At 63.8% G+C, this 56,737-nt stretch carries 53 protein-coding genes (1 of these 53 cut by a window edge); 33 read left to right on the top strand and 20 right to left on the bottom strand.

Annotated features, from left to right (window positions below):
* Window positions 1-415: 415 nt before the first annotated feature.
* Window positions 416-2,680: a putative bifunctional diguanylate cyclase/phosphodiesterase gene (locus tag IAE34_RS10840; RefSeq protein WP_200138950.1), complete on the top strand. Its 2,265-nt coding sequence runs from the start codon at window positions 416-418 to the stop codon at window positions 2,678-2,680.
* Here IAE34_RS10840 and IAE34_RS10845 read toward each other — a convergent pair.
* Window positions 2,580-3,467, bottom strand: a complete 888-nt coding sequence (locus IAE34_RS10845) for an NAD(P)-dependent oxidoreductase (protein ID WP_200138951.1) — start codon at window positions 3,465-3,467, stop codon at window positions 2,580-2,582. The two genes, IAE34_RS10840 and IAE34_RS10845, sit on opposite strands and share 101 nt — an antisense overlap.
* A 242-nt stretch (window positions 3,468-3,709) precedes the next feature.
* On the bottom strand, window positions 3,710-4,012 hold the full coding sequence (locus tag IAE34_RS10850; protein ID WP_200138952.1) for a DUF2288 domain-containing protein: 303 nt from the start codon (window positions 4,010-4,012) through the stop codon (window positions 3,710-3,712).
* A gap of 354 nt (window positions 4,013-4,366) precedes the next feature.
* On the opposite strand from IAE34_RS10850, the gene IAE34_RS10855 reads away from it, so the two are divergent.
* From IAE34_RS10855 to nhaA, 8 genes are all read left to right on the top strand, one after another.
* Window positions 4,367-5,482: a branched-chain amino acid ABC transporter substrate-binding protein gene (locus IAE34_RS10855; protein WP_200138953.1), complete on the top strand. Its 1,116-nt coding sequence runs from the start codon at window positions 4,367-4,369 to the stop codon at window positions 5,480-5,482.
* A gap of 188 nt (window positions 5,483-5,670) precedes the next feature.
* The gene (gene livH / locus IAE34_RS10860) at window positions 5,671-6,594 is read left to right on the top strand and encodes a high-affinity branched-chain amino acid ABC transporter permease LivH (RefSeq protein WP_039575990.1); all 924 of its coding nucleotides are present in this window, start codon (window positions 5,671-5,673) and stop codon (window positions 6,592-6,594) included.
* Window positions 6,591-7,847, top strand: a complete 1,257-nt coding sequence (locus tag IAE34_RS10865; protein ID WP_200138954.1) for a high-affinity branched-chain amino acid ABC transporter permease LivM — start codon at window positions 6,591-6,593, stop codon at window positions 7,845-7,847. The genes livH and IAE34_RS10865 overlap by 4 nt, the downstream gene beginning before the upstream one ends.
* Window positions 7,844-8,611 (top strand): high-affinity branched-chain amino acid ABC transporter ATP-binding protein LivG, encoded by a 768-nt coding sequence (gene livG / locus IAE34_RS10870; protein ID WP_200138955.1) that lies wholly within the window; start codon window positions 7,844-7,846, stop codon window positions 8,609-8,611. Before IAE34_RS10865 ends, livG begins: the two co-directional genes overlap by 4 nt.
* Window positions 8,612-9,313, top strand: a complete 702-nt coding sequence (locus tag IAE34_RS10875) for an ABC transporter ATP-binding protein (RefSeq protein ID WP_200138956.1) — start codon at window positions 8,612-8,614, stop codon at window positions 9,311-9,313.
* Between the two features lie 212 nt (window positions 9,314-9,525).
* On the top strand, window positions 9,526-10,200 hold the full coding sequence (locus IAE34_RS10880; protein ID WP_200138957.1) for a COG3650 family protein: 675 nt from the start codon (window positions 9,526-9,528) through the stop codon (window positions 10,198-10,200).
* A 103-nt stretch (window positions 10,201-10,303) separates the two neighbouring features.
* Window positions 10,304-11,917 carry an NAD(P)/FAD-dependent oxidoreductase gene (locus IAE34_RS10885; protein WP_200138958.1) on the top strand — a complete coding sequence of 538 codons (1,614 nt, stop codon included), beginning with the start codon at window positions 10,304-10,306 and terminating at the stop codon, window positions 11,915-11,917.
* Window positions 11,918-12,135: 218 nt separating this feature from the next.
* Window positions 12,136-13,326 (top strand): Na+/H+ antiporter NhaA, encoded by a 1,191-nt coding sequence (gene nhaA / locus IAE34_RS10890; protein WP_325100986.1) that lies wholly within the window; start codon window positions 12,136-12,138, stop codon window positions 13,324-13,326.
* A 60-nt stretch (window positions 13,327-13,386) separates the two neighbouring features.
* Here nhaA and IAE34_RS10895 read toward each other — a convergent pair whose 3' ends face one another.
* From IAE34_RS10895 to dinG, 6 genes are all read right to left on the bottom strand, one after another.
* The gene (locus tag IAE34_RS10895) at window positions 13,387-13,851 is read right to left on the bottom strand and encodes a glycine zipper 2TM domain-containing protein (protein ID WP_200138960.1); all 465 of its coding nucleotides are present in this window, start codon (window positions 13,849-13,851) and stop codon (window positions 13,387-13,389) included.
* A 429-nt stretch (window positions 13,852-14,280) separates the two neighbouring features.
* Window positions 14,281-14,928, bottom strand: coding sequence for a pyridoxamine 5'-phosphate oxidase (gene pdxH, locus IAE34_RS10900; RefSeq protein WP_200138961.1), 648 nt, complete (start codon window positions 14,926-14,928; stop codon window positions 14,281-14,283).
* 21 nt (window positions 14,929-14,949) lie between these two features.
* Complete coding sequence (locus IAE34_RS10905) at window positions 14,950-15,945, bottom strand: OmpA family protein (protein ID WP_200138962.1); 996 nt, start codon at window positions 15,943-15,945, stop codon at window positions 14,950-14,952.
* Between the two features lie 98 nt (window positions 15,946-16,043).
* Window positions 16,044-17,189 carry a serine hydrolase domain-containing protein gene (locus tag IAE34_RS10910; protein WP_200138963.1) on the bottom strand — a complete coding sequence of 382 codons (1,146 nt, stop codon included), beginning with the start codon at window positions 17,187-17,189 and terminating at the stop codon, window positions 16,044-16,046.
* 105 nt (window positions 17,190-17,294) lie between these two features.
* Window positions 17,295-19,535, bottom strand: a complete 2,241-nt coding sequence (locus IAE34_RS10915) for a beta-galactosidase (protein WP_200138964.1) — start codon at window positions 19,533-19,535, stop codon at window positions 17,295-17,297.
* A gap of 80 nt (window positions 19,536-19,615) precedes the next feature.
* Entirely contained in the window at window positions 19,616-21,760 is a 2,145-nt protein-coding gene (dinG, locus tag IAE34_RS10920) for an ATP-dependent DNA helicase DinG (RefSeq protein WP_200138965.1), read from the bottom strand.
* 98 nt (window positions 21,761-21,858) lie between these two features.
* On the opposite strand from dinG, the gene IAE34_RS10925 reads away from it, so the two are divergent.
* Entirely contained in the window at window positions 21,859-22,323 is a 465-nt protein-coding gene (locus IAE34_RS10925; RefSeq protein ID WP_200138966.1) for a CopD family protein, read from the top strand.
* A gap of 43 nt (window positions 22,324-22,366) precedes the next feature.
* Here IAE34_RS10925 and IAE34_RS10930 read toward each other — a convergent pair whose 3' ends face one another.
* Both IAE34_RS10930 and IAE34_RS10935 read right to left on the bottom strand, forming a co-directional pair.
* Window positions 22,367-23,128, bottom strand: coding sequence for a collagen-like protein (locus IAE34_RS10930; protein WP_200138967.1), 762 nt, complete (start codon window positions 23,126-23,128; stop codon window positions 22,367-22,369).
* On the bottom strand, window positions 23,121-23,396 hold the full coding sequence (locus IAE34_RS10935) for a DUF1145 domain-containing protein (protein WP_200138968.1): 276 nt from the start codon (window positions 23,394-23,396) through the stop codon (window positions 23,121-23,123). The genes IAE34_RS10930 and IAE34_RS10935 overlap by 8 nt, the downstream gene beginning before the upstream one ends.
* 376 nt (window positions 23,397-23,772) lie before the next feature.
* Here IAE34_RS10935 and IAE34_RS10940 point away from each other — a divergent pair, with 376 nt between their 5' ends.
* The 10 genes from IAE34_RS10940 (at window position 23,773) to pdeM (ending at window position 35,217) form a co-directional block, all read left to right on the top strand.
* Window positions 23,773-24,267 (top strand): DUF6231 family protein, encoded by a 495-nt coding sequence (locus IAE34_RS10940; RefSeq protein ID WP_200138969.1) that lies wholly within the window; start codon window positions 23,773-23,775, stop codon window positions 24,265-24,267.
* Between the two features lie 4 nt (window positions 24,268-24,271).
* The gene (locus tag IAE34_RS10945; RefSeq protein ID WP_200138970.1) at window positions 24,272-24,748 is read left to right on the top strand and encodes a YchJ family protein; all 477 of its coding nucleotides are present in this window, start codon (window positions 24,272-24,274) and stop codon (window positions 24,746-24,748) included.
* Complete coding sequence (locus tag IAE34_RS10950; protein WP_200138971.1) at window positions 24,721-25,227, top strand: LEA type 2 family protein; 507 nt, start codon at window positions 24,721-24,723, stop codon at window positions 25,225-25,227. Before IAE34_RS10945 ends, IAE34_RS10950 begins: the two co-directional genes overlap by 28 nt.
* 6 nt (window positions 25,228-25,233) lie before the next feature.
* Window positions 25,234-25,431, top strand: a complete 198-nt coding sequence (locus IAE34_RS10955) for an SEC-C metal-binding domain-containing protein (RefSeq protein ID WP_200138972.1) — start codon at window positions 25,234-25,236, stop codon at window positions 25,429-25,431.
* A gap of 136 nt (window positions 25,432-25,567) precedes the next feature.
* A complete protein-coding gene (locus tag IAE34_RS10960) occupies window positions 25,568-28,006 on the top strand; it encodes a penicillin acylase family protein (protein WP_200138973.1) in 2,439 nt (812 codons plus the stop codon).
* A gap of 106 nt (window positions 28,007-28,112) precedes the next feature.
* Window positions 28,113-29,129: a ligase-associated DNA damage response exonuclease gene (locus IAE34_RS10965; protein WP_200138974.1), complete on the top strand. Its 1,017-nt coding sequence runs from the start codon at window positions 28,113-28,115 to the stop codon at window positions 29,127-29,129.
* Entirely contained in the window at window positions 29,126-30,790 is a 1,665-nt protein-coding gene (locus IAE34_RS10970; RefSeq protein ID WP_200138975.1) for an ATP-dependent DNA ligase, read from the top strand. Before IAE34_RS10965 ends, IAE34_RS10970 begins: the two co-directional genes overlap by 4 nt.
* A gap of 101 nt (window positions 30,791-30,891) precedes the next feature.
* The gene (locus tag IAE34_RS10975) at window positions 30,892-32,007 is read left to right on the top strand and encodes a succinylglutamate desuccinylase/aspartoacylase family protein (protein WP_200138976.1); all 1,116 of its coding nucleotides are present in this window, start codon (window positions 30,892-30,894) and stop codon (window positions 32,005-32,007) included.
* Window positions 32,008-32,075: 68 nt separating this feature from the next.
* Window positions 32,076-34,526, top strand: a complete 2,451-nt coding sequence (locus tag IAE34_RS10980) for a ligase-associated DNA damage response DEXH box helicase (protein ID WP_200138977.1) — start codon at window positions 32,076-32,078, stop codon at window positions 34,524-34,526.
* 34 nt (window positions 34,527-34,560) lie between these two features.
* Window positions 34,561-35,217, top strand: coding sequence for a ligase-associated DNA damage response endonuclease PdeM (gene pdeM / locus IAE34_RS10985; protein ID WP_200138978.1), 657 nt, complete (start codon window positions 34,561-34,563; stop codon window positions 35,215-35,217).
* Here pdeM and IAE34_RS10990 read toward each other — a convergent pair whose 3' ends face one another.
* Together IAE34_RS10990 and dcd are read right to left on the bottom strand one after the other, a co-directional pair.
* Entirely contained in the window at window positions 35,218-35,421 is a 204-nt protein-coding gene (locus IAE34_RS10990; protein WP_200138979.1) for a hypothetical protein, read from the bottom strand. It lies immediately after the preceding gene.
* 94 nt (window positions 35,422-35,515) lie between these two features.
* Window positions 35,516-36,082 carry a dCTP deaminase gene (gene dcd, locus IAE34_RS10995; RefSeq protein WP_200138980.1) on the bottom strand — a complete coding sequence of 189 codons (567 nt, stop codon included), beginning with the start codon at window positions 36,080-36,082 and terminating at the stop codon, window positions 35,516-35,518.
* A gap of 323 nt (window positions 36,083-36,405) precedes the next feature.
* Here dcd and IAE34_RS11000 point away from each other — a divergent pair, with 323 nt between their 5' ends.
* Window positions 36,406-36,615 (top strand): cold-shock protein, encoded by a 210-nt coding sequence (locus IAE34_RS11000; protein ID WP_016488765.1) that lies wholly within the window; start codon window positions 36,406-36,408, stop codon window positions 36,613-36,615.
* A 115-nt stretch (window positions 36,616-36,730) separates the two neighbouring features.
* On the opposite strand, the gene apbC is transcribed toward IAE34_RS11000, so the two are convergent.
* The gene (apbC, locus tag IAE34_RS11005; protein ID WP_200138981.1) at window positions 36,731-37,825 is read right to left on the bottom strand and encodes an iron-sulfur cluster carrier protein ApbC; all 1,095 of its coding nucleotides are present in this window, start codon (window positions 37,823-37,825) and stop codon (window positions 36,731-36,733) included.
* Window positions 37,826-37,982: 157 nt separating this feature from the next.
* Between apbC and metG the strand changes: the two genes are divergently transcribed.
* The 3 genes from metG (at window position 37,983) to IAE34_RS11020 (ending at window position 41,060) form a co-directional block, all read left to right on the top strand.
* Window positions 37,983-40,022, top strand: coding sequence for a methionine--tRNA ligase (metG, locus tag IAE34_RS11010; protein WP_200138982.1), 2,040 nt, complete (start codon window positions 37,983-37,985; stop codon window positions 40,020-40,022).
* 123 nt (window positions 40,023-40,145) lie between these two features.
* On the top strand, window positions 40,146-40,784 hold the full coding sequence (gene nth, locus IAE34_RS11015) for an endonuclease III (protein ID WP_200138983.1): 639 nt from the start codon (window positions 40,146-40,148) through the stop codon (window positions 40,782-40,784).
* A gap of 105 nt (window positions 40,785-40,889) precedes the next feature.
* Window positions 40,890-41,060 carry a PA3496 family putative envelope integrity protein gene (locus tag IAE34_RS11020; protein WP_200138984.1) on the top strand — a complete coding sequence of 57 codons (171 nt, stop codon included), beginning with the start codon at window positions 40,890-40,892 and terminating at the stop codon, window positions 41,058-41,060.
* A 41-nt stretch (window positions 41,061-41,101) separates the two neighbouring features.
* Here IAE34_RS11020 and IAE34_RS11025 read toward each other — a convergent pair whose 3' ends face one another.
* Window positions 41,102-41,728, bottom strand: a complete 627-nt coding sequence (locus IAE34_RS11025) for a response regulator transcription factor (protein WP_200138985.1) — start codon at window positions 41,726-41,728, stop codon at window positions 41,102-41,104.
* 371 nt (window positions 41,729-42,099) lie between these two features.
* On the opposite strand from IAE34_RS11025, the gene IAE34_RS11030 reads away from it, so the two are divergent.
* On the top strand, window positions 42,100-42,534 hold the full coding sequence (locus IAE34_RS11030) for a hypothetical protein (RefSeq protein WP_200138986.1): 435 nt from the start codon (window positions 42,100-42,102) through the stop codon (window positions 42,532-42,534).
* Between the two features lie 54 nt (window positions 42,535-42,588).
* Here IAE34_RS11030 and IAE34_RS11035 read toward each other — a convergent pair whose 3' ends face one another.
* Window positions 42,589-43,806 carry an argininosuccinate synthase gene (locus IAE34_RS11035; RefSeq protein WP_200138987.1) on the bottom strand — a complete coding sequence of 406 codons (1,218 nt, stop codon included), beginning with the start codon at window positions 43,804-43,806 and terminating at the stop codon, window positions 42,589-42,591.
* A gap of 127 nt (window positions 43,807-43,933) precedes the next feature.
* Window positions 43,934-44,929, bottom strand: a complete 996-nt coding sequence (locus IAE34_RS11040; RefSeq protein ID WP_200138988.1) for a flagellar protein MotY — start codon at window positions 44,927-44,929, stop codon at window positions 43,934-43,936.
* 130 nt (window positions 44,930-45,059) lie between these two features.
* Between IAE34_RS11040 and pyrC the strand changes: the two genes are divergently transcribed.
* Both pyrC and rnt read left to right on the top strand, forming a co-directional pair.
* On the top strand, window positions 45,060-46,106 hold the full coding sequence (gene pyrC, locus IAE34_RS11045) for a dihydroorotase (protein ID WP_200138989.1): 1,047 nt from the start codon (window positions 45,060-45,062) through the stop codon (window positions 46,104-46,106).
* The gene (rnt, locus tag IAE34_RS11050) at window positions 46,103-46,768 is read left to right on the top strand and encodes a ribonuclease T (protein ID WP_200138990.1); all 666 of its coding nucleotides are present in this window, start codon (window positions 46,103-46,105) and stop codon (window positions 46,766-46,768) included. Before pyrC ends, rnt begins: the two co-directional genes overlap by 4 nt.
* Before the next feature lie 192 nt (window positions 46,769-46,960).
* Here the strand turns inward: rnt and IAE34_RS11055 are convergent, their stop codons facing one another.
* The gene (locus tag IAE34_RS11055; protein WP_200138991.1) at window positions 46,961-47,563 is read right to left on the bottom strand and encodes a peroxiredoxin; all 603 of its coding nucleotides are present in this window, start codon (window positions 47,561-47,563) and stop codon (window positions 46,961-46,963) included.
* 213 nt (window positions 47,564-47,776) lie between these two features.
* Between IAE34_RS11055 and IAE34_RS11060 the strand changes: the two genes are divergently transcribed.
* Together IAE34_RS11060 and bfr are read left to right on the top strand one after the other, a co-directional pair.
* Window positions 47,777-47,998: a bacterioferritin-associated ferredoxin gene (locus IAE34_RS11060; RefSeq protein WP_200138992.1), complete on the top strand. Its 222-nt coding sequence runs from the start codon at window positions 47,777-47,779 to the stop codon at window positions 47,996-47,998.
* A 201-nt stretch (window positions 47,999-48,199) separates the two neighbouring features.
* Window positions 48,200-48,673 (top strand): bacterioferritin, encoded by a 474-nt coding sequence (gene bfr / locus IAE34_RS11065; RefSeq protein WP_200138993.1) that lies wholly within the window; start codon window positions 48,200-48,202, stop codon window positions 48,671-48,673.
* Window positions 48,674-48,965: 292 nt separating this feature from the next.
* On the opposite strand, the gene grxD is transcribed toward bfr, so the two are convergent.
* Both grxD and IAE34_RS11075 read right to left on the bottom strand, forming a co-directional pair.
* Window positions 48,966-49,301 carry a Grx4 family monothiol glutaredoxin gene (gene grxD, locus IAE34_RS11070; protein WP_023535214.1) on the bottom strand — a complete coding sequence of 112 codons (336 nt, stop codon included), beginning with the start codon at window positions 49,299-49,301 and terminating at the stop codon, window positions 48,966-48,968.
* Between the two features lie 141 nt (window positions 49,302-49,442).
* Window positions 49,443-51,551 (bottom strand): molybdopterin oxidoreductase family protein, encoded by a 2,109-nt coding sequence (locus IAE34_RS11075; protein ID WP_200138994.1) that lies wholly within the window; start codon window positions 51,549-51,551, stop codon window positions 49,443-49,445.
* Between the two features lie 356 nt (window positions 51,552-51,907).
* On the opposite strand from IAE34_RS11075, the gene argF reads away from it, so the two are divergent.
* Window positions 51,908-52,828, top strand: a complete 921-nt coding sequence (argF, locus tag IAE34_RS11080) for an ornithine carbamoyltransferase (protein WP_200138995.1) — start codon at window positions 51,908-51,910, stop codon at window positions 52,826-52,828.
* Window positions 52,825-53,934 (top strand): ABC transporter ATP-binding protein, encoded by a 1,110-nt coding sequence (locus tag IAE34_RS11085; protein ID WP_200138996.1) that lies wholly within the window; start codon window positions 52,825-52,827, stop codon window positions 53,932-53,934. The genes argF and IAE34_RS11085 overlap by 4 nt, the downstream gene beginning before the upstream one ends.
* A gap of 25 nt (window positions 53,935-53,959) precedes the next feature.
* On the opposite strand, the gene ybaK is transcribed toward IAE34_RS11085, so the two are convergent.
* Window positions 53,960-54,430, bottom strand: coding sequence for a Cys-tRNA(Pro) deacylase (gene ybaK, locus IAE34_RS11090; RefSeq protein WP_200138997.1), 471 nt, complete (start codon window positions 54,428-54,430; stop codon window positions 53,960-53,962).
* Window positions 54,431-54,732: 302 nt separating this feature from the next.
* On the opposite strand from ybaK, the gene IAE34_RS11095 reads away from it, so the two are divergent.
* Both IAE34_RS11095 and glpK read left to right on the top strand, forming a co-directional pair.
* Entirely contained in the window at window positions 54,733-55,584 is an 852-nt protein-coding gene (locus IAE34_RS11095) for an MIP/aquaporin family protein (protein WP_200138998.1), read from the top strand.
* Window positions 55,585-55,650: 66 nt separating this feature from the next.
* Window positions 55,651-56,737 carry the 5' portion of a glycerol kinase GlpK gene (gene glpK / locus IAE34_RS11100; RefSeq protein WP_200138999.1) on the top strand. Its footprint extends 413 nt past the window's final position, so only the first 1,087 of its 1,500 coding nucleotides appear in the window; its start codon is at window positions 55,651-55,653; its stop codon lies beyond the right edge, outside the window.

A 56,737-nucleotide genomic window follows, 5' to 3' on the forward strand; every position in this document is an offset into this window, starting at 1 on the left:
CCCCGCGTCGTGGTGGCGGGCTGAGCGGCCCCGCGCCCCCCCCCGGGGGGGGCGCAGCGGATCCCTTCCCTGCAACGGTGGGCATGATGTTCGCCAAGTTCAAGTGGGTCGGCGTACCGATGACACGCCTGAGGACTATTTCGCGGCAGACTTGCGTTTCGACAAGGACGATGAGCAGCAGAAACGGGTGACGCTTCATTTCGCAGCCATTGGCCGACGAATCGGCGGCATGAACTGTCGGGAAAGGTGGCTACGCCAGCTGGTTTATAGCCTTCGGCTATAAGACAAATACCCAAATGATTGACGTCAAACTGCCATCAATCAGGAACATTCCCCTGCTTTTTTCTATACTCGAAGCTCATGGTCTCCGTCCGGGGCGCTGGAGACGATCGTAGACTCGACGAAGAGACGGGCAATGGAGTGGCTGGGGCTTCAACTATTCGCCGAGCTACCGGCAGACGGTCAGATCATTCTGGACTGTCATCACAATCCCTTCCTGGTCGTGCTCGCCTATGTGGTGGCGGGAGCCGCGTGCTTCGCCACTCTCGACATGGCCGACCGGCAGATCCACAGTGAAGAGCGCAGGGCGCGCCGTCAGTGGAAAGGCTTGGGCGCTTGCTGTCTGGCCAGTGGCATCTGGGCGATGCACTTCATCAGCCTGCTCGCCTTCAAGCCACCGCTGGAAGTGCACTACGACATGGTGCTGACGGCGCTGTCGCTGATGATAGCCCTGATCGCCGCCTGGCTGGCGATGAACAGCCTGGACCGGCTGACGATGCAGCCGCGCCATTACCTCCAGGCGGCGCTGGCGATCGGCATCGGTATCACGGTGATGCACTACATGGGCATGGCCGCCCTGCAAACCAGCGCCCGCCAGTATTACCAGACACCGCTATTGCTGGCATCCGTGGGCATCGCCATCGTGACCAGCCTGGTGGCCTTGCTGGTGACCCGGCGCCTGGGATCGGGCACTGGCCCACGCCATCTGATGACCAAGTACGGTGCCGCACTGATCATGGCTGCCGGTATCGTCTTCACCCACTACACAGGCATGGCTGCACTGTCGCTGGTGCTGCCCGACGACGAGCCGCTGCGCTTGCCTTCGGCCGACAACAGCTTGCAACTGGGCCTGAGCATCGCCTTCATCACCCTGCTGATCAGCGCCAGCAGCATCAGTGCGGCACTGGCCGACAAGAAGCTGCAGAGCAAGGAGCATGACCTGCGCCGGGTCAACGTGCTGCTCAGCCAGCTGGATCAGGCGCGAGCGTCGCTCCAGCAAGCCGCGCACTACGACGCCTTGACCAACCTGGTCAACCGCCGCGGGTTCAACCAGGTGTTCGCCGAGCGGCTGGCCGAACATGCCGTAAGTGGCAGCATGCTGGCGGTGATGTTCCTGGACATCGATCACTTCAAGCGCATCAACGACAGCCTTGGGCATGACGCCGGCGACGAATTGCTGAAAGTCATCGCTACGCATATCCGCGCAGCGACACGCAGCCAGGATCTGGTCGCGCGCTTCGGCGGCGACGAGTTCTGCATCGTCACCAGCCTGCACAACCGGGATGAAGCCTGCAGGCTGGGCCAGCGCATCATGCAGCGCATGAAAGAGCCGATAGACCTGGGTGGTCGACGCATGGTCATGACCACCAGCATCGGCATCAGCATTTTTCCCGACGATGGTCGCACGGCCGAGGAACTGCTCAAGAATGCCGATCTGGCGCTGTACCAGTCCAAGGGCAGCGGGCGCAATCACCTGAATTTCTTCGATAACAGCCTCAAGACACGTGCCACGCTGGAGCTGCAACTGGAAGAGGCTCTGCGTGTGGCGCTGGTGGATGCCTGCGGATTGTGCGTGCATTACCAGCCGATCTTCGATCTGCGCCAGGTCAAGGTCAGCAAACTCGAGGCCTTGGTCCGCTGGAACCATCCACAGCACGGCATGATCGGTCCCGATCGCTTCATCGCTATCGCCGAGGCCAACGGCCTGATCGCCGAGCTGGACCTTTGGGTATTGCGGCGCGCATGCCGTGACCTGGCCGAGCTTGGCCGCCAGGGCCATGGCCACCTCAAGGTCTCGGTCAACTGCTCGACGGTGACCCTGGGCCGCGAAGAGCTGGCAGACGACGTGGAACGCGCGTTACTGCAGGCCGGGGTAGCCCCTTGGCAACTGGAACTGGAGGTCACGGAAAACGCCCTGATGGGCGATATCCACCGCACCATCGGCCTGCTCGAGCGCCTTCGCAGCCAAGGCGTGACGCTGTCGATCGACGACTTCGGTACGGGGTACTCGTCACTGGCGTATCTCAAGCGCCTGCCTCTGGACGTGCTCAAGATCGACCGCTCGTTCATCCAGGACGTGATGGACAGCCAGCAGGATCGAGAGATCGTTCAGGCGATCCTGATGATGGCCCACACTCTGCATCTGCAGGTGGTGACCGAGGGCGTGGAAACCGAAGAGCAGTTGGCTTTCCTGGCTGCGCACGATTGCGATGGGGTTCAGGGCTTCCTGCTCAGCCGGCCAGTGCCAATGGACGAGCTGCCGGCCGTGCTGGCGCGCCTGGACCGCCCGGACAGCGTGCTCATTCGTGCATGCGGAACAGCTGGACCAAGGTCGCTGGATCGTCTTGCAGATGCCCCTGAGCGCCGTGCAGGCGCATCAGCTGTGCGGCGAGGCCGCTGATCGGGGTCGGTGCGCCTTCCTCGCGGGCCAGCCCGACGGCCGTATCGAGGTCCTTGAGCAGCGTGCGCACGTGCCAGCTGACGGGTGTGAAGTTGCTCTGCGCCATTTGTGGCGCAAGGATCTGTAGCGGTCGGGAGTCGGCGAAGCCGCCTGCCAGCGCTTGCGCGAGCAGGCTGGCATCGACACCCGCGCGCTCGGCCAGCGCCACGGCCTCGGCGATGACCAGCGCATTACAGGCCACGATCATCTGGTTGCAGGCCTTGGTGACCTGGCCGGCGCCCACATCGCCCATGTGCGTCACCCGCTCGCCGAGTGCGAGCAAGATCGGGCGTGCTCGCGCCAGGTCGGCCGACGCTCCGCCGACCATGATCGCCAGGCTCCCGGCCCGGGCACCCGCCGTGCCGCCGGACACCGGCGCATCGAGCCAGCTCATCCCGCAACCCGCGGCCAACTGCGCCGCCATGACCCGAGTAGCAACAGGTTCCAGGCTGGACAGGTCGACCAATAGCTGCCCAGGTCGACCGCCCGCCGCTACACCGCCTTCTCCGAACACCACCTCACGCACCACCTGCGTATCGGCCAGGCACAGCAACACGATATCGCTCTCGCGGGACAGCGCAGCCGGCGTCTCGGCCAAACGGGCTCCAGCCGCCAGCAAAGGCGCGCATTTCTCGGGGCTGCGGTTCCACACGGTCAACCGGTATCCAGCGGCCAGCAATCGCTGGCACATCGGCAATCCCATCAGGCCAATCCCGGCGAAGCCAAGCGATGGCATGGGTGCATTCATGGACGACTCCTACTGATGGAAAAGGTGATGGCTGTCTTGGCGCTACGCCGACCCTGGCTAATGCGTTGGTGGGCGCTGGTAGAAAGACACTCGAACGAAACGAGTATTACGCATTGCGTAAAACTGTTACCGAAACAGCAATGTGGTGAGCGACTGTTACCAACCCCTACCTCGCAGACTCAATGAAATGCACGATTAAGGTGCAATTTCACCGAGGCACGCCCCAAGAGTGATCAGCTACTTTATGCATCTTTCACCTGAATCAGGATGAAGGGTGACACCACCACGGCCCAGATGCGCGGATCACGTGTCTGCAGGTCTAGCGCCTGCTCTGCCGTCACCGCGGCCACGATCCCCTGATCACGCCAGCGCGCCACGTCATCGCGGCGATTTTCCGCCATGGCTTGGGCGACTGCGATCAAGTCGAGGGAGTGGTCGACCCAAATCAGGTCACCCTTGGCCCAAAAACGCTCCAAGGCGCTCCATTCGATAATCGCTGTCTCTCCAAGCAGTTTGGCATAGAGGGTGCTTGTTTGATCGGTCATGGGTTCCTGTACGAGGCTAAGCGGCTGAAAAGCCGTATTTTTGCAGAAAAATCCAGTTTCAAATAAGCAATTTGCTGGAAATGCCCGTTACACGGGGCCAGCGTCACGAATACAGGCAAAGTAATGGCGCTTATCTGTATTTTTCTGTCGAACATGCGACAACCCCGAGGTCAGGCACTTTTCGCCCGCTTTTCAAGCGCTCGGAGAGCGCTCTACACTGTACCGGTACAGTTCCGGGACCTATTCCGGGGGAAGGTGGGCCCGCGACATGGCAGTAGCGTGCCGCGAAACCCGCCCGGTCTGTAGCCCTGGCCGCCAGGACTCCAAGAATTACAACAGAATGAGTGGAGCACTATGATCAAGATTTCCAAGCTGTTCGCCGCAATGGTTCTGGCAGGGGTTGCCAGCCATTCGTTCGCCGCCGATACCATCAAGATCGGCATCGCCGGTCCCAAGACCGGTCCTGTGACCCAGTACGGCGACATGCAGTTCATCGGTGCCAACCAGGCCATCAAGGACATCAACGCCAAGGGCGGCGTCGACGGCAAGATGCTCGAAGCCAAGGAATACGACGACGCCTGCGACCCCAAGCAGGCCGTGGCCGTGGCCAACAAGGTGGTCAACGACGGCGTCAAGTTCGTCATCGGTCACCTGTGCTCCAGCTCCACCCAGCCGGCTTCGGACATCTACGAAGACGAGGGCGTGATCATGATCACGCCAGCGGCCACCTCCCCGGAAATCACCGCGCGCGGCTATAAGCTGATCTTCCGCACCATCGGCCTGGACAGTGCCCAGGGCCCGGCCGCCGGCAACTACATCGCCGACCACGTCAAGCCCAAGGTGGTCGCGGTCCTGCACGACAAGCAGCAGTACGGTGAAGGCATCGCCACTGCCGTCAAGCAGACACTGGAAAACAAAGGCGTCAAGGTCGCAGTCTTCGAGGGCCTGAACGCTGGCGACAAGGACTTCTCCTCGGTCATCCAGAAGCTCAAGCAGAACAACGTGGACTTCGTCTACTACGGCGGCTACCACCCAGAGTTGGGCCTGATCCTGCGCCAGGCTCAGGAAAAAGGCCTCAAGGCCAAGTTCATGGGACCGGAAGGCGTGGGCAACGACTCCATCTCGCAGATCGCCCAAGGCGCTTCCGAAGGCCTGCTGGTGACCCTGCCCAAGTCGTTCGATGCCGATCCTGAGAACAAGGCGATCGTCGAGGCCATCAAGGCCGACGAGAAGGACCCGAGCGGGCCGTTCGTGTTCCCGGCCTACTCGGCCGTGGAACTGATCGCCAAGGGCATCGAAGCGGCCAAGTCCGAGGACACCGACAAAGTGGCCGCGGCCATTCACGCCGGCTCGTTCAAGACACCCACCGGCACCCTCACCTTCGATCAGAAAGGCGACCTGAAAGACTTCAAGTTCGTGGTCTACGAATGGCACTTCGGCAAACCGAAGACCGAAGTCTCCCCTCAGTAATACGCGTGACTAACAGCTGACCGTAGAAGCCCACTGTGCGAGCAGTGGGCTTTGTTTTACGAGGTTCATGGGCCCGACTTCCGCGATCCGGGAGCGAGCTCACCTGAAAATCTTAAAACCGTCACCCGCGGTTTCCTGAGCGTTATCCCGCCCAGCGAAATGCACATCAGGTTTTTAGGAGCGCTGTAATGCCTGAGATCTACCATTTCTTCCAACAACTGGTTAATGGATTGACCATCGGCAGCACCTATGCCTTGATCGCCATCGGTTACACGATGGTGTACGGCATCATCGGGATGATCAACTTCGCCCATGGCGAGGTGTACATGATCGGCTCCTATGTGGCCTTCATCGCCCTGGCAGGCCTGGCCATGATGGGCATCCACTCGCTGCCGATCCTGATGACCGTCGCCTTCGTCGCCACCATCTGCGTGACCAGCGCCTATGGCTACAGCATCGAGCGGGTCGCCTACCGGCCGCTGCGCAACAGCAATCGCCTGATCCCGCTGATTTCCGCAATCGGTATGTCGATCTTCCTGCAGAACACCGTCCTGCTGTCTCAGGACTCCAAGGACAAGTCCATCCCCAACCTGATTCCGGGCGCCTTCTCCTTCGGCCCGGGCGGTGCGGAGGAAGTGCTGGTGTCCTACATGCAGATTCTCGTGTTCGTGGTCACCCTGGTGGCCATGACCTGCCTGACCCTGTTCATCTCCCGTTCCCGCCTGGGGCGCGCCTGCCGCGCCTGCGCCGAGGACATCAAGATGGCCAACCTGCTCGGCATCAACACCAACAACATCATCGCCCTGACCTTCGTCATCGGTGCCGCCCTGGCGGCAGTGGCGGCTGTGCTGCTAAGCATGCAATACGGGGTGATCAACCCCAACGCGGGATTCCTCGTCGGCCTCAAGGCCTTCACCGCAGCGGTACTGGGCGGCATCGGCAGCATTCCTGGCGCCATGCTCGGCGGCCTGGTGCTCGGCGTTGCCGAAGCCTTCGGCGCCGATATCTTCGGCGACCAGTACAAGGATGTGGTGGCCTTCGGCTTATTGGTTCTGGTCCTGTTGTTCCGGCCGACCGGCATTCTCGGCCGCCCGGAGGTTGAAAAAGTATGAACGGAAATCTCAAACAAGCGCTGCTCAGCGCCCTGCTGGTGTGGGCCGTGGCCTTCCCGGTCCTCGGCTTGAAGCTGAGCATCGACGGCATCAGCCTGGTGGTCCACAGCCAAGGCAGTTTCACCCTCTCGATCATCGCCGTGTGTTCGGTGCTGATGTTCCTTCGCGTGCTGTTCGACCGCCAGTGGAGCGCGGTGATGGGCAGGCGTTCGCAGCGCAAGCTGGTTCCGGCTTCGGTCAGCAATTTCCTGACCCTGCCCAAGACCCAGCGCTGGGTGATCCTGGGCCTGGTCGTAGCCGCCCTGGTGTGGCCGTTCTTCGGCTCCCGCGGGGCGGTCGACATCGCCACGCTGATCCTGATCTACGTATTGCTCGGCCTGGGCCTGAACATCGTGGTGGGGCTGGCTGGACTGCTGGACCTGGGTTACGTCGGTTTCTACGCCGTCGGTGCCTACAGCTACGCCATGCTCTCGCACTACCTGGGCTGGAGCTTCTGGGTGTGCCTGCCGATCGCCGGTCTGATGGCGGCGAGCTTCGGCTTCCTGCTCGGTTTCCCGGTGCTGCGCCTGCGTGGCGACTACCTGGCGATCGTCACCCTGGGCTTCGGCGAGATCATTCGCCTGTTCCTGCGTAACCTCACCGACTGGACCGGTGGTCCCAACGGCATCAGCAGCATCGAGAAGCCGAGCTTCTTCGGCCTGTCCTTCAACCGGCAAGCGGGCGAAGGCATGCAGACCTTCCATGAGTTCTTCGGCATCGCCTACAACCCCGCCAGCAAGATCATCTTCCTGTACCTGGTGGTGCTGATGCTGGCCCTGCTGGCCCTGTTCGTCATCAACCGGCTGTTGCGCATGCCGATCGGCCGCGCCTGGGAAGCGCTGCGCGAGGATGAAATCGCCTGCCGTGCACTGGGCTTGAACCCGACGGTGATCAAGCTCTCCGCCTTTACCCTGGGTGCCAGTTTCGCAGGCTTCGCCGGCACCGTGTTCGCGGCTCGCCAAGGGCTGGTCACGCCCGAGTCGTTCACCTTCATCGAATCGGCGATCATCCTCGCCATCGTCGTGCTCGGCGGCATGGGCTCTCAGCTGGGCGTGATCCTGGCGGCCATCGTGATGATTCTGCTGCCGGAGTTGATGCGCGAATTCAGCGAGTACCGGATGCTGATGTTCGGCGCACTGATGGTATTGATGATGATCTGGCGTCCGCAGGGCCTGCTGCCCATGCAACGTCCCCATATGGAGCTGCGTCGATGAGCCGCGAAATTCTGCAAGTCAGCGGCCTGAGCATGCGCTTCGGCGGCTTGTTGGCGGTCAACGGCGTGGGCCTGACTGTCAAGGAAAAACAGGTGGTGGCCTTGATCGGGCCCAACGGCGCCGGCAAGACCACGGTGTTCAACTGCCTGACCGGCTTCTACAAGCCCAGCGGCGGCACCATTCTGCTCGATGGCCAGCCGATCCAGGGTCTGGCCGGCCATCAGATCGCGCGCAAAGGGGTGGTGCGCACCTTCCAGAACGTGCGGTTGTTCAAGGAAATGACCGCGCTGGAGAACTTGCTGATTGCCCAGCACCGTCATCTGAATACCAACTTCCTCGCCGGTCTGTTCAAGACACCGGGGTTTCGCCGCAGCGAAAAGGAGGCCATGGAGCGCGCGCAGTACTGGCTGGAAAAGGTCAACCTGACCGAGTTCGCCAACCGCACGGCCGGTACTCTGGCCTACGGCCAGCAGCGGCGCCTGGAAATCGCCCGGTGCATGATGACCCGCCCGCGGGTCATCATGCTCGACGAGCCGGCCGCAGGCCTGAACCCCAAGGAGACCGAGGATCTCAAGGCGCTGATCGCCTATCTGCGTGAATCCCACGATGTGACGGTGCTGCTGATCGAGCACGACATGAAACTGGTCATGAGCATTTCCGACCATATCGTGGTGATCAACCAGGGTACGCCCCTGGCCGATGGCACGCCGGAGCAGATCCGCAGCAATCCCGATGTGATCAAGGCCTACCTGGGGGAAGCGTAAATGCTGAAGTTCGAGAACGTTTCCACCTTCTACGGCAAGATCCAGGCGCTGCACAGCGTCAATGTGCAGATCAACCAGGGCGAAATCGTCACCCTCATCGGCGCCAACGGTGCTGGCAAGTCGACGCTGCTGATGACCCTGTGCGGCTCGCCTCAGGCTCACAGCGGCAGCATCCGCTACCTGGGCGAAGAACTGGTGGGCCAGCCCTCTTCGCTGATCATGCGCAAGAGCATCGCGGTGGTCCCTGAAGGACGGCGGGTGTTCGCCCGGCTCACGGTCGAGGAAAACCTGGCCATGGGTGGTTTCTTCACCGACAAGGGGGACTACCAGACGCAGATGGACAAGGTGCTGGAACTGTTCCCGCGACTCAGGGAGCGGTTCAGCCAGCGTGGCGGGACGATGTCCGGTGGCGAGCAGCAGATGCTCGCCATCGGCCGCGCCTTGATGAGCAAGCCCAAGCTGCTGCTGCTCGACGAGCCGTCGCTGGGCCTGGCGCCGATCATCATCCAGCAGATTTTCGACATCATCGAACAACTGCGCCGCGACGGTGTGACGGTGTTCCTGGTGGAGCAGAACGCCAACCAGGCGTTGAAGATCGCTGATCGCGCCTACGTGCTGGAAAACGGCAAGGTGGTGATGCAGGGTAGCGGGCAAGCACTGCTCAGCGATCCGAAAGTGCGGGACGCCTACCTCGGAGGTTGATGGACCGCGGTCGGTCAGGGTGAGCCTGTGGCAGCAGGCTCACCCGCAGTGGCCGTTCGCGGTCATCGGCCAGGGGTTCGCACTCGGACGACATCGACAAGTGCCTGGCGGCCCTTGGCGGTAAATCACAGCGGCATTGCGCCGCCCCTTGTGAATGGTCCGTACGCTGGGTAACGTGGCCGCTCGATCCATGCGACCCCGGAGTTCGCCCGATGCGCCTCACCCCTTCCCTGCTGCTCGCTACCCTGCTGCCGGTGTTCGCCGGTTGCCAGATGTTCGCCGACCCACCGAACGACCCCAACCTCGGCAGTACTCGCATGCAGGGCGAATTGAGCGCAGCAGGCGGTCAGCTCCTGTTCAAGCCGTGCAGCGAAGCGCGCCGCTTCGTCGTCAACGACGCGGCAGGCACCGGCATCCTGCAGGAAGCCGCCAACCTCGCTGCAGGCCCCAAGGACACCTTGTTCGCCGATCTTCGCGGGCGCCTGGCGGGCAGCCGTGCCGCCAACAGTGACGGCCAGCTGGACGTCACCCGGCTGTACCGTGTCGAGGCCTCGGCCAGTGCCTGCACCGACCCCAATTTCAAGCAGTTGACGCTGCGCGCCGCCGGTCACGAACCCGACTGGGACGTCAAGGCCAGCGGCAAGGGCATGGTGATCAACCGTGCCGGCAAAGATCCACTGCCGCTGCCGTACCTGGAAGAACAGATGCCGGGTGGCGGCCTGAGCCTGTCCAGCGAGGCCAATGGTCAGCGGGTCGAGCTGTGGGTGGCGCCGCAGCGCTGCAGCGAGCGGGGCAGCGGTGCCATGCGCCATCTTCGCGCCGAGTTGCGCATCGATGGGCAGACCCTCCACGGCTGCGCGTACTACGGCGGGGCGCGAGACAACTGATCGCCGGGCGCGTTTATGCTGCCAGTCGGGACGGCGAACAGCTTATACTTGGCGGTTTGTTCAAAGCCGCCGGCCGTCCATGGCCGGGATACTGGATCCTGCCATGCTACGAATCACCGAACTGAAGCTGCCCCTGGACCATCCTGACGAGGCCCTGCGCGAGGCCATCGTCCAGCGCCTGGGCATCCGCGACGATCAGCTGCTGAGCTTCAATCTGTTCAAACGCAGCTACGATGCGCGCAAGAAGAACAGCGAGCTGCTGTTCATCTATACCATCGACCTGCAGACCAGCAACGAAGCCGAGCTGCTGCAACGCTTCGCCGATGACCATAATGTCGGCGTCGCGCCGGATGTGACCTATAAGTTTGTCGGACACGCACCGGCGGACCTGGTGCAACGGCCGATCGTGGTGGGATTCGGTCCATGCGGGATCTTCGCCGGCCTGCTGCTGGCGCAAATGGGCTTCAAGCCGATCGTGCTGGAGCGCGGCAAGGAAGTGCGCCAGCGCACCAAGGATACCTGGGGCCTGTGGCGCAAGAGCGTGCTGAACCCTGAATCCAACGTGCAGTTCGGCGAGGGCGGCGCCGGCACCTTCTCCGACGGCAAGCTCTACAGTCAGATCAAGGATCCCCAGCACCATGGCCGCAAGGTGCTCGAAGAGTTCGTCAAGGCAGGTGCGCCGGACGAGATCCTGTACATCAACAAACCGCATATCGGCACCTTCCGCCTGACCAGCATGGTCGAGAAGATGCGCGAGGAAATCATCGCCCTTGGCGGAGAGATCCGCTTCCAGGAAAAGGTGACCGACCTGCTGGTTGAGGGCGAGCAACTCACCGGCGTGGTCCTGCACAGCGGCGAACGACTGCATTCGCGGCACGTGGTGCTGGCCCTTGGGCACAGCGCGCGCGACACCTTCCGGATGCTGCACGCCCGAGGCGTGTACATGGAAGCCAAGCCGTTCTCGGTCGGTTTTCGCATCGAGCATCCGCAGTCGCTGATCGACAAGGCGCGCCTGGGCAAGTACGCAGGCCATCCCAAGCTCGGTGCAGCGGACTACAAGCTGGTGTATCACGCCAGCAACGGGCGCTCGGTCTACAGCTTCTGCATGTGCCCAGGCGGCACGGTGGTGGCGGCGACCAGCGAACCGGGCCGGGTGGTGACCAATGGCATGAGCCAGTACTCGCGAAACGAACGCAATGCCAATTCGGGTATCGTGGTTGGCATCGATCCCGAGCGGGACTACCCGGGGGGGCCTCTTGCAGGGATCGAACTGCAGGAGCGGCTGGAAGCCCACGCCTACGTGCTGGGCGGCAGCAATTACCAGGCGCCGGCGCAGCTGGTGGGCGACTTCGTCGCTGGGCGCCCTTCTACCGTGCTAGGCAGCGTCGAACCCTCGTACAAACCGGGCATCGCCCTGGGCGATCTCGCCCCGAGCCTGCCGGACTTCGCCATCCAGGCGATTCGTGAGGCGCTGCCAGCCTTCGATCGCCAGATCAAGGGCTACAACCTGCACGACGCCGTGCTGACCGGAATCGAGACACGCACCTCGTCGCCGCTGCGTATCACGCGAGGACCGGACTATCAGAGCCTGAACCTCAAGGGCCTGTTCCCGGCCGGTGAGGGTGCAGGCTACGCGGGTGGCATTCTGTCGGCGGGCGTGGATGGCATTCGCATCGCCGAAGCGGTGGCGCGCAACATGCTTGGGCTGGACGGCTGAGCGCAGTATCGAGGGGGTGGAGGATCTGCCCCTGCTTTCCGACATTTCCTGCCTAGTGGGCGATTTTTCGTTCAGCTCGCAGCGGGGGCGTCCTCTAGAGTTGACTCGACCAGATAGCAACACGTTATAACAAAAAAGAATATAGTTTTTGTTTTAAAGCATAACTCTGCACGCTAGGGTGTATGCCTGTTTCTCGCCTTGTCGTGGAGTCGCTTTCCGTGCGCAGCCTCATCAATCGTTTCCTGCAGCTGGAGTCCGCCAGCGGACTCCTGTTGATTGCGGCGGCCGTCGTCGCTCTGATCATCAATAATTCACCGCTCTCGCAGATCTACGTCAGCTTCCTGGAGATGCCGGTCGGCGTGCAGGTCAGCCAGTTGCAGATCGCCAAGCCCCTGCTGCTGTGGATCAACGACGGCCTGATGGCGCTGTTCTTCCTGCTGATCGGCCTGGAGGTCAAGCGCGAGGTCTTCGAGGGCCAATTGTCCAGACCCTCGCAGATCATCCTGCCCGCCACGGCCGCCGTGGGAGGCATGCTGGTCCCGGCGCTGATCTACTGGTTCATCAACCGTGACAATCCGGCCACGCTGGCCGGCTGGGCCATACCCACGGCCACCGACATCGCCTTCGCCCTCGGTGTGCTGGCGCTGCTCGGCAAGCGCGTGCCGGTATCGCTGAAACTCTTCCTCATGACCCTGGCGATCATCGACGACCTGGGCGCCATCATCATCATCGCCCTGTTCTACTCAGCGGCCCTGTCGACCTTGGCGCTGACGCTGGCAGGTGTCTGCCTGCTGACGCTGCTGGGCATGAACCGACTCGGCGTGAGGCGCCTGGCACCCTATCTGCTGGTAGGGCTGGTGCTTTGGGTCTGCGTATTGAAAAGCGGTATCCACGCGACACTCGCGGGCGTCACGCTGGCGATGTTCATACCGCTCAAAAGCGTCGACAAGCAGGCGCCCTCGCCGCTGCTGACCCTGGAGCATGCGCTGCATCCCTGGGTGGCCTACGCGATCCTGCCCCTGTTCGCCTTCGCCAATGCCGGCGTTTCGCTGACCGGCGTAACGGCCCAGAGCTTCATCCACTCGGTCCCGCTGGGGGTCGCGGTAGGACTTCTGCTGGGCAAGACGATCGGGGTGTTCGGCCTGACCTGGATCGCCATCCGCCTGCGCCTGGCTTCGCTGCCGGACGGCGCCAACTGGGGACAGGTATTCGGCGTGGCGATCCTGTGCGGCATCGGCTTCACCATGAGCCTGTTCGTCGGCTCGCTGGCATTTCCGTCGGGTGCGAGCGAATACGCCGGTGAGGACCGCATGGGAATTCTGACAGGGTCCTTCTTCGCGGCGGTTATCGGTTACCTGGTGACGGCAGTAGCCAGTCGCCAGCGAGGGCGGGTGCCGCACAGGCCGTGACCCCCAGGCGACAAAAAACCCGACTGGCCTGGCCGAGTCGGGTTTTTTGCTACCTGGCGATCAGTGCGTGACGCGGCTGGTACCATCGACGGTCATGATGCGCACACGCTCGCCAACGCGGAAGATCTCGTTTTCCTGGACCTGCTGGACGTAGGCCCGCGTGCTGCCATCGTCTTCACGTACGGTGATTTCCACACCTTGGGTACGGGTCAGGCCTTCTTCGGCCGCCGAGCCCGCCAGGCCACCTGCCACCGCACCGATCACAGCCGCGACGATGCTGCCGCGACCACCACCGATCGCACTACCCGCCACGCCGCCGACGATGGCGCCGGCGCCTCCACCGATCGGGGTCTTGCTACCCTCGATCTTCACCGGGCGCAGAGATTCGATGGTACCCATGCGCACGGTTTGTACGCGACGGGCTTCATCACGGGAATAGCTGTCACCGGTCAAGCTGGACTGGCAGCCGCCGAGCAACAACGCCATGGTGGTGAAGCTCGCGACAAGCAAAACGGATTTACGCATGGGAAATCTCCATAAGTCAGGTGTCCATTAGACTCCGCACGTGAAGAGGTGTCACGGTGCCAAGGCTATAAAATTGTTTTCATTCAGCTCACATACAGGCGAACGCGTGTTGGCATGCGCTTGATGCTGAGACCAATGATAGTCATGGAATGCTTCATCGTCGTGCTGACCCGCCATGCCAGACTGATTCTCACCCTCGACTACCTGCGGATCTGTCGCTATCGCCGGCGGCAGCTGAGGGGATCTTGGCAGATGCGCCTACCCGCTGCGGCAACTCCTTGGGCTCCGCCTGGATGGCCTAGGGCATGGGTAGAGCAGATCATTAGACGGCAACTGACCGGGTCGCTGCGCAAGCGAGCGGACGACCCGGGCTGTGTACGTGCGGTGTCTGCAGGTCCAGCAGGCGCGCCGATGCTGGCACGCCGACGCTCATGGCGCCAACCGCTCGCGCTGCCACTGGCCGGCGATCAGCCGATAATTCAGCCGATCGTGCAGGCGACTGGAGCGCCCTTGCCAGAATTCGACCCGCTCGGGTATCAGACGGTAGCCGCCCCAGTATTCCGGACAGTCAGGCTGGCTGTCCGAAAAGCGCGACTGCGTCGCCTTGACCAGACCTTCCAGTTGCGCGCGGTCGGCAATGACCCGGCTCTGGGGAGAAGCCCACGCGCCCAGGCGACTGCCCAGTGGCCGCACTTGGAAATAGTCGTTCGACTCCTTGGCCGAGACTTTTTCCACCTGCCCCTCGATGCGCACCTGGCGCTCCAGCGCCGGCCAGAAGAAGGTCATCGCGGCGAATGGATTGACCAGAAGCTGCTGGCCTTTGGCACTCTCATAGTTGGTGAAGAAAGTGAACCCACGCTCATCGAGGCCCTTGAGCAACAGTACCCGACAATGGGGACGACCCTGGCCGTCGACCGTGGCCAGGGTCATCGCGTTCGCCTCCACCGGCGGCTGTTCGGTCTGCACCGCGTCGCCGAACCAGTGATGAAACAAGGCGAAGGGTTCATCGGGGGCTTGTGCCTCCGACAAGCCGTCACGGGTGTAGTCGCGGCGCATGTCCGCCAGGGTCTGGGTCATCGCTGCGTGTTCCTCGAACGATCAGTTGGTCTTCGCAGGGTTGTTGGCGGCCACTTTCTTGTCCGCAGCGGGTGCGGCTTTTTTCGCCGCAGGCTTGGCAGCGGCTTTCTTGGCAGCAGGTTTCGCCGCAGCCTTGGTCGCGGTTTTCTTCGCCGCAGGTTTGCTGGCGGCCTTCGCTGCAGGCTTGGCGGCGGGCTTGGCGACTGCGGCCTTGGCCGGTGCCTTGGTGTCCTGGGCTGCGACCACGGCTGCCGGTACCGGAGCGGTAGGCGGAACACTCTGCTGGTACTTGGCGAGCAGCGCGAGCATGGTGTTCTGGGGCGTCAGAAGCATTTCCACACGACGGTTCAAGGCCCGACCTTCGACGCTGTCATTGGCGGCGCGGGGCATCACCGAACCCATGCCCTTGAGGTTCAGGCGGTCGCGCTGCAAACCGCTGAGACGGAAGATCGCCGAAACCGAAGCGGCGCGCTCGAGGCTGAGCTTCTGGTTGGCGGCCGCGACACCGCTGGTGTCGGCATGCCCCAGGACGAGCACGGCGGTCTTCGGGTCGCCCTCGACGACCTTGGCCACGCGAGTGATCGGCCCCAGGGACGCCGGCAGCAGCATGTTCGGACGATCCGGATTGTAGGAGCCATCCACGGGCAGCGTCACCGCCAGGACATCATCGCGACGCTCGATTTCCAGTTTGCTGTCCTTGGCCGCTTCGCGCAGCTTCGGCTCGTACTCGTCCAGCCAGGCCTGAGTGGCCTTTTTGTCGATCTTCGGTACGACGGGGGCTGCAGCCTGTTGTTCACTGGCGCCGAACGGCCACCACCAGCGGCTGCTGCTCTCGGACTTGGCATCGGCCTGGGCGACCTTTTCGCTGACCGCAGCCTTGACCTGCTGATCGGCCACTTGGTCCGAGCCGAACGGCCACCAACTCAGGGCACCGCTCTTGGTGCCTTCCTGGGATTGGCTGGCGCAGCCGGTCATGGCCAGGCACAGGGCCAGTGCTAAGGTTTTATGTGAAGACATCAGCAATACACCATGAATTAAAAAGAGATTTTGCCCACCCGAGGTGGCGTCGGCATTGAGGATAGTCAAAGCAATCGGGCATTACCCGCATTACCCGATCAAAGGCAACTGGCCAACACCCGCACCAGTTTCTGCGCACGCGGATCCATCAGCACGTAAGGGCCGAGGGTATTGGTGACGAACCCAAAGGCGACATCCCGCTCCGGGTCGGCAAAGCCGACCGATCCGCCCGCACCGGGATGACCGAATGCCCGGGCGCCCAGGCCGAAGGTGGCATTGGCCAACTCAGGCTGATCGAGCATGCAGCCCAGGCCGAAGCGAGTCGGCGTAAGCAACGTGCGGTCCTGTCCACGACTGTGCTCGCGGGTCAGTTCATCGAGCAGCTCGGACTCCAGCAGGCTGCCGTCGAGCAGGCCGGCGTAAAAACCCGCCAGGCTGCGGGCAGTGCCGTGGCCATTGGCCGCAGGCTGCTGCATCCGGCGCCACTCCGGCTTGTTGGTGCTGGTGAGGATCGCCGGCGGGTTGGTGAAGGCGCGGGTCGACAGCGCCTCAGGCTCTCGCAGGGTCACCTGCAGCAGGCGCTGGGCCGCTGCATCGCCGGCGATGCCCTTCGCTCGGGAGATGTGCGCGACCCGGTGGAACTCTTCGTCGGCCAGGCCGATGTGGAAGTCCAGCCCCAGGGGCCGCGCGGTACGGGCCACGATGGACTCGCCGGGACTGCGCCCGTCGGCGCGGCGAATCAACTCGCCGATCAGCCAGCCGTAGGTGATCGCCGCGTAGCCATGTTCGCTGCCGGGTGTCCACCATGGCGCCTCGGCCGCTAGCACCTGGACCATGGCCTGCCAGTCATAGAGCGCCTCGCCAGGTAGCAATCGGCGAATGGCGGGAAGACCGGCACGGTGACTGAGCAGTTGGCGCAGGGTGACGCTTTCCTTGCCGGCCTGGGCGAATTCGGGCCAGTAGCGCGCCACAGGGACGTCCAGTGCGAGCTTGCCCTCGCCCACCAGTTGCAACGCCGTCACCGCAGTGAAGGTCTTGGTGCAGGAAAACAGGTTGGCGAGGGTGTCACTGTGCCAGGCATGCGCTGCGTCCTTGTCGGCGCTACCCGCCCACAGGTCGACGACGGTCTCGCCGCCCACCTGTATGCACAGCGCTGCTCCGCGCTCTTGGGGAGCGTCGAACAGCGCGGCGAACGCCTCACGTACCGCCTCGAACTTCAGCTCATAGTGACCCTGGATCTGCACCCGCCCGCTCCCTGTAACACTTGCCAGACAAAGGCGAGCATTGTTTCAGTAGTTGGCAGGTTTGCCTACTGAATGTGGCTGGAAGGTTGTCAGAAAGCGGCCAAATTAGTTAGGACGTTTTTTCTCCAGCGTCTTGCGCAACTGGTCGAGCGTTTCCCGGTTGCTTTTGCGCACCGCGTCGACGAAGCCGGGATAGGCCATGTCGGTGATGGCCACCAGGCCCAGGTGGCCGTTCTCGCCATCGAGCAGACGCCCGCTGGCCGGCTGGTCCAGATACTGGAACCAATGGGCCCCGACGATCATGGGCTGAGCCATGGCGGCCTTGAGGAAATTAGCGTAGGCCGGGCCACGATCCTCTTCGCGTGGCACTTCCACAGGACCCGGCCAGAACGGCCCTCTGTCGCGCGAGCCGAACTGGAACTCGGAGACCAGTACCGGTTTGTCGAGCTCGGCCAGGCGGCTGAAGTCGTAACCGTCCTCGGGCTTGAGCGTGTAGAAATTGAAACTGATCACGTCGCAGAATTCGGCACAGGCCTTCACGGCCTCCGGGGTACTGATCGCATAGCGCCCGCCCAGCAGCAGGTGATTGGGCGCGTGCCACTTCAGCGCATCGGAAATGGTCTTGAAGTAGGTCTGGGCGAAGACTTGCTGGAAATACTGATAGTCACGCTTGATTTCCGGATGCTCCGGGTTGGGCAGGGGCGCCTCGAAACCGGGATCCTCCATGAGTTCCCACGCCTTGAGTTCTATGCCCCAGGCCTTGGACAAGCCTTCCTGGTTACGGTACTTGTCGCGCAGCTGCTTGAGGAAGGCGCGTTTGGCCGGCACGTCGGTGGTCAGACGCAAGGTGCCGAAGGCCAGGCCGTAGCGTGCCTTGGGATCGTCGCCCGGCGCCGCCCAGGCCAGCTCGTTGTCGGCGAAGTAGCCGATCAGCCAGGGATCGTCGCGGTGATCCCGCGTGGCGATGGCCACTGCACGCTCGGTGGCCATGGCAAAACGCGGATCGAAAGGGTCGGGCATGCGCCCCCACCAGTCCATCCCGGTGCTGATGCTGGCATAGTCGCCGACGATCGACAGGGGCAAGGTGTAGGGCATGCGCTCGGCCTCGCTCAACGCCGGGTCGCTCCAGTTGCCCAAGGTATTGAAACCCCACGCCAGCAGACGGTCCAGGCTATGCGCCTGCCAACGCTCGGCATCGAACTGTGGCGCCGGGCAGGCCGCCGTGGGTTGATCCGGTTCGACCGGTGGGCAGGTCGCGCCGTAGGTGCGCTGCAGATTGGCGGCGTAGAAGTCGTACCAGCGACCCTGCTTGAAAGCGCGGCCCTGGGACGAAGCGTTGCCGTCGTCGTTGTTGCCTTCGCCATAGAATGCCGAAAGCGGATCGCCCTGTGTCGGCAACCCCTTGAACATTCCCTCGCGCCCCGCGACATAGGTGCGCCCAGCATCGGCGGCAACGGCATTGACGCCCAGGGAGTAGAACGGATGCCCCTCGGGTGTCACCAGATACCAGCGCCCATCGCGCTTTTCGGTGCGGAAAAAACCTTTGGCCTCGAAGGCCTGGCCCGCCAGCGTCCCGCCGTAAGCGTCGAGCTGCTGTGCCTCGCGTTCGGCCAGCCAGCGCTTGAGCTGCACCTGTTCTCGGGCATCGGCGGCCTTGAGCTGCTCGTCGTTGGCGACCTTTTCCGGCCAACGGCCGCGTGTGGACTGCCCATAGGCATCGATCAACTCGGCGTAGGCGGCTCGCTCGGCGCGGTCGTCGCTCTCTAGACCGACTCGCTCGACCAGTAGATTCTGCGCGACTCTGGGCTGGGGAATGCTCAGGCTGAGCGAGGCGACCTGGGTAAGGTCCACTTCGCCACTGCTGCTGGTCAGCAGCAGGCGTTGGCCCTCGTAGATCCAGGGCATCGGCGGGCCGGCGCGCATGCCCTGGCTGAGCGGCGAGCGGGCCTGCAGTGGCACCATCACGGTCTGCGCCGGGCCTGCTGGCAGGTCGATGCGACTGGTCAGGCGACGGCCATCGCTGCCGGTGATGGTCAGGTCGACGGTCAGTGCCCAGTCTTGCGCGCTCTGCAAGCGCAGGGCGAGGAATTTGCCACCCGACCAGTTCCATGCACTGCCCTGCGGGCTCAGACGCAAGGTCGGCCTGGCCACCGGGTTGAACACCACACGGCGTAGCACCTCGCCCTCGGCCGTCTGCTCCGCATTGTACTGGGGCATGCTGGTGTCCTCGGTGGTGACCGTGACCAGCGAGGTTGGACGGACGAAGCTGAACAGCGTCTGCTGCTCTGCCAGAACCGAGCTGCTGCACAGCAGCGTGAGAATGACGGGCAGGGTGCGACGGATCATGTGGATGAGGCTCTCCTTCGAGGCCCTCATGGGCCCGTATCGAGTCATGGACAACGGACCGGAACGTCGTGCTCCGGGGTTTACTGAATCTCCCGCCGGAAGGGCGGCAGTGCATTGAGAATAGCCTTGCCATAGCGCTGGGTGACCAGGCGCCGGTCCAGCAGGGTGATGATGCCGCGATCCTGCTCGGTGCGCAGCAGCCGCCCGCAGGCCTGGATCAGGCGCAGGGACGCGTCGGGGACGGCGATTTCCATGAACGGATTGCCCCCTCGGGCCTCGATCCATTCGGCCAAGGCGGCCTCGACCGGATCGTCCGGCACGGCGAACGGGATCTTGGCGATCACCACATGCTCGCAGTAGGCGCCCGGCAGGTCGACGCCCTCGGAGAAGCTGGCCAGGCCGAACAGCACGCTGTGCTGCCCGTCGTCCACCCGGGCCTTGTGCTTGTTCAGGGTTTCCTGCTTGGACAGGTTGCCCTGGATCAGCACCCGCTTGCGCCAGTCGCGCTCCAGCCCGTCGAACACGTCCTGCATCTGCTTGCGCGAGGAAAACAGTACCAATGCGCCGCGTGCGTCTTCGACGATGGCGGGCAGTTCGCGAATGATCGCAGCGGTGTGGCCGGCGGCGTCGCGCGGGTCGGCGCCCAGGTCCGGCACCCTGAGCAAGCCGGCATCACCATGCACGAACGGGCTGGGCACCACGCAGGTGACCGCATCGCGTGGCAGCCCCGAGCGCATGCGGAAGCGATCGAACTTGCCCAGGGCGGTGAGCGTCGCCGAAGTCACCAATGCGCCATAGGCCACGTGCCACAGATTGCGACGCAGCATCTCGGCCGCCAGGATCGGACTGGCGTTGACCTCGATGTCGAACGTCGCGCCGCTCTCGGCAAGGGTCAGCCAGCGCGCCATGGGCGGGCTGTCCTGCGGGTCCTCGGCGGTGAAGGCCGTCCACAGTTCCCAGTTACCCTGGGCGCGGGTGACCAGGCTGCCGAACAGCGGATACCACTCTTCGGCCTGGTGGCTGGCGATGCCGATATTGACCTCGCCATCCATACCCTCCTTGAGCAGATCGGCCAGGCGCGTGAACAGGTCGTTGAGCCGGGCGAAGCCCTTCTTCAGCTCGATGCCGACCTCGCGGATCTGCTCAGGCACCACCCCGCCCTCGAACCGATAACGCGGGCGATCGCGCCCTTCCATGTCCTCGCCGACGCGGAAATCGGCCACCTGCTCGCACAAGGTGAACATGAACTGCTGCTGGGTACGGATCTCGCGGGCCAGTTCCGGCACCTGCTCGATCAGCCGGCCCAGGTCGCCTGGCAGCGGATGCTGGGCCAGCAGCTTGGCCAGGTTCTTGGCGGTCTGCTCCAGCCAGTCGGCCGTCGAGCGCAGGCGCGAATAGTGGGCGAAATGACCAATCGCCTTGTCGGGCAGGTGATGGCCTTCGTCGAACACGTACATCGTGTCGCGCGGGTCGGGCAGCACCGCACCGCCGCCCAGGGCCAGGTCGGCAAGGACCATGTCGTGGTTGGTGACGATGACATCGACCTTGCCCATGCCTTCGCGGGCCTTGTAGAACACGCATTGCTGGAAGTTCGGGCAATGCCGACCGGTGCATTGGCTGTGATCGGTGGTCAGGCGTGCCCAGTCCTGGTCTTCCAGGGTTTCGGGCCAGCTGTCGCGATCGCCGTCCCAGCGATTGCCAGCAAGCTTCTCGATCATGCTGTTGAACAGCTTCTGGCTGCGCTCGTCCACCTCGATGTGGAAGCCTTCCTCTTCGAACAGCTGGGCAGTGGCCGACTGGGCATGCCCCTCCTGCAACAGGACATCGAGCTTGGACAGGCACAGGTAGCGGCCACGGCCCTTGGCCAGGGCGAAGCTGAAATTCAGGCCGCTGTTGCGCATGAGGTCGGGCAGGTCCTTGAAGACGATCTGCTCCTGCAGCGCGACCGTGGCGGTAGCGATCACCAGGCGCTTGCCCGCCGCCTTGGCGGCGGGAATCGCGGCGAGGCTGTAGGCGACGGTCTTGCCGGTACCGGTGCCGGCCTCCACCGCGACCACGGCGGGCTCGCCGGCACGGCGACCTTCCTCGTCGGTGGCGATGTCGCCGAGCACCTTGGCGACTTCGGCGATCATCAGGCGCTGGCCGTACCGCGGCTTGAGGCTCTTGGCTTCGAGAAAACGCGAGTAGGCGCCCTGGATGGTGGCTTTTAGTTCATTGCTGATCATGGTGTGGGGGCGCCCGAAGGGCTGGATATATTTTCAGTGTTTTGCATCGGGCGGCTATCATACCCCGTCATTGCCCTCGATGCCCCATGGAGATCTGGATGCTCGCCTTTGCCTTGCCCTACACGTTGCATGTCCTGGCCGCTTCGATCTGGGTCGGCGGCATGTTCTTCGCCTGGGTGGTGCTGCGCCCTGCAACGGGCGTGGCGCTGGAAGGGCCGCAGCGGCTGCGCTTGTGGCTGGAAGTTTTCCGACGCTTCTTCGGATGGGTCTGGCTTGCGGTGGTGATACTGGCGATCAGTGGCATCGGTATGCTGCACCTGCGCTTCGGCGGCCTGGATGCCGCACCGCGCCATGTGCAGGTCATGATAGGCGGGGGCATCGCGATGTTCGCCCTGTTCATGCGGGTGCAGGCGCTGCTGCTGCCGGAGCTTCGCAGCGCCGTGCAGACAGAAGACTGGGCGACGGGCGCCGCCGTGATGGGCAGGATCCGACGAATGGTCGGCGGCAACCTGTTGCTGGGCTTGGCAGTGGTAGCGGTCGCCAGCTCGCGCCTGATGCCATGACTGACGCGGGGCGGCCTGGGGCCCCGCGTGAACGATGCGCCGGTCAGCGTATCGGTTGCAGGATCAGCTCACCTGCCGCCCCTGCCAGGCCGGGTTGTCCTGGCAGCCCCTCGCGGCCGTCACTGGCGGCTGCGGTGCGATAGACCAGGCAACCCTTGCTCGCCCCACCCCGCCCGGCCTTGCCGGCTGCCCCCGGCTGACCCGGCGCACCGCCGTCCACGCGGACCGCGATGCGCGTGTCGGGGAAGTCCGCGGGTACGGCCAGGCGCACTCGTCCCCCTGCCGCGCCATCATGGCCATCGCTGCCATTGTGGCCATTTGCCCCACGGCTGGCAGTACCCCAGGTGCACCCACCAGGGCTGCCATTGCCGCCATCCAGACCAGCGAAGCCCGGTGCACCGGCGCCCCCTCGGGCGTCGATGGCCAACTGCTCGGCATCGAGCGACTGCAACCGCAGATCCAGGTCGCGACCGGGGCGCGCAGCGCGCTCATAGGTGCCGGGGGCACCTAGAGCGCTGATTTCACTGCCCACACCCAGCTGTGCCGTCTCGACTTCGAAGCTCAAGGCGGTCGGCGCTGGAGCGATGGCGATACGCGCCTCGCGCCCCAGTACCAGGTGGTCCACTTTCAACGTGGTCAGCGAGGCTGGCAACAGCAGCGTCGCCGAATCGGCGATGTCCAGCCGATCCAGGTGCACGCTGGAGGATTTGTTCGGCAGTCGCAGCATGGAATGCTCGGCGACTTGCAGACTCTCGGCCTGGGCCAGCGGGGCGGCCAACGCGGCCAGTAACATCAGTTTATTCATGGCGCGCAGGCTCCAGTGGACGGGGAATGGACATGACGTGAAAAATGCCGGTCAATAGGATCTGCACCCGATCGAAGCCGGGGTGGCTGCGCCCGCGCAGGGCAGCGTTGAACAGCGCGATCTCCAGCAGGTGCACGGCCAGCAGCGCAACGCCCAACGCGTTGATCAGCAGGCTGAACGGCGCAGGCTGAGGCATGGCCAGGTTGACCAGCAGTACCCACCAGAACAGCACCATCAGGGCTTTGCCCAGACCCAGCATGACGCTCATATCCCGCCCCCGACACCCTTGTTGTTGGCATGCGGCCCGATCCAGCGAGCCGTGCCGCCAACAGTAACGCCCCACCGAGGCGTACGCCAGTGGCAGGTGCGGCAACAGGGTCAGCCAAGGCTGACGCTGGCCGCGCGGACATCGACGTGCAGGCCTGGGTGCGAGCCTCGTGCCTCAGCGCAAGACATCGACCCCGGCGTTCTGGGTCATGGCCTCATCGTGTGCGTTCCCCCGAGCGAACCGGGCATGACAGATGGTCACGCCGCCAAGAGCACCTCCAGACCCTTTGCCGGCAACGCACCTTGGCCTTTGCACACAACACTTTGCCAGCCACACCGCGACGGCTAGTCTAGAGCGACCTGAACGAGGATTGGCAATGACCGACGGTTTTTCCCAGCGCACGCCGCAACAGGCCCTGGCGGCCCTTCTCGAACGCTTCGCCCCCGCTCGACTGCTGCTGGTCGGCTCGCGCTTCCCGGCCTTGGACGCTTTCGCCGCGGCGCATCCGACTGCGCAGATCTACGTGAGCGATCCGGGTCCATTGCCGGTGGACCTGGCAGCACGGCGTTTCGACCTCGCCGTGCTGGTCGATTGCCTGGAACATCTGCCCAAGCGGACCGGCCTGGAACTGCTCGGGGGTATCCGCAATCTCAATGCCAGCAGAGTCGCCGTGCTGGCAGATCTGGCTGCCTGCGGCTGGCAGGACACCGACTTCTTCGCCCTGGCGCTGTCGGCCAGCGAGCGCTTCCGTCGTCAGGAGCAGGTGCTGAGCCTGTTCACCTACGACCTGCACGACTACAAACAGGTCCCGGATTGGCTCAATGCCAAGTTCTGGGCCAATCCGCAAAATTTCGGCAAGTACTGGTGGTGACAACATGAGCGTTTCGGTCTGCCCCTGCGGCAGCGGCAATCTTCTGGATGCCTGCTGCGGGCGCTATCACAGCGGGACGCCGGCGCCTGATGCCCAGGCGCTGATGCGCTCGCGCTACAGCGCCTACGTGCTGGGCCTGGTGGATTACCTGGTGAGCACCACCCTGCCGGTCCAGCAAGCCGAACTCGACCGCGCGGGCATTGCGACCTGGAGCGCTCAGAGCACCTGGCTGGGACTGGACGTGGAGCAGGCCGAGGTTCTGGGCGGCCAGCCCGAACACGCCTTCGTGACCTTCACTGCGCGCTGGCATGACCTGCAGGGCGATCACCAGCACCGGGAGCGCTCGGCCTTCGTGCAGAACGATGGGCGCTGGTTCTTCATCGACCCCACGGTGCCCTTGCGCGCCGGACGCAACGACCCCTGCCCCTGCGCCAGTGGGCAGAAATTCAAGAAATGCTGCGCCAGCTATGTCGGGCACTGACGGTGAGCGCCCTTGGCCGGAACGTCCTGCTGGCAATCGTCCTGTCGTGGCTGAGCGGATGCGCCAGCTGGGGCGACACCGATCGCGCTCGCCCCGACGTGCACCTGGTGCGGGTGGAGACGGTCAAGGCGCGCCTGCACCAGCAGTTGTTCGTGCTGCATCTGCGCATCGACAACCCGACCGACAGCCGTCTGTTCATTCGCAACTTAAGCTACAAGGTGCACCTGGGCGACCTGATGCTGGCGCAGGACGAGGTCAGCCTGTGGCGCAGCGTGGGTGCACACTCGCGACGCACGTTCAAGATCGAGGTACGCACCAACCTCTGGCAGTTCCTCAAACCCCTTGCCAAGAAGCTGCGAGGCAGCAAACCTCTGGACTACAGGTTGCAGGCGGACCTGGCCACGGGGCTGATCGTGCACCAGGACCTGCATGTGACGCGAAGTGGTGAGATAATGCGCGGTAATCTCAAACCGGAGTGACCCGCAATGACCCAGCAACCCCATGTCCATGGCCCAGACTGCAACCATGGTCACGACCATGCACATGACCATGGCCATGTGCACGGCCCACACTGCAATCACGGCCATCAGGAGCCGGTACGCAACGCCCTGAAGGACGTAGGCCGCAACGATCCCTGCCCATGTGGCAGCGAGAAGAAATTCAAGAAATGCCACGGCGCCTGAACCCGCGCTAATCGCCGAGCGGCAGGTACACTACCGCTCGGTCTGCCAATTGCTGCCAGCCTCTTGCAGCCAACCCTACGGCGCTCTACCTTTAGCGCCTTCACCTCCCCCGCCACGCCCCTCAGGAACTTCGCCCATGGCTGCCCCCGTGTTTCCCCCCCTGCGCTTGCGATTCGGCTTCGGCGCTTTGCTGCTCGGCCTACTCGGGCTTGCCGGCTGCCAGGTGGGCGCGCGCCAGGACAGCGTGCCGCCCGACACCGGCGTGCAGGCACTCAAGGGGTTGGCACAGAACGTCTCGGTGCGGCGCAATGCGGCGGGGGCTCCCCTGATCGAAAGCAGCAGCTTCCACGACGCGCTGTTCAGCTTGGGCTACGTGCATGCCGGCGATCGCATCGAGCAGATGGTCGCCATGCGCCTGCTCGCGCAGGGCCGCCTGGCCGAGATCGCCGGGCCCGAGGCGCTGGACATCGATCGCCTGATGCGCGCTGCCAATCTCAAGCAGAGCGCCGCGCAACTTTATGCAGACGCATCGCCGCGCCTGAAGCGCTTTTTCGAGGTCTATGCACGCGGCGTCAATGCCTACCTGTTCCGCTACCGCGATGCCCTGCCGGCCAACCTCGCCGCCAGCGGCCATCGCCCCGAGTACTGGAAGCCCGAGGACTCGGCACTGGTGTTCAGCCTATACGCCTTCAGCCAGTCGGTGAATCTGCAGGAAGAGCTGTCGGCATTGACCCTGGCGCAGAAAGTCGGCAGCGACAAGCTGGCCTGGCTGCTGCCGAGCGCGCCGGACGAGGCGCTGGCCGAGGGCGAGACCGTCAAGCTCAAGGGCATCGACCTCGCCAAGGGCGTTGCCGGCCTGAGCGAAGTGGCCGTTGCCAGTCAGCGACTGGCCAATCTGGGCCTGCTCGGCGCCTCCGGCTCCGCCAACCTGGCACTGGGCCCCCAGCGTAGCCGCAGCGGCAAGAGCCTGCTGGCCAGTGACAGCCGCGCCGCCTGGGCGCTCAGCCCGGTGCAGATCCGCACCGGCAAGTACCAGGTCGCCGGGCTGTCGTTACCCGGGCTACCGATCGTGCTGGCCGGTTACAACGGCAAGTTGGCGTGGAGCAGCAGCGCGGTGATGGCCGACAACCAGGACCTGTTCATCGAACAACTGCGCCGCCAAGGCAGCCAGCTCACCTACTTGGCCGATGGCAAATGGCTGGCCGCGCGCGGGCGCAACGAAACCTTCTTCGTGCGCGGCCAGCGGCCAGTGCGCGAGGTGCTCTACGACACCCGTCACGGCACCCTGCTTGGCCAACCCGGCAACGGCTACGGCCTCGCGCTGCACCTGCCCCAGCTCAAGGACGATCGCAGCCTGGACGCCCTGTTCGACCTGACCCGTGCCAGCAACCTAGAGCGCGCCTTCGACAGCACCCGCGAGGTCGGTGCCGCCGCGTTGAACTTCGTCTTCGCCGAAGCCGAGCACAGCGGCTGGCAGGTCAGCGGACGCTACCCGAACCGGCGCGAGGGCCAAGGGCTGCTGCCATCGCCCGGCTGGGACGGCCGCTACGACTGGGACGGTTTCGCCGACGCCATGCTGCACCCCTATGACCAGGACCCGGCCAGCGGCTGGATCGGTCACGCCAATCAGCGCAGCCTGCCCAAGGGCTATGGCATGCAGCTGTCGAGCTCCTGGTACTACCCCGAACGCGCCGAGCGCCTGGGCCAGTTGGCAGGCAACGGCCGTCACGACGGTCGCAGCGTGATGGCCCTGCAGAACGACCAGGTCACGCTGCTGGCCGACAAGCTCAAGCGCATGTTCGACGCGCCGGGCATGGCCGTGCCACTCAAGCAGGCCATCGATGCACTGCCGGCCGGGCAGCGTGACAAGGCCCGTGAAGCGCTGGCGCGGTTGAAGGCCTTCGACGGCCGTTTGAGCCCAGTGTCGGCGGACGCCGCCTTGTACGAACTGTTCCTGCAAAGCGTGACCCGTCAGACCTTCCTCGATGAGTTGGGCCCGGAGTCCAGCGCCGCGTGGCAGGCATTCGTCGGCAACGCGCAGCAGGCGTATTCGGCCCAGGCCGACCACCTGCTCGGTCGCGACGACAGCCCGTTCTGGGACGACGTCAACACCCCGCAGAAGGAAGGCAAACCGACCATCCTGGCGCGCAGCCTGGCAGCGGCGATGGACGAAGGTATCGCCAGGCTCGGTAGCGATCGCAAAGCCTGGCAGTGGGGCAAGCTGCACACCTATCGCTGGCCCGCTGCGCATTACCAGGGCCTGGGCGATGCCATCGAGCATGCGCCCATGGCCGCCGGCGGCGACTTCAGCACCCTGGCGCTGACGCCCTACGCCTGGGGCAGCGATTTCGACACCTACCTGCCCGCCTCGGCGCGGATGATCGTCGACTTCGGCCAGGCCGAACCCCTGCAGGTGCTCACCAGCAGCGGCCAGTCCGGCAACCCGGCCAGCGCACATTTCGCCGACGGCCTGGACGCCTGGTTCAAAGGGCGCTTCACCACCCTGCCGCTGCAACCGCAGAATTTCGCCCGCGCCTACGGCAACCAGCGCCTGACGCTGTCTCCGGCCCGCTAACCCCGTGGCCGGGCGACCTCTCGGGTTGCCCGGCCACGGCCGATCCGGCCGAACTTCCTGGCAAACGCCGCGCTCCTAAGCAATAACCCCAGCCAGCGCGAATGCCATGGATCTCGTCATCGCCCGTCCCGAGGGCCTGTACTGCCCACCCGGAGATTTCTACATCGATCCGTGGCGTCCAGTGGACCGCGCGGTGATTACCCACGGCCATGGCGACCACGCGCGCACCGGCAATGGCCACTACCTGTGCGCCGCGCCGGGCGCAGGCATCCTGCGCAGCCGTCTGGGCCAGGACATCGACTTGCAGACCCTGCCCTACGGTGAGCGCCTGGTGCACCACGGTGTGACCCTGAGTTTTCACCCGGCAGGGCACGTACTGGGCTCGGCGCAGGTTCGCCTGGAATATCAGGGCGAGGTGTGGGTCGCCTCGGGCGACTACAAGGTCGAGCCCGACGGCACCTGCGCACCCTTCGAACCGGTGCGTTGCCATACCTTCATCACCGAATCCACGTTCGGCCTGCCGATCTATCGCTGGCCGTCCCAGGCCGAGATTTTCGCCGACATCAACCAGTGGTGGCGCGGCAATCGCGACCAGAGCAAGGCCAGTGTGCTGTTCTGCTACTCCTTCGGCAAAGCCCAGCGCATCCTGCACGGACTGGACCCCAGCATCGGTCCGATTCTGGTGCACGGCGCCGTCGAGCCGCTCAACCGGGTCTACCGCGAAGCGGGCATTGCCCTGCCCGAGACACGCTACGCCGGAGACATTCCCCGCAACGATCCGTTGGTGCGCCAGGCCCTGGTGCTGGCACCGCCCTCGGCCGGGGGCAGCAGCTGGATGCGCCGCTTCGGCGACTACAGCGATGCGTTCGCCAGTGGCTGGATGCTGCTGCGCGGCACCCGTCGCCGGCGCGGGGTGGACAGAGGGTTCGTGTTGTCCGACCACGCCGATTGGCCGGGGCTCTTGTGGGCGATCGGCCAGACCGGCGCCGAGCGAGTGATGGTCACCCATGGGTCGGTGGGCGTGCTGGTGCGCTACCTCTGCGAACAGGGCCTGGATGCCCGGGCGTTCGTCACCGAGTATGGCGATGAAGACGATACGCCGAGTGGGGAGCCTGCACCATGAAGGCGTTCGCCGAGCTGTACCTGCGCCTGGACGCCACGACCTCCAGCAATGCCAAGCTGCGCGCGCTGCGCGACTATTTCGCGCAAGCCCCTGCGGCCGATGCCGCCTGGGCCGTGTATTTCCTGGCCGGCGGGCGTCCGCGCCAGCTGGTGCCGACCCGCCTGCTGCGCGAACTGGCCACGGCCATGGCCGGTCTGCCGGACTGGCTGTTCGAAGAGAGCTACCAGTCGGTGGGCGACCTGGCCGAAACCATCTCCTTGCTGCTTCCGCAGAACGATCACGACAGCGACGAAGGACTGGCCCAGTGGGTCGAGGCCTACCTGCTGCCCCTGCGCGGCCAACCGCCGGAAGTCGTCAACGACCGCCTGCCGCAGCTCTGGTCGCGCCTGGACCGTCCCAGCCTGATGCTGTGCCTGAAGCTGATCACCGGCAGCTTCAGGGTCGGCGTTTCCAAACTGCTGGTCACGCGTGCACTGGCGCAGCTGTGCGAACTCGACGCCAAGCGTATAGCGCAGCGTCTGGTCGGCTACACCGACCTGAGCCATCGGCCGAGCGCCGACAGCTACCTGAGGCTGATCGCCCCGGAGTCGGAGGATGAACATGCCCAACGCGGCGGCCAGCCCTATCCCTTCTTCCTGGCTCACCCCCTGCAGGCTCCGGTAGATGCCTTCGCGGCGCTGCTGGGTAACGTGGCGGATTGGCAGGTGGAGTGGAAGTGGGATGGCATTCGTGCCCAGGTGGTCAAGCGTGACGGTCAATTGTGGATCTGGTCGCGGGGTGAGGAACTGGTCACCGAGCGTTTTCCCGAGTTGCACAGCCTGACCGAGACACTGCCGGACGGCGTGGTCCTCGATGGCGAGATCCTCGTCTGGAAACCCAGCGCCAGCGACGGCGTAGCGTGCGTCCAGCCCTTCGCCCTGCTGCAACAGCGCCTGGGCCGCAAGACCCTGGGCAAGAAGTTGCTGGCCGACGCGCCGGTCGTCCTGCAAGCCTACGACCTGCTCGAATGGCAGGGCCACGACTGGCGTAGCCGGCCCCAGCACGAACGGCGGGCGCAGTTGGAGCGGCTGCTCGAGGACTACCCCTTGGCCCCCGTGTTGCTGTCGCCGCTGCTCACGGCCGAGGACTGGTCGGGGCTGGCCGAACAGCGCGAGCAATCGCGCGACCTGGGCGTGGAAGGCTTGATGCTGAAGAAGCGCGACGCGCTGTATGGGGTTGGCCGGACCAAGGACCTCGGCATTTGGTGGAAATGGAAGATCGACCCCTTCAGCGTGGATGCCGTGCTGATCTACGCCCAGCGCGGCCATGGACGGCGGGCGAGCCTCTACAGCGACTACACCTTCGCCGTCTGGGATGCGCCGGCCGGCGCCCCTGAACGCAGCCTGGTACCGTTCGCCAAGGCCTACTCGGGCTTGAGCGACGAAGAAATGCGCAAGGTCGATGCGATCATCCGCAAGACCACCGTCGAAACCTTCGGCCCGGTGCGCAGCGTCAAGCCCACGCTGGTGTTCGAGCTGGGGTTCGAAGGTATCGCCCTGTCCAAGCGGCACAAGAGCGGCATCGCTGTGCGCTTCCCGCGGATGCTGCGCTGGCGACTGGACAAGCCGGTGGAAGAAGCCGACGACCTTGCCACCCTGCAGAGTCTGCTGGGTCCGAGCTGAGCCTTCGACCTCGATGCACGAGACGGCGCACAGGCAAACTCGCCGAGTGTATGCTTGCATCTGCGCTCATACGTTCAGGCGCTGCCTCTTTCAGGATTCCCATGCGCCATCTGATCCACGACCTGCTGTCACCCGCTCCCGGTATCGAACGCCAGTTGCACAGCTTCCATTTCGGCCCTGAAGGCCAGGGCAAGGTGTACATCCAGGCCTCGCTGCACGCCGACGAATTGCCCGGCATGCTCGTAGCCTGGCACCTGAAACAACGCCTGCGCACGCTGCACGAACAGGGTCTGTTGCAGCGCGAGGTGGTGCTGGTGCCGGTGGCCAATCCGGTGGGTTTGCAGCAGGTGCTGCTGGACGCACCCCTGGGTCGTTTCGAGTTGCACAGTGGCGAGAACTTCAACCGTCGCTTCCTCGACCTGTCCGACAGCATCGGCGATGCGGTCGAGCCACTGCTGAACCAGGACCCGCAGCACAACCTGGCGCTGATTCGCAGCCACCTGCGTCGCGGCCTCGAGGCCCATCGACCCGGCACCCCGCTGCAGGCCCAACGCCTGGCATTGCAGCGCCTGGCCTGCGACGCCGAGCTGGTGCTGGATCTGCACTGCGACTTCGAGGCCGTCGCGCACCTGTACACCACCCCGGACGCCTGGCCGGAGATCGAACCGCTGGCGCGCTACCTGCGCGCGCAGGCCAGCCTGCTGGCCACCGATTCGGGCGGGCAATCCTTCGACGAATGCTTCAGCCTGCTGTGGTGGGCCTTGCAACAGCGCTTCGGCAAGCGCTTCCCGATTCCACTAGGCACCCTGGCGGTCACGGTCGAGCTGCGCGGCCAGGCCGATGTCGACCATGCGCTGGCCAGCCAGGACTGCCAGGCGATCCTGGACTTTCTCACCCTGCGCGGTGTGATCAGCGGCCAGGTCCCCGCTCTGCCGGCCCTGCCCTATCCGGCGACGCCGCTGGCGGCGGTGGAGCCGCTGATTGCGCCCCAGGGCGGGTTGCTGGTGTTCCAGGCGATGCCTGGCCAGTATCTGGAGCCGGGCACTCTGGTTGCCGAAGTCATCGACCCGCTCAGCGACCAGGTGACGCCTGTGCGCAATGTCCAGGCGGGGCTGTTGTACGCGCGCAGCGTACGGCGCATGGCGACCACCGGCATGGTCGTCGCCCACGTCGCCGGGGAACAGGTCTGTCGCAGCGGTTACCTGCTGTCCAACTGATTCGAATCAAACCAAACCGTAGGCTGGCGGGTCTGTAGAAGCACAGTCTTCGACGAGACCGGCCGCCGATGCCCGATTCTTCCGACCTCGCCAACCGCTGGTTCAAAGCCCGAGGCTGGACGCCCTTCGCCTTCCAGCGCACGGTGTGGGCCGCAGTGGAACGCGGCGAGTCAGGTCTGCTGCACGCCAGTACCGGCAGCGGCAAGACCTATGCCGTCTGGCTCGGCGCCTTGCGCGCGTTCGCCCGCCCCGTGGCTGGACGCCACCCGGCCCCCCTGCAGGTGCTGTGGATCACGCCCATGCGCGCCCTGGCCAGCGATACCGCGCGTGCCCTCCAGGCACCGGTCGATGAGTTGGGGCTGCCCTGGAGCATCGGCGTGCGCAGTGGCGATACCTCCAGCGCCGAACGTGCGCGGCAGAGCCGACGTCTGCCCAGTACCCTTGTGACCACCCCTGAAAGCCTGACCCTGCTGCTGACGCGAGAACACGCCGAGCGCGATTTCGCTGACCTGCGCATGGTGGTGGTGGACGAGTGGCACGAACTGCTGGGCAACAAACGCGGCGTGCAACTGCAACTGGCGCTGGCACGGCTGCGGCGTTGGCAACCGCAGCTGGTGGTATGGGGGCTGTCGGCGACCCTGGGCAATCTGCCGCATGCGCTCGAGGTGCTACTGCCAGCCGGTGGGCGCCTGGTGCGCGGGCGGCAGGACAAGCGCATTCAGGTGGACACCCTGCTGCCCGGCGAAATCGAACGGTTTCCCTGGGCCGGGCACATGGGGTTGAAAATGCTGCCCCAGGTCAGCGCCGAGCTCGAAGCCAGCGCCAGCAGCCTGGTATTCACCAATACCCGTGCCCAGGCCGAACTCTGGTACCAGGCGCTGCTCGATGCCCGGCCCGACTGGGCAGGCCTGATCGCCCTGCACCATGCATCGCTGGCGCGCCATACCCGCGACTGGGTGGAGCGCAGCCTGAAGGAAGGCACGCTCAAGGCGGTGATCTGCACCTCCAGCCTGGACCTGGGCGTGGATTTCCTGCCGGTCGAACGGGTGCTGCAGATCGGTTCGGCCAAGGGCGTGGCACGCCTGCTGCAACGTGCGGGGCGCTCGGGCCATGCGCCTGGCCGCACCTCGCGGGTGACTCTGGTGCCGACCCATAGCCTCGAACTGGTGGAGGCCGCTGCTGCCCGAGAGGCACTGCTCGCCGGGCAGATCGAAGCTCGGCGCTCGCCTCGCCTGAGCATGGACGTACTGGTCCAGCACTTGGTCAGCATGGCGCTGGGCAGTGGCTTTCGACCCGAGCAATTATTCGAGGAGGTGCGCAGCACCTGGGCCTTTCACGACCTGCAGGACGCACAATGGCAATGGGCGCTGGCGTTCGTGCGCCATGGGGGCAGTTCGCTGACGGCTTACCCGGATTACCAGCGCGTCGAAGTACACCCTGACGGTGTCTGGAGAGTGGCCACCGAGCGACTGGCCCGCCGCCACCGGATGGGCATCGGCACCATCGTCAGCGATGCCAGCCTGCAACTGAAATACTGGAGCAAGGGGGGTGGCGGCAAATCCTTGGGCAGCGTCGAGGAATCCTTCATCGCCCGCCTCAAGCCCGGCGATACCTTGCTGTTCGGTGGGCGCATCCTGGAATTGGTGAGAGTCGAGAACATGACCGCCTACGTGCGCCGCAGCACGGCGCGCAAGGCGGCAGTGGCGCGCTGGAATGGCGGGCGCATGCCGCTCTCCAGCGAACTGGCCGAAGCGTTGGTCGAGCGCCTCGACCGTGCCGCCCATGGCCACTTCGACGGTCCGGAAATGCGCGCCGTGCGGCCATTGCTGGTACTGCAAGCCGGTTGGTCGGCGCTACCCACCCAGCGCACCTTGCTGGCCGAGACACTCCACACCCGCCAGGGCTGGCACCTGTTCGTCTACCCGTTCGCCGGGCGCATGGCCAATCTCGGCCTGGCCAACCTGATCGCTTGGCGGGTCAGCCGACAGCAGCCTTTGTCGGTATCGATCGCCGTCAACGACTATGGCTTCGAACTGCTGGCCGCCAGTGCGGTGGATTGGGCGGCCTATCTGCCCGAGGCGCTGTCGGTGCAGGACCTGCTGGAGGATGTTCTGGCCAGCCTGAACGCGGGCGAAATGGCCTTGCGCCGCTTTCGCGAGATCGCCCAGATCGCCGGATTGGTGTTCGGCGGCTATCCGGCTGCGCAGAAGAGCACCCGCCAGATCCAGGCCTCCAGCGGGCTGTTCTACGAGGTGTTTCGCAAGCACGATGCCGGTAACCTGCTTCTGGGCCAGGCCCGCGACGAAGTGCTCATGGAGGAACTGGAAATCGAGCGATTGAGCCACCAGTTACGGAAAATGGCTGGGCTCACGCTGGACCTTCACGAACTGCAGCGTCCCGGCCCGTTGGCGTTCGCCCTGTTGGTGGAAGGCCTGCGTGAAACGCTGAGCACGGAGAAACTCGCCGACCGCATCGCCCGCATGGTCGCGGATCTGGAAAAAGCGGCCAATCGCACATGACAGGGTTCAGGGAACCCCGGAGGCATCTTCAGACGTGCAACATCTGGTCATCGAGCACTGTGGCGAATCACTTTGGCTTCTGCCTGAAAAGGCGCTTTACTGGCCCGACCGCAAGGCCCTTCTGGTAGCGGACGTGCACATCGGCAAGGCCGCCAGCTATCGCGCCTTGCACCAGCCCGTCCCGCGGGGCACCACGCAAGCGACCCTGGCGCGACTGGACCTTCTGCTGAACCACTACGACTGTCGACGCTTGATCGTGCTGGGGGACTTCCTCCACGCCCGTACGGCGCGAGCGCCCGCGACGCTGGCGCGACTCGACGCCTGGCGCGCCCAGCACCCGCAGCTGGAAGTGATTCTGGTGCGCGGCAATCATGATCGCCACGCGGGGGACCCACCCCAGGAGCTGGGCATCAAGGTGGTGGACGAGCCCTTCGAAATGGGCCCATTCGCGTTGCAACACGAGCCAGGACCGCACGACACCCTGGCGGTGATCGCCGGACACATCCACCCTGCCTGCGTGCTGCGGGGAAGAGGCCGGCAGCGCTTGCGCCTGCCCTGCTTCGTATTCAATGCGCAGGTCAGCCTGCTACCGGCATTCGGAGAGTTCACCGGGGGCTGGACGCTGGAGCCCGAGGCCGGCACCCGCCTGTTCGTGACAGGCGACGAACAGGTCTGGGCCCTACCGGGATGATCAGGCCATCGGCGTGGGCGGCGGCTGGTCGGGGATGGTTGGCTCGCCAGGTTCGGAGGGCGAGGGATCGGGGTCGGGCTGGTGCGGTACACCCCCAAGGTGCAGATGCACAGGGGGATGCGCCAGAAGGGTCCACGCCAGCATGCCGATCTGGTTCGGCTGCAGGCCAGCCAGTTTGGCGCTGATTGCAGGGTCGAGTTTCATGGGCTGCTCCAGACAGGGCCGGTGCGCGTTATGCGCGTCGGGGAGTCACTGTTTGGAGTGGTAAAACGAGAACTAATTCCCGCGCTTCGTCGGATCAGGTACGCGGCAGCGTCACGCCGCGCTGCCCCTGGTACTTGCCGCCGCGGTCGCGATAGGACACTTCGCACGCCTCGTCCGATTGCAGGAAGAGCATCTGTGCGACGCCTTCGTTGGCATAGATCTTCGCCGGCAAGGTGGTGGTGTTGGAGAATTCCAGGGTGACATGGCCTTCCCACTCCGGCTCCAGCGGCGTGACGTTGACGATGATGCCGCAGCGCGCATAGGTGCTCTTGCCCAGGCAGATGGTCAGCACGTCACGGGGGATGCGGAAGTATTCGACGGTGCGGGCCAGGGCGAAGGAGTTCGGCGGAATGATGCAGACATCGCTCTTGATGTCGACGAAGCTGCCGGCGTCGAAGTTCTTCGGGTCGACCGTCGCCGAATTGATGTTGGTGAACACCTTGAACTCGTCTGCGCAGCGCACATCGTAGCCGTAGCTGGAGACACCGAACGAGATCACCCGGCTGTCCTGTTCGCCGCGCACCTGACGCTCGACGAAAGGTTCGATCATGCCGTGTTCTTGCGCCATGCGGCGAATCCACTTGTCCGATTTGATGCTCATGGCGGGCTGTCCTGAAAGGTCGGGATGAAAAACGAGAAGCGCATCTTACCGGTCCTGGCTCACACGATAAAGTTTCCTGCCTCGACCCCATGCAGGACAGGGGCTGCGGCGGTGCAGAACGATTTTCATCAAAGCCGCTGTTGGCCATTGGCAGCTTGCGCAAAGTGGGGTAAGGTGACGCCACTGTGCTGCACGTGACACCGAGAATCTGTTAGATGCACGATCCTGATCGGCCCATCGCTGAATTTTCCGCTCTCTTTGCACTCAGTCCCGGCCAGGGCATTTCCTGAGCCGAAATCTACTTTGTCCAAGGAGACAGACACATGTCCAACCGCCAATCCGGTACCGTCAAGTGGTTCAACGATGAAAAAGGCTACGGCTTCATCACCCCTCAGTCCGGTGACGATCTGTTCGTACACTTCAAAGCCATCCAGGCTGACGGCTTCAAAACCCTGAAAGAAGGCCAGGCTGTTACCTTCGTCGCTACCCGCGGCCAGAAAGGTATGCAGGCTGAAGAAGTTCAAATCGCCTAAGTCGATTTAGCTTCGTCGCTGTGAAAGAACCCGCCTTCTGGCGGGTTTTTTCATGCCCGGAAGAACGTGTTCGCACCCAGGCGCGAACCCATTCGCACCCAGGGCGTTGTCGCTTTCAATCCTCGCTGATGGTGATGCTCGGCATGGCGGGCGCCGCGGCCTCTTGCAGCACGATGCGCGCCCCGACCTGACGCGCCAGCTCCTGATAGACCATGGCGATCTGGCTGTCCGGCTCGGCGATGGCCGTCGGCTTGCCACTGTCGGCTTGCTCGCGGATCAGCATCGACAGCGGCAGCGAGGCCAGCACATCCACACCGTACTGCTGCGCCAGCTTCGCGCCTCCCCCTTCACCGAACAGATGCTCGGCATGGCCACAGTTCGAACAGATGTGCACGGCCATGTTCTCTACCACGCCCAACACCGGAATATTGACCTTGCGGAACATCTCGACGCCTTTCCTGGCATCGAGCAGGGCCAGGTCCTGGGGCGTGGTCACGACCACCGAACCTGCCACGGGCACCTTCTGCGCCAGGGTCAGCTGGATATCGCCCGTCCCGGGCGGCATGTCGATCACCAGGTAATCGAGGTCATCCCAGGCGGTCTGGGTCACCAGTTGTTGCAAAGCCCCGGAGACCATCGGCCCACGCCACACCATGGGCGTGTTGTCATCGGTGAGAAACGCCATGGACATCACCTCTACACCATGGGCCTCGATCGGCACGAACCACTTCTGGTCGCGGATCTGCGGACGCGTGCCCTCGGCGATCCCGAACATCACGCCCTGACTCGGACCATAGATGTCGGCGTCCAGGATACCGACCCGCGCACCTTCGCGCGCCAGGGCCAGCGCCAGGTTCGCTGCGGTGGTGGACTTGCCCACCCCCCCCTTGCCGGAAGCCACGGCGATCACGTTCTTCACGTTGGCCAACGCGGGCACCTGGGCCTGGGCCTTGTGCGCGACGATGCGGGTCTCGACGTTCACCTGCGCCGCGGTCACACCTTCGAGGTTTTCGATCGCCGTCTGCAACACCTGAGCCCAGCCATTGCTGAACAGCTTGGCGGCGTAACCCAATTGCAGCTGCACGCTGACCCGCCCGTCCCGAATGTCGATGGCGCGTACGCAACCGGCACTGACTGGGTCCTGATTCAGGTAGGGATCGGTGTACTGGCGCAGCACGCCTTCGATGGCAGCAGGTGTGACGACACTCATGGAGACTCCCGTGAAGTATTCGAAGAGATGAAACAGGCGCCTATGCTACCCCGTCAGGGGACGGCGATGCGTCTGCGGGATGAAATATCTGCGCCAGCCCTTTATAGTGGCCGATCATCCTCATTTTACCCGTCGCCAGATAAGTAGCCGAGCCACCATGTCCGAGCCACGTCAGATTCTCGTCACCAGCGCCCTGCCCTACGCCAATGGATCCATCCATCTTGGCCATATGCTGGAGTACATCCAGACGGACATGTGGGTACGCTTCCAGAAGCTGCGTGGCCACCAGTGCATCTACGTCTGCGCCGACGACGCCCATGGCTCGGCCATCATGCTGCGCGCGGAAAAGGAAGGCATCACCCCCGAGCAACTGATCGCCAATGTTCAGGCCGAACACAGCGCGGACTTCGCCGATTTCCTGGTGGACTTCGACAACTTCCATTCCACCCACAGCGAAGAAAACCGCGAGCTGTCCAGCCTGATCTACACCCGCCTGCGCGAGGCCGGGCACATCGCCAACCGTTCCGTGACCCAGTACTACGATCCGGAAAAAGGCATGTTCCTGGCCGACCGCTTCATCAAGGGCACCTGCCCCAAATGCGCGGCCGAAGATCAATACGGTGACAACTGCGAGAAATGCGGTGCCACCTATGCACCTACCGAGCTGAAGGATCCCAAGTCGGCCATCTCCGGCGCCACCCCGGTGCTGCGCGACTCCCAGCACTTCTTCTTCAAGCTGCCCGACTTCCAGGCCATGCTCGAGCAGTGGACGCGCAGCGGTACCCTGCAGGACGCAGTGGCCAACAAGCTCGCCGAGTGGCTGGACGCCGGGCTGCAGGAGTGGGACATCTCCCGCGACGCGCCCTACTTCGGTTTCGAGATTCCCGGTGAGCCCGGCAAGTACTTCTACGTGTGGCTGGACGCGCCGATCGGCTACATGGCCAGCTTCAAGAACCTGTGCGCCCGCCGTCCGGAACTGGACTTCGACGGCTTCTGGAACGAGGGCTCCAGCGCCGAGCTGTATCACTTCATCGGCAAGGACATCGTCAACTTCCATGCCCTGTTCTGGCCAGCCATGCTCGAAGGCGCCGGCTATCGCAAACCCACGGCCGTGAACGTGCACGGCTACCTGACCGTGAATGGCGCGAAGATGTCGAAATCGCGCGGCACCTTCATCAAGGCGCGCACCTACCTCGACCACCTTCAGCCCGAGTACCTGCGCTACTATTACGCGGCCAAGCTCGGCCGTGGCGTGGACGACCTCGATCTGAACCTGGACGACTTCGTGCAGAAGGTCAATTCGGACCTGATCGGCAAGGTGGTGAACATCGCCAGCCGTTGCGCCGGCTTCATCCACAAGGGCAACGCCGGCGTGATGGTCGCGGGTGATGCCGCACCAGCGCTGACCGAAGCCTTCCTGAGCGCCGCGCCGTCGATCGCCGAGGCCTATGAAGCCCGTGACTTCGGCCGCGCCATGCGCGAGATCATGGCGCTGGCCGATCGCGCCAACGCCTGGATCGCCGACAAGGCGCCCTGGTCGCTGGCCAAGCAGGAAGGCAAGCAGGACGAGGTCCAGGCCATCTGCGCCCAGGGCATCAATCTGTTCCGCCAACTGGTGATCTTCCTCAAGCCGGTACTGCCGGCGCTGGCGGCCGACGCCGAGGCCTTCCTCAACGTCGCGCCGTTGACCTGGAACGACCATCTGTCGCGCCTGGAAAACCACACCCTGAACCCATTCAAAGCGCTGATGAGCCGCATCGAGCCGGCCAAGATCGAAGCCATGGTTGCCGCCAGCAAGGAAGATCTGCTGGCCGCCGAGGCCAAGGCGCCGACGGGTAACGGGGAGCTGGGCAAGGATCCACTGGCGGCTGAAATCGAGTTCGATACCTTCGCTGCGGTGGACCTGCGCGTGGCCTTGATCGTCAAGGCACAGGCGGTAGCAGGCGCCGACAAGCTGCTGCAGTTGACCCTCGACATCGGTGACGAGCAGCGCAACGTGTTTTCCGGTATCAAGTCGGCGTACCCGGACCCTTCCCAGCTCGAAGGCCGGCTGACGATGATGGTGGCCAACCTGAAACCGCGCAAGATGCGTTTCGGCGTGTCCGAAGGCATGGTCATGGCGGCGGGTCCTGGCGGCGAGGAAATCTACCTGCTCAGCCCCGACAGTGGCGCCAAGCCCGGTCAGCGCATCAAGTGACGCTGCGATGCACCCCGGAAGTCGCTGGCCGATTTCCAGGGTGCACGCCCGATCCGGCGCGGCCTGCGTCCTGCCCTGCGCTTCAAGTCCCCCAGGAAAGCCTCTAGGAACGCATCAAGCCTCATGAACGCCGCCAAACGCCTGGAGATCTTTCGCAGGCTGCACGAAGACAACCCCGACCCCAAGACCGAGCTGGCCTATGCCACACCGTTCGAGCTGCTCATCGCGGTGATTCTCTCGGCGCAGGCCACCGACGTGAGCGTGAACAAGGCGACCGCGCGGCTGTATCCGGTCGCCAACACCCCGCAAGCGATCCTGGCACTGGGTGTTGAGGGGCTCAGCGAATACATCAAGACCATCGGCCTCTACAACAGCAAGGCCAAGAACGTCATCGAGACCTGCCGCCTGTTGATCGAACGACATGGCAGCGAAGTCCCGCAGACCCGCGAAGCGCTCGAAGCGTTGCCCGGAGTGGGTCGCAAAACCGCCAACGTGGTCCTCAACACCGCGTTCCGGCAACTGGCGATGGCCGTGGACACTCACATTTTCAGGGTCAGCAACCGGACCGGCATCGCGCCGGGCAAGAATGTGGTGGAAGTGGAGAAGAAGCTGCTGAAGTTCGTACCCAGGGACTATCTGCTGGACGCGCATCACTGGCTCATCCTGCATGGCCGCTATGTGTGCCAGGCACGCAAGCCTCGCTGTGGCAGCTGCCGCATCGAGGACCTGTGCGACTACCGGCACAAGACCTCGGACGATTGACGCTTTAGCAAAAAAACAGATCGCTCGATTGAAAAAATCTTTTTTACCGGTTCCAGGATTCTCGCTATAAGGACGGCGAAAGGCCCCCTTGCCGTGGAGCGATGCATGAGTACCGACAAAGACGAACTGATCGACGAAGACTTCGCAGCCGATGACGATGCTGAACCCCAGGCCGAACCTGCCAAAACCAACCTGAGCAAGCGCCGCACCATCGACAACTTGCTCGAAGAGCGTCGGCTGCAGCGACAACTGGCAGATTTCGATTACGATTTCTGAGCCGCATCACCCCGGGTGGCGGGCAGGGACACCCGTGGTGTTCACGCCAGACCATGACGCTGGGCCAGCTCGATCAGGTCGACCAGGGAACGTGCATTGAGCTTGAGCAACAGGCGCGTCTTGTAGGTGCTGACGGTCTTGTTGCTGAGAAACATGCTATCGGCGATTTCCTTGTTGGTTCGCCCTCTCGCCAGCTGCTGCAACACCATCATCTCGCGCCCGGACAAGCGCTCCACCATTTCGCTTTCACTGCCCCCACTCACCCCGCTGCGTGTCTTGTGCAGCGCCTGGTTGGGAAAGTAGCTGTAGCCGGATAGCACAGCCTTGATCGCACTCAGCAACTCGGTGAGTTCCTGTTGCTTGCAGACGTATCCGGCTGCACCGGCCTGCATGCAGCGCATGGAAAAGTGTCCGGGCGCCTGGGAAGTCAGTACCAGGACCTTGCTTCCGGGACTGGCCGCCGTCATGCGGGCAATCACTTCCAGCCCATCGAGCTTGGGTATGCCGATATCGAGCACGACGATATCGGGTATATAGTCCCTGGTCATCTGCAGCGCATCCACACCGTTATCGGTTTCGGCCACTACTTCATATCCATGACGCTCCATCAACATACGTACGGCCAAGCGAATGACCGGATGATCATCCACGATAAGCACTTTATTCATGGGATATCCATTGATCCATTTTCAGTGGTGACGCGTCAAGATAACCGAGCCGTCGACGTCGTGGCGCGACGATTCCGGAGCAGCACCCACTCCAAGATGAAACTTACACTGCTAATAGAAACGTCCTACACGCACCACTAGGGCGCGCGGGATATTGATTGATGGCGCGCGTGCTCGAGCACGAATCCGAAGGCCTACGCGACGGTCAGCGCGACCCAATCGTGAACAGCGGACCTCGGTCACTGGCCTGAAATGACGAGCCCCTCACCGCAACTGACCGGGAGCAATTTTTCCTGGAGAGGAAACAGGAGGTATTTCTATCGACGTGTCGACGCGGTACAGATGAGCAAAGCCCGAAGGAGGCCCCCGCCATGAACAGCACCGACCAGATGAGTCCATTGACGATCATTGCCATTTTCTCCGGCATCATCGAGGCCTCAGCGCTCGCTTCGTTGCCCTTTCTGAGCGATAGCAGCCAGTCGATCTACACCTGGTTTCTGGTGGCGTTTCCGTTTTTCCTGACGGTGCTGTTCTTCCTGACCCTAAACTTCAATCACGAATCGCTCTACACACCGGACAAGCGTGCCCTGGAGGAAGAGGATCAGGCGTGCGGCGATGCACAGGACCCGGTGACCATCGCGCTGTCAGGTGCCAGCGCGCAGAAAACCATCGAAGCCCATGTGCTGAACGCACTGAGCAAGCCCCCGGGAAAAGAGCACCGCTGGCTGTTCTACAACCTGGAATGCCGATCACGCATCCTGCTGTCGGTGCGGGCGTTGCAGAAGGGCGACAAGATCGACTTCTGAGCGCCGGGCACAAAAAACCCGGCCATTGCAGCCGGGCTTTTCCAGCGAAGCCAATCAGAGCAGCGAGCGGCCCTTGTTGGCAGCGATGCGCATGCGCAAGGCGTTGAGCTTGATGAAGCCCGCAGCGTCGGCCTGGTTGTAGGCGCCGCCATCTTCCTCGAAGGTAGCGATGTTGGCATCGAACAGCGAATCGTCGGACTTGCGACCGACCACGGTGACGTTGCCCTTGTACAGCTTCAGGCGAACCACGCCGTTGACGTTGACCTGGGAGGCATCGATCATCTGCTGCAGCATCACCCGCTCCGGGCTCCACCAGTAGCCGGTGTAGATCAGGCTGGCATACTTGGGCATCAGCTCATCCTTCAGGTGAGCGACCTCGCGATCCAGGGTGATCGACTCGATGGCCCGGTGCGCCTTGAGCATGATGGTACCGCCCGGCGTCTCGTAGCAGCCGCGCGACTTCATGCCGACGTAGCGGTTCTCGACGATGTCCAGACGGCCGATGCCATTGGCGCCGCCGATGCGGTTGAGGTCGGCCAGTACCGTTGCTGGGCTCTTGTCGACGCCATCGATGGCGACGATGTCACCGTTGCGGTAGGTCAGCTCGATGTAGGTGGCCTGGTCAGGCGCCGTTTCCGGCGAAACGCTCCAGCGCCACATGTCTTCCTCGTGCTCGGTCCAGGTATCTTCCAGGACACCGCCTTCATAGGAAATGTGCAGCAGGTTGGCGTCCATCGAATACGGGGACTTCTTCTTGCCGTGGCGCTCGATCGGGATGCCATGCTTCTCGGCGTAGTCCATCAGCTTCTCGCGCGACAGCAGGTCCCACTCCCGCCAAGGGGCGATCACCTTGACACCAGGCTTGAGCGCATAGGCGCCGAGCTCGAAACGCACCTGGTCGTTGCCCTTGCCGGTGGCGCCGTGGGAGATGGCATCGGCGCCGGTCTCGTTGGCGATTTCGATCAGGCGCTTGGCGATCAACGGACGGGCGATCGACGTACCCAGCAGGTACTCGCCTTCGTAGACGGTGTTGGCGCGGAACATCGGGAACACGAAGTCACGGACGAACTCTTCGCGCAGGTCGTCGATGTAGATCTCTTTCACGCCCATGGCCTGCGCCTTGGCACGCGCCGGCTCGACTTCCTCGCCCTGGCCCAGGTCGGCGGTGAAGGTCACCACTTCGCAGTTATAGGTGTCTTGCAGCCACTTGAGAATCACCGAAGTATCAAGGCCGCCGGAATACGCCAGTACGACCTTTTTTACGTCCGTCATGCCATCACTCCACGGGGTTGTACGGAAAACCGATGAGTTTACCGATCTCGTGAGTGAATTTACAGTGGGGCGACAGCTTCTGACGCCCAAGCGACAGGTCTTGTCGCACGGCGCGATGGCGTACGCCTCAGTTTTTCTTCGCGCTGGCGGTGCCCGTTGTGGTCGTGGCAGGCGCGGTGGCCGTACCCGGAGAGGGGGCGGTCGGCGCAGGGTTCGTCGCCGGCGCGGCAGGCGCGGCCTCGTGGGGTTTCTCCACGGGCTTTTCGACCGGTGTCACTCGGTCCAGCTGAACGTTCACGCGACGGTTTCGCGCGCGGTTGGCGGCTGTGTTGTTCTTCACCAACGGGTAGCGCTCGCCATGGAAACGCACCACGATCTGTGCTTCGGGCACCCCGTGGGCTTGCAGGTACTCGGCCACCGCCATGGCGCGCCGGCGCGAGCCGTCACGGTTGGCCAGGCGATTGCCGCTGTTGTCGGAATGACCGTCGAGCTCGACGTGATTGACCATCGGATCGGCCTTCATATAGTCGAGAATCACATCCAGACGCGCGCGGGCGGCGCTGTCCAGCTCGAAACCGGTGCCTGGGAATGGCACCTGGGTCTGGCGGATCTGGTCGTAGTTCATCGGCAACAACTTGCTGGCGCACACTTGATAGTCGCTGTAGGCCTTGGCGAAGCTGATGGGCAGGATATGCACTTCCATCGGCCGTCCGGCCTCACCGCTATGATTGCGCACCACCGCGCTGCGGCCGTCGAGCAGGCCGTTGATCAGACGGCTGGCCTGCCCCTGCGTCGAGTTGAACAGCACGCCCGTACGCGCCAGGCGAATCGCGCCCAGGTCGACGTCCCCGCGCCCAGGCTGCCAGGGCGCGGCAGCCGCCAGCAGCATCGCCGAGCCTGCGCCCAGGGCATTGCTGTCCGAGCGCAGCTGGAACACCGGCTGCTCGCCGGCGCGGCGAACGAACTGACCGCTGCCGAAGCCATCGATGGGCTGGATCAATCGGCACTCGAACTGGTCGCCTTCGATCTTCCAGGCGATGTTCTCCACGCGGGTCTGGAAGGTCATCGCACCGGCCGGCAGGCTGGCACACAGGCTGAGCAGGAGTAGGTAACGCTGGCGCACAGGCGGCTCCACAAATTCTGACGTCTTACCAGCAGGCTATCGGACGCCTGCCGGAAAACTTGATAGCCGTGCCGCTGCAGGGGTTTTCCGGTAGCATGGGCGCCTGAGTTCGAACCGCCTGGAAACCCCAATGTCCGATCGCCTGACCCTCCTGCGTCCCGACGACTGGCACATCCATCTGCGCGATGGTGCTGTGCTGCGAAATACCGTCGGCGACGTGGCGCGTACTTTCGCCCGCGCCATCATCATGCCCAACCTGGTTCCACCGGTACGCAACGCTGACCAAGCCCAGGCCTATCGTCAGCGGATCCTTGCCGCACGGCCGGACGGCAGCCGCTTCGAACCGCTGATGGTGCTGTACCTCACCGATCGCACCAGCCCCGAGGACATCCGCGCGGCCAAGGCCAGTGGCATCGTGTTCGCCGCCAAGCTGTACCCGGCCGGCGCCACTACCAACTCCGATTCGGGCGTGACCAGCATCGACAACATCTTCCCGGCGATCGAGGCCCTGGCCGAGACCGGCCTGCCGCTGCTGGTGCATGGCGAAGTGACCCGTGCCGAAATCGACGTGTTCGATCGAGAGAAACGCTTCATCGACGAACACATGCGGCGTCTGGTCGAACGCTTCCCGACTCTGAAAGTGGTGTTCGAACACATCACCACCGCCGACGCCGCGCAGTTCGTCAGCCAGGCGTCGGCCAACGTCGGGGCGACCATCACCGCCCAGCACCTGCTGTACAACCGCAACCACATGCTGGTGGGCGGTATCCGCCCGCACTTCTACTGCCTGCCGATCCTCAAGCGCAACACCCACCAGGTCGCCCTGCTGGACGCCGCCACCAGCGGCAACCCCAAGTTCTTCCTCGGCACCGACTCGGCGCCGCACGCCCAGCACGCCAAGGAAGCGGCCTGTGGCTGCGCGGGCTGCTACACCGCCTACGCCGCGATCGAGCTGTACGCCGAGGCGTTCGAGCAACGTGGCGCTCTGGACAAGCTCGAAGGCTTCGCCAGCCTGCATGGGCCGGCGTTCTACGGGCTGCCGGCCAACACCGACCGCATCACGCTGGTGCGCGAAGACTGGACCGCGCCGGCGAGCCTGCCGTTCGGTGACACCCAGGTCGTTCCCCTGCGTGCGGGTGAAACCTTGCGCTGGCGCCTGCTGGAGGAGAACGCATGAGCGAAGATCTCTATGAAGACGAGCAGGACGTACAAGCCGGTGGAGGCTCACGCCACCCGATGGCCGAACGGTTCCGTGGTTATCTGCCAGTGGTGGTGGACGTCGAGACCGGTGGTTTCAACAGCGCCACCGATGCCCTGCTGGAAATCGCTGCGGTCACCATCGGCATGGACGACAAGGGTTTCCTGTTCCCCGAGCACACCTACTTCTTCCGGGTAGAGCCATTCGAGGGCGCCAATATCGAGGCGGCGGCGCTGGAGTTCACCGGCATCAAGCTGGATCATCCACTGCGCATGGCGGTGAGCGAGGAAAGCGCGCTGACCGACATCTTCCGTGGCGTGCGCAAAGCCTTGAAAGCCAACGGCTGCAAGCGAGCGATCCTGGTGGGACACAACAGCAGCTTCGACCTGGGCTTCCTCAACGCGGCCGTGGCTCGCAACGACCTCAAGCGCAATCCGTTCCATCCGTTCTCCAGCTTCGACACGGCGACACTGGCCGGGCTGGCGTACGGGCAGACGGTGCTGGCCCGTGCCTGCCAGAGCGCCGACATCGATTTCGATGGGCGCGAAGCGCACTCGGCGCGCTACGACACGGAGAAAACCGCCGAGCTGTTCTGCGGTATCGTCAACCGCTGGAAAGACATGGGCGGCTGGCGAGAGTGAGGCAGGAGCCCGCTCGAAGGCATGAGCGGGTCCTGTGGCGGCGAATCGCCTTGCAGGTGCCGGCAAACGCCGGCCCCTGGATCAGGCCCGTATCGGCCTGGGCATCAGCGGCGCCTCAACGAGGACCGCTGAACAGCCCATCGCAGGTAAAACCGCTCCCGCACGATGGGCTGTACTTGCTAACGCCCAGCCTTACAGCTTGCCAGCGTTCTCGCTCAGGTAAGCCGCTACGCCTTCAGGCGAAGCGTTCATGCCTTTGTCGCCCTTCTTCCAGTTGGCCGGGCACACTTCGCCGTGCTCCTCGTGGAATTGCAGCGCATCGACCAGACGCAGCAGCTCGTCCATGTTACGGCCCAGCGGCAGGTCGTTGATGATCTGCGAACGAACCACGCCGTTCTTGTCGATCAGGAAGGCGCCACGGAACGCGACACCGCCTTCGGATTCGACGTCATAGGCCTTGCAGATCTCGTGGGTGATGTCGGCTGCCAGGGTGTATTTGACCTGACCGATACCGCCATTGTTGACCGGGGTATTACGCCAGGCGTTGTGGGTGAAGTGCGAGTCGATCGACACGCCGATCACTTCCACGCCACGCGACTCGAAATCCGGAATGCGGTTGTCCAGGGCGATCAGCTCGGACGGGCAGACGAAGGTGAAATCCAGTGGGTAGAAGAACACCAGGCCGTACTTGCCCTTGATTGCCGAGGCCAGGTTGAAGGTGTCGACGATCTCGCCACTGCCCAGCACGGCTGGAACGGTGAAATCCGGGGCTTGTTTACCAACGAGCACGCTCATTCGTTATCTCCTGATGATGGTGGAAAACCGTTGCCCGGGCCAGTGAATGCACCCGGCGTCCTGCAAAGATCGACCATCATACACGGGATGACATGACAGGCCGACTCCGACCGCCGGTCGTGCGAAGATGAATCATTCTTCAAGTACTTTGACAAGCATTCTCATTACCATTAGTCTCCAACGCAACGACTCACCCAGCGATGGTCAGACTTTATGTACGTATGTCTCTGCGTCGGCGTCACCGATGGACAGATCCGCGATGCGATCTATGAAGGATGCTGCAGCTACAAGGAAGTCCGTAGCGCCACCCAGGTCGCCAGCCAATGTGGCAAATGCGCCTGCCTGGCCAAGGAGGTCGTCCGTGAGACCCTCACCGAGTTGCAGCTCAGCCGACAGGCTGCCCTGCCCTACCCCGCGGAATTTACCGCCGCTTGAACCCCCAGTTTCTGAAGAACCGGACCTCGTGTCCGGTTTTTTTATGCCTAGAATTCAATAAGTTAGCAGCTCAACGCGGTTCACAAACATTCTTATTCCTATTAATTTTCACTTATTATTCAATAACTTAGGTTTGACAGGGACGTTGGCCAGGCTCAGACTTCGCCTATTGGCTCACTTCTACAGGGCAGGAACCCGGTTATGAAAGGCGACGTTAGCGTCATCCAGCATCTCAACAAGATCCTCGGAAACGAGCTGGTCGCGATCAACCAGTATTTCCTGCACGCGCGCATGTATGAAGATTGGGGCCTGAACAAACTCGGCAAGCACGAGTACAAGGAATCCATCGATGAGATGAAACACGCTGACAAACTGATCAAGCGTATTCTCTTCCTGGAAGGCATTCCCAATGTTCAGGACCTGGGCAAGCTGCTGATCGGCGAGCACACCCGCGAAATGCTCGAATGCGACCTGCGCATCGAGCGCAAGGGCCTGATCGACCTCAAGGCTGCGATCGCGCATTGCGAAACGGCCGGTGATTTCGGCTCGCGTGAAATGCTCGAAGACATCCTCGAGTCCGAGGAGGAGCATATCGACTGGCTGGAAACCCAGCTGGGGCTGATCGACAAGATCGGTATCGAGAACTACCTGCAGTCGCAGATGGGCGAAGAGTAAATAAGCGTCCGGCGCTCTGCGTCGCTGCTACACGCCCGATTCAGGGCTTTGAAAACCGATGCTTGCCCGGGCATCGGTTTTTTCATGCCTGGCGTCCATGACCCTCGACGAAGAGCAGCGCATGAACGCTGAACCTCGGCCCTGGCGACAGGCACGACTCGATTGCGCCATCGATGCGTCGATCATCGGACGGTGGGGAAAGAGTCGGGTGCATCAAGCAGGCGGCGAGCGCCGCTGGACGACCTGGAAGGTCGACATGGCCAGGGCCGGCTACAGCCCTGGCGCGAAGGGATCAGGCTTCGGCAGCCTTGGCCTTGGCGGCCGCATCCTTGATCAGGGTTTGCAATTCGCCCTTCTCGAACATTTCCAGCACGATGTCGCTGCCACCGACCAGCTCACCACCGACCCACAATTGCGGGAAGGTCGGCCAGTTGGCGTACTTGGGCAGGTTGGCGCGGATTTCAGGGTTCTGCAGGATGTCGACGTAGGCGAACTTCTCGCCACAGCCCATCACGGCTTGCGAAGCACGGGCCGAGAAGCCGCACTGCGGGGCATTCGGCGAGCCTTTCATGTAGAGCAGGATGGTGTTGTTGGCAATCTGCTCTTTGATTGTTTCGATGATATCCATGGAGCACCTCGGCTGAACTTTCCGACGCATTCGTCGGCACGGTCGAGCATTGTATCGGAAACCCGAGTGCCTTGCTCGGCAATGGGCGAGCCTTGGGCGGACGACTCATCGTCGATGGCGCCCAGCCATCACTGGAGCGGCTCAAGCCGCCTCCACCTCCACGGGAACGCCATTGAGCGCGGCATTGCCCGACAGCGCGTCGCGCAGGCACTCGTCGGTCAGGTCGTTGGCGCTCACGCCCGGCTGCGCCTGGGCGATGTGCAACTGCACACCCGGCCGGGCATGGCCCCAGCCGTGGGGCAGGCTGACCACCCCGGGCATCACCTCCTCACTGGCCTGGACCTGCACTTCCAGGCTGCCGGTGCGCGAGCGCACGCGTACCCACTGGCCGTCCTCGAGCTGGCGGCGCTGCAAGTCCAGCGGGTGCATGAGCAACTGATGACGGGGCTTGCCCTTTATCAGCCGGTGATAGTTGTGCATCCAGGAGTTGTTGCTGCGCACATGGCGTCGACCGATCAGCAACAGCTGGTCGAGCGCCAGCGGCGCTTGCGCGGCCAGGCGCTGCAGGTCGTCCAGCAGCACCTGGGGCGCGGCCTGTATCCTTTTCGAAGGGGTGCGCAGACGGCTGGCGAGATTGGGCTGCAGCGCCCCCAGGTCCAGGCCGTGGGGATACGCATCCAGCGCCTGCAGCGAGAGCCCCCAGGGTGAGGCTTCGCCACGCGGCCCCTGGCGCAGGGCCAGGTCGATCAACTGCGCCGGCGGCAGGGTCGGCTTGAGCACTCGCCCTGCCCGCTCGGCGAAGGCACGCGCCAGGCCGACGAAGATCTCCCAGTCATGCAACGCCCCTTCCGGCTTGGCCAGGATCGCTCGATTGAAGCGCGTGACGTTGCGTACCGCCAGCAGGTTGAAGGTGCTGTCGTAGTGATCGTTCTCCAGCGGCGAGGTGGAGGGCAGGATCAGGTCGGCATGGCGCGTGGTCTCGTTGATGTAGAGGTCGATGCTGAGCATGAACTCCAACCCGGACAGCGCGCCGTCCAGTCGCCGGCCATTGGGGGTGGACAACACCGGATTGCCGGCCACTGTGACCAGGGCTTTGACCTGCCCTTCGCCTGGAGTCAGCATCTCCTCGGCGAGCGCCGCCACCGGCAGCTCTCCACCATACTCGGGCAGCCCCGACACGCGGCTGCGCCACTGGTCGAAATGCCCGCCCGAGGTGCTCGCCACCAGGTCCACCGCAGGCTCGGTGCATAACGCGCCGCCTGGTCGATCGAGGTTGCCGGTGACCAGGTTGATCAACTGCACCAACCAGTGACAGAGGGTGCCGAAGGTCTGGGTGGACACGCCCATGCGGCCATAGCACACCGCCCGCTGCGCCGTGGCGAAGTCGCGCGCCAGTCGGCGAATCTGCTCGGCCTCGATGCCGCACAAGGGGCTCATGGCCTGTGCGGTGAACGGCGCGATCGCCTCGCGCACCTGCTCGAGCCCATCCACCTCCAGGTGCGAGCCGCGCTCCAGGGCTTCGCCGAACAATGTGTTGAGCAGCCCGCACAGCAACGCTGCGTCGCCACCGGGGCGGATGAACAGGTGCTGGTCGGCCATCGCCGCCGTCTCGCTGCGCCGGGGATCGATCACCACCAGTCGGCCCCCTCGCGCGCGCAGGGCCTTGAGGCGCTTCTCCACATCCGGCACGGTCATGATGCTGCCGTTCGATGCCAGTGGATTGCCGCCCAGGATGAGCATGAAGTCGGTGTGATCGATGTCCGGAATCGGCAGCAGCAGACCGTGGCCGTACATCAGGTGACTGGTCAGGTGCTGGGGCAACTGATCGACCGAGGTGGCGGAGAACCGGTTGCGGGTCTTGAGCAGGCCGAGAAAATAGTTGCTGTGGGTCATCAGCCCGTAGTTGTGCACGCTGGGGTTGCCCTGATACACCGCCACGGCGTTCTGGCCATGGGCCTGCTGAATGCTCCACAGACGCTCGGCCGCCAGGGCGAATGCCTCGTCCCAGCCGATCGGCTGCCAGTGCTCGCCGACCCGACGATGGGGCTGGCGCAGACGGTCCGGATCTTCCTGGATGTCCTGAAGCGCCACGGCCTTGGGGCAGATATGACCACGGCTGAAAGGATCGTCGCGATCGCCTTTGATGCTGCTGATGGAGGCCCGTCCATCAGGCTCGTGGGTGATCTCGATGGCAAGGCCGCAAATGGCTTCGCACAGGTGACAGGCACGGTGGTGCAGGGTCTTGGTCATGGCCGCCTCTGCGTTATTGTCAGGTTCGGACTATGCCCATGGCCACGCGACGATGCCATGGGGCTTCGCGTCGTGAATCGGACGTCATCAGGCACACGATTCGCGACACAGCGTTTGCAAGCACTGGCTGCCCCGTGTACAACCTTGTAGAAAATAAAGAACGGCTCTTCACGGGGGCCGCGACACGCCTTGAAACAGCCAGGCTGTTTCCCCTCTTGGTTTCAGGCGACATTTAATTATAGTATTGCGCCTTTCCCTATTCCGTCCGCCCCGTGCGGCTTTCGCCGCAGGTCACTCCCGTTGTCAAAAAAAAGCTACGGTCGACCTGCACACCGTTGCAGATAAGGTAGTCAATCATGAGCACCAGGCACTTTCTCTCCCTGCTGGATTTCACTGCTGAAGAATTGCTCGGCGTGATCGGTCGAGGCATCGAGCTGAAGGACCTGCGCAAGCGCGGCGTGCTGCACGAGCCATTGAAGAACCGCGTTCTGGGAATGATCTTCGAGAAGTCCTCGACCCGTACCCGGGTGTCCTTCGAGGCTGGCATGATCCAGCTCGGCGGCCAGGCCATCTTCCTGTCGCCGCGCGACACCCAGCTGGGTCGTGGCGAGCCGGTCAGCGATAGCGCCATCGTGCTGTCGAGCATGGTCGATGCGGTGATGATCCGCACCCATGCCCACAGCACCCTGACCCAGTTCGCGGCCCACTCCAAGGTGCCGTTGATCAATGGCCTGTCCGACGAATCCCACCCCTGCCAGCTGCTCGCCGACATGCAGACCTTCGTCGAGCATCGCGGCTCGATCCAGGGCAAGACCGTGGCCTGGATCGGAGACGGCTTCAACATGTGCAATTCGTACATCGAGGCGGCCCGCCAGTTCGACTTCCAGCTGCGCATCGCCTGCCCCGAGGGCTATGAGCCCGATGCGCGCTTCCTGGCCATGGGTGGCGATCACGTGCAGGTCGTGCGCGATCCGCAGGCGGCGGTGCGGGGGGCGCACCTGGTCACCACCGATGTCTGGACTTCCATGGGCCAGGAAGAGGAAACTGCCAGGCGCCTGGCGCATTTCGCGCCCTACCAGGTCACCCGTGCACTGCTCGACCTGGCGGCACCCGATGCCCTGTTCATGCACTGCCTGCCCGCTCACCGCGGCGAGGAGATCAGCCACGACCTGCTGGACGACCCGCGCTCGGTCGCCTGGGACCAGGCCGAGAACCGGCTGCATGCACAGAAGGCGCTCCTTGAATTCCTCGTCGAACCGGCTTATCAGAATCCATGAGTTCCCCCCTGCTGCTCAACCTGCGCAACCTCGCCTGCGGCTACGGCGAGCAGCGCATCGTCCAGAACCTCAACCTGCACCTCAATGCCGGCGACATCGGTTGCCTGCTGGGATCGTCCGGGTGCGGCAAGACCACCACCCTGCGCGCGATCGCCGGCTTCGAGCCGGTGCATGAGGGGGAAATCCAGCTCGCGGGCGAAGTCATTTCCCGCGCCGGTTTCACCCTGGCACCGGAAAAACGCCGGATCGGCATGGTGTTCCAGGACTACGCGCTGTTCCCTCACCTGACCGTGGCGCAGAACATCGCCTTCGGCATCGCCAGGCACCCGCGCCAGTCGCAGGTTGTCGAGCAGATGCTCGAACTGGTCAAGCTCGACACCCTGGGCGGGCGTTACCCCCATGAACTGTCCGGCGGCCAGCAGCAAAGGGTGGCCCTGGCCCGGGCGCTAGCGCCCGAGCCGCAGCTGCTACTGCTCGATGAGCCGTTCTCCAACCTCGATGTGGAACTGCGCCGACGCCTGAGCCATGAAGTTCGCGACATCCTCAAGAGCCGGGGCACCAGCGCGATTCTGGTCACCCATGACCAGGAAGAAGCGTTCGCGGTCAGTGATCAGGTCGGGGTCTTCCAGGCCGGCCGCCTGGAGCAGTGGGACACCCCCTACAACCTCTACCACGAGCCACAGACCCCGTTCGTGGCCAGCTTCATCGGCCAGGGTTACTTCATCCGTGGGCACATGAGCAGCCCCGAGACGGTAGTCACCGAGCTGGGCGAGCTGCGCGGCAACCGTGCCTACGCCATGGCGGCAGGCAGCGCGGTGGACGTGCTGCTGCGTCCCGATGACATCGTGCACGCGCCGAACAGTGCGCTGCGCGCCCGCATACACGGCAAGAGCTTCCTGGGCGCTTCGACGCTCTACCGTCTGCAGTTGCCGACCGGCAGTCAGCTCGAGGCGATCTTCCCCAGCCATGTCGATCACCAGGTCGGCGCGGAGGTCGGCATTGCCGTGGCCGCCGAGCATCTGGTGCTGTTCGCCGCTCCTGGTACTGCGCCCGCGTCCCTGAGCGGCACGGAGAACGGCGTTCGCCGACACAGCGCCGCCCGCTGACCGGCCACCGGCCGGGGCTGATGGATCAGCCCCGGCCGATGCTCGCAAAACGCCCTTGGGTATGCTCGGCCAGTACCTGGGCCGCCAACTCCACCTCGAGGCCACGGCGTCCGGCGCTGACATGGATGCTGTCGAACTGCAGCGCCGACTCATCGATGAAGGTGCGCAGGCGCTTCTTCTGACCCAACGGGCTGATCCCTCCCACCAGATACCCCGTCGCACGCTGGGCGGCAGCCGGATCGGCCATCTCGCACTTCTTCACCGCCGCCGCCTGGGCCAACGCCTTCAGATCGAGCGTGCCGGCGACCGGCACCACCGCCACCAGCAACTCGCCCTTTTCGCTGCAAGCCAGCAGCGTCTTGAACACCCGCTGCGGCTCGAGCCCGAGCTTTTCAGCCGCCTCCAAGCCGTAGGACGCCGACTTGGGGTCGTGTTCGTAACTGAGTACCCGATGGGCGGCACGGGTTTTCTTCAGCAGGTCGAGGGCGGGGGTCATGGCAGCTCCAGGGATGGTCGGCTCGGCCGCTACTCTAGGGCAAATGCGGCTCACCAGCCACCGCCCGACCCGGGATGCACCATGCGTGTGCAAACGGTTCAGCAGCCAGGGGTCGAAATGTGGCCGATCGTTCACTTTCGACCTTTGACATCAGCGTTTCTTGTCTATATTTTTTCGTTTTTGAAGAAAACACGCACATAAAAAGTGCAGATTCGCACAACGTCGGTCGTTCATGGGGATGGACAACCGGTGTTTACCTCCGAGCGCTCCGCGTCTCACAACAACAAGAACCGAGGTTCATCATGACGACAGCTCTACGACAACCCACGCTGGTTGGCCAGTGCACGGCCGAATTCCTGGGCACCGCCCTGCTCATCTTCTTCGGTACCGGCTGCGTCGCCGCGCTCAAGGTCGCCGGCGCCAGTTTCGGGTTATGGGAGATCAGCATCATCTGGGGTGTGGGGGTGAGCATGGCCATCTACCTGAGTGCCGGGGTCTCCGGCGCCCACCTGAACCCAGCCGTGAGCATCGCCCTGGCTGTGTTCGCCGGCTTCGAGAAACGCAAGCTGCCGTTCTACATCCTCGCCCAGGTGGGCGGCGCCTTCTGTGGCGCTGCACTGGTCTACACCCTCTACAGCACGCTGTTCTTCGATTTCGAACAGGCCCACGGCATGCTGCGTGGCAGCGTCGAGAGCCTGGAGCTGGCATCGGTGTTTTCCACCTACCCACACCCTTCGCTGTCCATCGCCCAGGCTTCGCTGGTCGAAGTGATCATCACCGCCATTCTCATGGCCGTGATCATGGCGCTCACCGATGACAACAATGGCTTGCCACGTGGCGCCACCGCGCCGCTGCTGATCGGCCTGTTGATCGCGGTGATCGGCAGCGCCATGGGGCCGTTGACCGGCTTTGCCATGAACCCGGCACGGGATTTCGGCCCCAAGCTGATGACGTTCTTAGCCGGCTGGGGCGACATTGCCTTCACCGGCGGTCGCGACATTCCCTACTTCCTGGTCCCGCTGCTGGCGCCGATTCTCGGTGCCTGCCTGGGGGCCGCAGGCTATCGGTCGCTGATTGCCCGCAGCCTGCCGACGGTCGACGCTCAAGAGGCGCAGACACACGCGGTCAACCAGGGCGATACTCAGGCTTCCTGAGTTCGGCACTGTGCCACCTGGCCCCACCCAGCCCTGACCCTACCCATTTCGTGCAAGGCAACGACCATGACAGATACCCAGGATAAGCATTACATCATCGCCCTGGACCAGGGCACCACCAGCTCGCGGGCGATCATCTTCGATCGGGACGCCAATGTGGTGGGCACTTCCCAGCGCGAGTTCGTCCAGCACTATCCGCAGGCCGGCTGGGTCGAACACGACCCGATGGAAATTTTCGCCACCCAGAGCGCAACCATGGTCGAGGCCCTGGCGCAGGCGGGTCTGAGCCATGCCCAGGTCGCCGCGATCGGCATCACCAACCAGCGTGAGACCACGGTGGTGTGGGACAAGGAAACCGGCCGCCCGGTGTACAACGCCATCGTCTGGCAGTGCCGGCGCAGTACCGAGATCTGCGCCCAGCTCAAGCGCGACGGTCATGAGCAATACATTCGCGAGGCGACGGGCCTGGTGACCGACCCGTACTTCTCGGGGACCAAGCTCAAGTGGATCCTGGATAACGTCGAGGGCGCCCGCGAGCGTGCGCAGCGCGGTGAACTGCTGTTCGGCACCGTGGACAGTTGGCTGATCTGGAAATTCTCCGGCGGCAAGGTGCACGTCACCGACTACACCAACGCTTCGCGCACCCTGATGTTCAACATCCACACCTTGCAGTGGGACGAAAAGCTGCTGGAAATCCTCGGCATCCCCCGGCAGATGCTGCCCGAGGTGCGTTCTTCCTCGGAAATCTACGGCCACACCAAGAGCGGGATCGCCATCGCCGGTATCGCCGGTGACCAGCAGTCGGCGCTGTTCGGCCAGATGTGCGTGGAGGCCGGTCAGGCCAAGAACACCTACGGCACCGGTTGCTTCCTGCTGATGAACACCGGTGACAAGGCGGTCACCTCCTCCCATGGCCTGCTCACCACCATCGCCTGCGGTCCACGCGGCGAAGTGGCCTATGCGCTGGAAGGCGCGGTGTTCAATGGCGGCTCCACCGTGCAGTGGCTGCGCGACGAGCTGAAGATCGTCAACGACGCCCTGGACACCGAGTACTTCGCCAGCAAGGTCAAGGACAGCAACGGCGTCTACCTGGTCCCGGCCTTCACCGGACTGGGCGCGCCGTACTGGGATCCCTACGCCCGCGGCGCCCTGT

It is taken from the genome of Pseudomonas sp. S30, assembly GCF_016518545.1.
GTDB lineage: Bacteria > Pseudomonadota > Gammaproteobacteria > Pseudomonadales > Pseudomonadaceae > Aquipseudomonas.

Bases quoted from the DNA above. Each gene is read 5' to 3' on its own strand.
- IAE34_RS10840 (WP_200138950.1), top strand. From the start codon at position 416: ATGGAGTGGCTGGGGCTTCAACTATTCGCCGAGCTACCGGCAGACGGT.
- IAE34_RS10845 (WP_200138951.1), bottom strand. From the start codon at position 3,467: ATGAATGCACCCATGCCATCGCTTGGCTTCGCCGGGATTGGCCTGATG.
- IAE34_RS10850 (WP_200138952.1), bottom strand. From the start codon at position 4,012: ATGACCGATCAAACAAGCACCCTCTATGCCAAACTGCTTGGAGAGACA.
- IAE34_RS10855 (WP_200138953.1), top strand. From the start codon at position 4,367: ATGATCAAGATTTCCAAGCTGTTCGCCGCAATGGTTCTGGCAGGGGTT.
- livH (WP_039575990.1), top strand. From the start codon at position 5,671: ATGCCTGAGATCTACCATTTCTTCCAACAACTGGTTAATGGATTGACC.
- IAE34_RS10865 (WP_200138954.1), top strand. From the start codon at position 6,591: ATGAACGGAAATCTCAAACAAGCGCTGCTCAGCGCCCTGCTGGTGTGG.
- livG (WP_200138955.1), top strand. From the start codon at position 7,844: ATGAGCCGCGAAATTCTGCAAGTCAGCGGCCTGAGCATGCGCTTCGGC.
- IAE34_RS10875 (WP_200138956.1), top strand. From the start codon at position 8,612: ATGCTGAAGTTCGAGAACGTTTCCACCTTCTACGGCAAGATCCAGGCG.
- IAE34_RS10880 (WP_200138957.1), top strand. From the start codon at position 9,526: ATGCGCCTCACCCCTTCCCTGCTGCTCGCTACCCTGCTGCCGGTGTTC.
- IAE34_RS10885 (WP_200138958.1), top strand. From the start codon at position 10,304: ATGCTACGAATCACCGAACTGAAGCTGCCCCTGGACCATCCTGACGAG.
- IAE34_RS10895 (WP_200138960.1), bottom strand. From the start codon at position 13,851: ATGCGTAAATCCGTTTTGCTTGTCGCGAGCTTCACCACCATGGCGTTG.
- pdxH (WP_200138961.1), bottom strand. From the start codon at position 14,928: ATGACCCAGACCCTGGCGGACATGCGCCGCGACTACACCCGTGACGGC.
- IAE34_RS10905 (WP_200138962.1), bottom strand. From the start codon at position 15,945: ATGTCTTCACATAAAACCTTAGCACTGGCCCTGTGCCTGGCCATGACC.
- IAE34_RS10915 (WP_200138964.1), bottom strand. From the start codon at position 19,535: ATGATCCGTCGCACCCTGCCCGTCATTCTCACGCTGCTGTGCAGCAGC.
- dinG (WP_200138965.1), bottom strand. From the start codon at position 21,760: ATGATCAGCAATGAACTAAAAGCCACCATCCAGGGCGCCTACTCGCGT.
- IAE34_RS10925 (WP_200138966.1), top strand. From the start codon at position 21,859: ATGCTCGCCTTTGCCTTGCCCTACACGTTGCATGTCCTGGCCGCTTCG.
- IAE34_RS10930 (WP_200138967.1), bottom strand. From the start codon at position 23,128: ATGAATAAACTGATGTTACTGGCCGCGTTGGCCGCCCCGCTGGCCCAG.
- IAE34_RS10935 (WP_200138968.1), bottom strand. From the start codon at position 23,396: ATGAGCGTCATGCTGGGTCTGGGCAAAGCCCTGATGGTGCTGTTCTGG.
- IAE34_RS10940 (WP_200138969.1), top strand. From the start codon at position 23,773: ATGACCGACGGTTTTTCCCAGCGCACGCCGCAACAGGCCCTGGCGGCC.
- IAE34_RS10945 (WP_200138970.1), top strand. From the start codon at position 24,272: ATGAGCGTTTCGGTCTGCCCCTGCGGCAGCGGCAATCTTCTGGATGCC.
- IAE34_RS10950 (WP_200138971.1), top strand. From the start codon at position 24,721: ATGCTGCGCCAGCTATGTCGGGCACTGACGGTGAGCGCCCTTGGCCGG.
- IAE34_RS10955 (WP_200138972.1), top strand. From the start codon at position 25,234: ATGACCCAGCAACCCCATGTCCATGGCCCAGACTGCAACCATGGTCAC.
- IAE34_RS10960 (WP_200138973.1), top strand. From the start codon at position 25,568: ATGGCTGCCCCCGTGTTTCCCCCCCTGCGCTTGCGATTCGGCTTCGGC.
- IAE34_RS10965 (WP_200138974.1), top strand. From the start codon at position 28,113: ATGGATCTCGTCATCGCCCGTCCCGAGGGCCTGTACTGCCCACCCGGA.
- IAE34_RS10970 (WP_200138975.1), top strand. From the start codon at position 29,126: ATGAAGGCGTTCGCCGAGCTGTACCTGCGCCTGGACGCCACGACCTCC.
- IAE34_RS10975 (WP_200138976.1), top strand. From the start codon at position 30,892: ATGCGCCATCTGATCCACGACCTGCTGTCACCCGCTCCCGGTATCGAA.
- IAE34_RS10980 (WP_200138977.1), top strand. From the start codon at position 32,076: ATGCCCGATTCTTCCGACCTCGCCAACCGCTGGTTCAAAGCCCGAGGC.
- IAE34_RS10990 (WP_200138979.1), bottom strand. From the start codon at position 35,421: ATGAAACTCGACCCTGCAATCAGCGCCAAACTGGCTGGCCTGCAGCCG.
- dcd (WP_200138980.1), bottom strand. From the start codon at position 36,082: ATGAGCATCAAATCGGACAAGTGGATTCGCCGCATGGCGCAAGAACAC.
- IAE34_RS11000 (WP_016488765.1), top strand. From the start codon at position 36,406: ATGTCCAACCGCCAATCCGGTACCGTCAAGTGGTTCAACGATGAAAAA.
- apbC (WP_200138981.1), bottom strand. From the start codon at position 37,825: ATGAGTGTCGTCACACCTGCTGCCATCGAAGGCGTGCTGCGCCAGTAC.
- metG (WP_200138982.1), top strand. From the start codon at position 37,983: ATGTCCGAGCCACGTCAGATTCTCGTCACCAGCGCCCTGCCCTACGCC.
- nth (WP_200138983.1), top strand. From the start codon at position 40,146: ATGAACGCCGCCAAACGCCTGGAGATCTTTCGCAGGCTGCACGAAGAC.
- IAE34_RS11020 (WP_200138984.1), top strand. From the start codon at position 40,890: ATGAGTACCGACAAAGACGAACTGATCGACGAAGACTTCGCAGCCGAT.
- IAE34_RS11025 (WP_200138985.1), bottom strand. From the start codon at position 41,728: ATGAATAAAGTGCTTATCGTGGATGATCATCCGGTCATTCGCTTGGCC.
- IAE34_RS11030 (WP_200138986.1), top strand. From the start codon at position 42,100: ATGAACAGCACCGACCAGATGAGTCCATTGACGATCATTGCCATTTTC.
- IAE34_RS11035 (WP_200138987.1), bottom strand. From the start codon at position 43,806: ATGACGGACGTAAAAAAGGTCGTACTGGCGTATTCCGGCGGCCTTGAT.
- pyrC (WP_200138989.1), top strand. From the start codon at position 45,060: ATGTCCGATCGCCTGACCCTCCTGCGTCCCGACGACTGGCACATCCAT.
- rnt (WP_200138990.1), top strand. From the start codon at position 46,103: ATGAGCGAAGATCTCTATGAAGACGAGCAGGACGTACAAGCCGGTGGA.
- IAE34_RS11055 (WP_200138991.1), bottom strand. From the start codon at position 47,563: ATGAGCGTGCTCGTTGGTAAACAAGCCCCGGATTTCACCGTTCCAGCC.
- IAE34_RS11060 (WP_200138992.1), top strand. From the start codon at position 47,777: ATGTACGTATGTCTCTGCGTCGGCGTCACCGATGGACAGATCCGCGAT.
- bfr (WP_200138993.1), top strand. From the start codon at position 48,200: ATGAAAGGCGACGTTAGCGTCATCCAGCATCTCAACAAGATCCTCGGA.
- grxD (WP_023535214.1), bottom strand. From the start codon at position 49,301: ATGGATATCATCGAAACAATCAAAGAGCAGATTGCCAACAACACCATC.
- IAE34_RS11075 (WP_200138994.1), bottom strand. From the start codon at position 51,551: ATGACCAAGACCCTGCACCACCGTGCCTGTCACCTGTGCGAAGCCATT.
- argF (WP_200138995.1), top strand. From the start codon at position 51,908: ATGAGCACCAGGCACTTTCTCTCCCTGCTGGATTTCACTGCTGAAGAA.
- IAE34_RS11085 (WP_200138996.1), top strand. From the start codon at position 52,825: ATGAGTTCCCCCCTGCTGCTCAACCTGCGCAACCTCGCCTGCGGCTAC.
- ybaK (WP_200138997.1), bottom strand. From the start codon at position 54,430: ATGACCCCCGCCCTCGACCTGCTGAAGAAAACCCGTGCCGCCCATCGG.
- IAE34_RS11095 (WP_200138998.1), top strand. From the start codon at position 54,733: ATGACGACAGCTCTACGACAACCCACGCTGGTTGGCCAGTGCACGGCC.